Annotated in this window: 49 protein-coding genes, 1 tRNA gene and 1 pseudogene (2 of these 51 running past the window's edge); 14 read left to right on the forward strand and 37 right to left on the reverse strand. The window is 39.8% G+C overall.

Annotation, left to right across the window (positions count from 1 at the left end):
- The 3 genes and pseudogenes from HMPREF9009_RS18875 to HMPREF9009_RS18885 all read left to right on the forward strand — a co-directional run.
- Positions 1 to 1,268 carry the final stretch of a SusC/RagA family TonB-linked outer membrane protein gene (locus HMPREF9009_RS18875; RefSeq protein ID WP_232313620.1) on the forward strand. Its footprint begins 1,831 nt before the window's first position, so only the last 1,268 of its 3,099 coding nucleotides appear in the window; the start codon falls outside the window, past its left edge; the stop codon is at positions 1,266 to 1,268.
- Between the two features lie 96 nt (positions 1,269 to 1,364).
- Entirely contained in the window at positions 1,365 to 2,867 is a 1,503-nt protein-coding gene (locus HMPREF9009_RS18880; RefSeq protein ID WP_232313626.1) for a RagB/SusD family nutrient uptake outer membrane protein, read from the forward strand.
- A 191-nt stretch (positions 2,868 to 3,058) separates the two neighbouring features.
- A pseudogene (locus HMPREF9009_RS18885) lies at positions 3,059 to 3,567 on the forward strand (SGNH/GDSL hydrolase family protein); the annotation flags it as partial.
- Between the two features lie 770 nt (positions 3,568 to 4,337).
- Here HMPREF9009_RS18885 and HMPREF9009_RS18890 read toward each other — a convergent pair.
- The 11 genes from HMPREF9009_RS18890 to HMPREF9009_RS18940 form a co-directional block, all read right to left on the reverse strand.
- Positions 4,338 to 7,001, reverse strand: a complete 2,664-nt coding sequence (locus HMPREF9009_RS18890) for an alpha-L-rhamnosidase (protein ID WP_053095318.1) — start codon at positions 6,999 to 7,001, stop codon at positions 4,338 to 4,340.
- A 3-nt stretch (positions 7,002 to 7,004) separates the two neighbouring features.
- Positions 7,005 to 8,129: a DUF4434 domain-containing protein gene (locus HMPREF9009_RS18895; RefSeq protein ID WP_147393845.1), complete on the reverse strand. Its 1,125-nt coding sequence runs from the start codon at positions 8,127 to 8,129 to the stop codon at positions 7,005 to 7,007.
- Positions 8,130 to 8,231: 102 nt separating this feature from the next.
- Entirely contained in the window at positions 8,232 to 9,173 is a 942-nt protein-coding gene (locus tag HMPREF9009_RS18900) for a fimbrillin family protein (RefSeq protein ID WP_049702985.1), read from the reverse strand.
- A gap of 65 nt (positions 9,174 to 9,238) precedes the next feature.
- Complete coding sequence (locus HMPREF9009_RS18905; protein ID WP_049702986.1) at positions 9,239 to 10,792, reverse strand: fimbrillin family protein; 1,554 nt, start codon at positions 10,790 to 10,792, stop codon at positions 9,239 to 9,241.
- Positions 10,793 to 10,806: 14 nt separating this feature from the next.
- On the reverse strand, positions 10,807 to 11,928 hold the full coding sequence (locus HMPREF9009_RS18910) for a DUF4434 domain-containing protein (protein WP_049702987.1): 1,122 nt from the start codon (positions 11,926 to 11,928) through the stop codon (positions 10,807 to 10,809).
- Positions 11,929 to 11,980: 52 nt separating this feature from the next.
- Positions 11,981 to 13,870, reverse strand: coding sequence for a RagB/SusD family nutrient uptake outer membrane protein (locus HMPREF9009_RS18915; protein WP_049702988.1), 1,890 nt, complete (start codon positions 13,868 to 13,870; stop codon positions 11,981 to 11,983).
- A gap of 17 nt (positions 13,871 to 13,887) precedes the next feature.
- On the reverse strand, positions 13,888 to 16,971 hold the full coding sequence (locus tag HMPREF9009_RS18920) for a SusC/RagA family TonB-linked outer membrane protein (protein ID WP_232313628.1): 3,084 nt from the start codon (positions 16,969 to 16,971) through the stop codon (positions 13,888 to 13,890).
- Between the two features lie 8 nt (positions 16,972 to 16,979).
- Positions 16,980 to 18,218 carry a n-acyl-d-glucosamine 2-epimerase gene (locus tag HMPREF9009_RS18925; RefSeq protein ID WP_049702990.1) on the reverse strand — a complete coding sequence of 413 codons (1,239 nt, stop codon included), beginning with the start codon at positions 18,216 to 18,218 and terminating at the stop codon, positions 16,980 to 16,982.
- Between the two features lie 132 nt (positions 18,219 to 18,350).
- Positions 18,351 to 19,754, reverse strand: a complete 1,404-nt coding sequence (locus HMPREF9009_RS18930; protein ID WP_049702991.1) for a sugar porter family MFS transporter — start codon at positions 19,752 to 19,754, stop codon at positions 18,351 to 18,353.
- Between the two features lie 5 nt (positions 19,755 to 19,759).
- Positions 19,760 to 20,857 carry a DUF4434 domain-containing protein gene (locus tag HMPREF9009_RS18935; RefSeq protein WP_008644125.1) on the reverse strand — a complete coding sequence of 366 codons (1,098 nt, stop codon included), beginning with the start codon at positions 20,855 to 20,857 and terminating at the stop codon, positions 19,760 to 19,762.
- A 44-nt stretch (positions 20,858 to 20,901) separates the two neighbouring features.
- Positions 20,902 to 22,776 (reverse strand): FAD-dependent oxidoreductase, encoded by a 1,875-nt coding sequence (locus HMPREF9009_RS18940; protein ID WP_049702992.1) that lies wholly within the window; start codon positions 22,774 to 22,776, stop codon positions 20,902 to 20,904.
- 334 nt (positions 22,777 to 23,110) lie between these two features.
- On the opposite strand from HMPREF9009_RS18940, the gene HMPREF9009_RS18945 reads away from it, so the two are divergent.
- A complete protein-coding gene (locus HMPREF9009_RS18945; RefSeq protein ID WP_004307234.1) occupies positions 23,111 to 24,319 on the forward strand; it encodes an ROK family transcriptional regulator in 1,209 nt (402 codons plus the stop codon).
- Positions 24,320 to 24,540: 221 nt separating this feature from the next.
- Here the strand turns inward: HMPREF9009_RS18945 and HMPREF9009_RS18950 are convergent.
- Both HMPREF9009_RS18950 and HMPREF9009_RS18955 read right to left on the reverse strand, forming a co-directional pair.
- Positions 24,541 to 24,613 (reverse strand) — tRNA-Thr (locus HMPREF9009_RS18950).
- Positions 24,614 to 24,721: 108 nt separating this feature from the next.
- Positions 24,722 to 26,761, reverse strand: a complete 2,040-nt coding sequence (locus HMPREF9009_RS18955; RefSeq protein WP_049702993.1) for a DUF3352 domain-containing protein — start codon at positions 26,759 to 26,761, stop codon at positions 24,722 to 24,724.
- A 104-nt stretch (positions 26,762 to 26,865) separates the two neighbouring features.
- Here HMPREF9009_RS18955 and HMPREF9009_RS18960 point away from each other — a divergent pair, with 104 nt between their 5' ends.
- The 7 genes from HMPREF9009_RS18960 (at position 26,866) to xpt (ending at position 34,095) form a co-directional block, all read left to right on the forward strand.
- A complete protein-coding gene (locus HMPREF9009_RS18960) occupies positions 26,866 to 27,447 on the forward strand; it encodes an epoxyqueuosine reductase QueH (protein WP_008022000.1) in 582 nt (193 codons plus the stop codon).
- A 27-nt stretch (positions 27,448 to 27,474) separates the two neighbouring features.
- Positions 27,475 to 28,353: a DNA/RNA non-specific endonuclease gene (locus HMPREF9009_RS18965; RefSeq protein ID WP_049702994.1), complete on the forward strand. Its 879-nt coding sequence runs from the start codon at positions 27,475 to 27,477 to the stop codon at positions 28,351 to 28,353.
- Between the two features lie 458 nt (positions 28,354 to 28,811).
- Positions 28,812 to 29,849, forward strand: a complete 1,038-nt coding sequence (gene mltG / locus HMPREF9009_RS18970) for an endolytic transglycosylase MltG (RefSeq protein ID WP_049702995.1) — start codon at positions 28,812 to 28,814, stop codon at positions 29,847 to 29,849.
- Positions 29,850 to 29,932: 83 nt separating this feature from the next.
- Positions 29,933 to 31,525: a thiamine pyrophosphate-dependent enzyme gene (locus tag HMPREF9009_RS18975; protein WP_004313250.1), complete on the forward strand. Its 1,593-nt coding sequence runs from the start codon at positions 29,933 to 29,935 to the stop codon at positions 31,523 to 31,525.
- A gap of 3 nt (positions 31,526 to 31,528) precedes the next feature.
- A complete protein-coding gene (locus HMPREF9009_RS18980; protein WP_004311458.1) occupies positions 31,529 to 32,113 on the forward strand; it encodes an indolepyruvate oxidoreductase subunit beta in 585 nt (194 codons plus the stop codon).
- A gap of 11 nt (positions 32,114 to 32,124) precedes the next feature.
- The gene (locus HMPREF9009_RS18985; protein WP_004311457.1) at positions 32,125 to 33,432 is read left to right on the forward strand and encodes a phenylacetate--CoA ligase; all 1,308 of its coding nucleotides are present in this window, start codon (positions 32,125 to 32,127) and stop codon (positions 33,430 to 33,432) included.
- A gap of 90 nt (positions 33,433 to 33,522) precedes the next feature.
- A complete protein-coding gene (gene xpt, locus HMPREF9009_RS18990; RefSeq protein ID WP_004311456.1) occupies positions 33,523 to 34,095 on the forward strand; it encodes a xanthine phosphoribosyltransferase in 573 nt (190 codons plus the stop codon).
- 17 nt (positions 34,096 to 34,112) lie between these two features.
- Here the strand turns inward: xpt and HMPREF9009_RS18995 are convergent, their stop codons facing one another.
- The 18 genes from HMPREF9009_RS18995 to HMPREF9009_RS19080 form a co-directional block, all read right to left on the reverse strand.
- On the reverse strand, positions 34,113 to 34,874 hold the full coding sequence (locus HMPREF9009_RS18995; RefSeq protein ID WP_049702996.1) for an EFR1 family ferrodoxin: 762 nt from the start codon (positions 34,872 to 34,874) through the stop codon (positions 34,113 to 34,115).
- Positions 34,875 to 35,233: 359 nt separating this feature from the next.
- A complete protein-coding gene (gene rplT / locus HMPREF9009_RS19000) occupies positions 35,234 to 35,584 on the reverse strand; it encodes a 50S ribosomal protein L20 (RefSeq protein WP_004297540.1) in 351 nt (116 codons plus the stop codon).
- A 98-nt stretch (positions 35,585 to 35,682) separates the two neighbouring features.
- Positions 35,683 to 35,880, reverse strand: coding sequence for a 50S ribosomal protein L35 (rpmI, locus tag HMPREF9009_RS19005; protein WP_004326827.1), 198 nt, complete (start codon positions 35,878 to 35,880; stop codon positions 35,683 to 35,685).
- A 68-nt stretch (positions 35,881 to 35,948) separates the two neighbouring features.
- Entirely contained in the window at positions 35,949 to 36,560 is a 612-nt protein-coding gene (gene infC, locus HMPREF9009_RS19010) for a translation initiation factor IF-3 (protein ID WP_049702997.1), read from the reverse strand.
- Positions 36,561 to 36,632: 72 nt separating this feature from the next.
- On the reverse strand, positions 36,633 to 38,573 hold the full coding sequence (gene thrS, locus HMPREF9009_RS19015) for a threonine--tRNA ligase (RefSeq protein ID WP_004311453.1): 1,941 nt from the start codon (positions 38,571 to 38,573) through the stop codon (positions 36,633 to 36,635).
- An 82-nt stretch (positions 38,574 to 38,655) separates the two neighbouring features.
- Positions 38,656 to 40,686 (reverse strand): tetratricopeptide repeat protein, encoded by a 2,031-nt coding sequence (locus tag HMPREF9009_RS19020; protein ID WP_049702998.1) that lies wholly within the window; start codon positions 40,684 to 40,686, stop codon positions 38,656 to 38,658.
- 76 nt (positions 40,687 to 40,762) lie between these two features.
- Entirely contained in the window at positions 40,763 to 41,317 is a 555-nt protein-coding gene (def, locus tag HMPREF9009_RS19025) for a peptide deformylase (protein ID WP_004313245.1), read from the reverse strand.
- Between the two features lie 43 nt (positions 41,318 to 41,360).
- Entirely contained in the window at positions 41,361 to 41,777 is a 417-nt protein-coding gene (ruvX, locus tag HMPREF9009_RS19030) for a Holliday junction resolvase RuvX (protein WP_008021987.1), read from the reverse strand.
- Between the two features lie 74 nt (positions 41,778 to 41,851).
- Positions 41,852 to 42,991 carry an OmpA family protein gene (locus tag HMPREF9009_RS19035; RefSeq protein WP_004313243.1) on the reverse strand — a complete coding sequence of 380 codons (1,140 nt, stop codon included), beginning with the start codon at positions 42,989 to 42,991 and terminating at the stop codon, positions 41,852 to 41,854.
- 316 nt (positions 42,992 to 43,307) lie between these two features.
- Positions 43,308 to 44,276 (reverse strand): PCMD domain-containing protein, encoded by a 969-nt coding sequence (locus HMPREF9009_RS19040; RefSeq protein ID WP_008021985.1) that lies wholly within the window; start codon positions 44,274 to 44,276, stop codon positions 43,308 to 43,310.
- Between the two features lie 25 nt (positions 44,277 to 44,301).
- On the reverse strand, positions 44,302 to 45,408 hold the full coding sequence (locus HMPREF9009_RS19045; RefSeq protein ID WP_004313241.1) for a sulfotransferase family protein: 1,107 nt from the start codon (positions 45,406 to 45,408) through the stop codon (positions 44,302 to 44,304).
- Between the two features lie 83 nt (positions 45,409 to 45,491).
- The gene (gene cysN / locus HMPREF9009_RS19050) at positions 45,492 to 46,952 is read right to left on the reverse strand and encodes a sulfate adenylyltransferase subunit CysN (protein ID WP_049702999.1); all 1,461 of its coding nucleotides are present in this window, start codon (positions 46,950 to 46,952) and stop codon (positions 45,492 to 45,494) included.
- Between the two features lie 12 nt (positions 46,953 to 46,964).
- Positions 46,965 to 47,876, reverse strand: a complete 912-nt coding sequence (cysD, locus tag HMPREF9009_RS19055) for a sulfate adenylyltransferase subunit CysD (RefSeq protein ID WP_181981116.1) — start codon at positions 47,874 to 47,876, stop codon at positions 46,965 to 46,967.
- A gap of 76 nt (positions 47,877 to 47,952) precedes the next feature.
- Positions 47,953 to 48,561, reverse strand: coding sequence for an adenylyl-sulfate kinase (gene cysC / locus HMPREF9009_RS19060; RefSeq protein ID WP_015531641.1), 609 nt, complete (start codon positions 48,559 to 48,561; stop codon positions 47,953 to 47,955).
- Between the two features lie 15 nt (positions 48,562 to 48,576).
- Complete coding sequence (locus HMPREF9009_RS19065; RefSeq protein WP_049703000.1) at positions 48,577 to 50,130, reverse strand: SLC13 family permease; 1,554 nt, start codon at positions 50,128 to 50,130, stop codon at positions 48,577 to 48,579.
- Positions 50,131 to 50,141: 11 nt separating this feature from the next.
- Entirely contained in the window at positions 50,142 to 50,966 is an 825-nt protein-coding gene (gene cysQ, locus HMPREF9009_RS19070; protein WP_008644080.1) for a 3'(2'),5'-bisphosphate nucleotidase CysQ, read from the reverse strand.
- Between the two features lie 251 nt (positions 50,967 to 51,217).
- Positions 51,218 to 51,712, reverse strand: coding sequence for an SPOR domain-containing protein (locus HMPREF9009_RS19075; protein ID WP_004311445.1), 495 nt, complete (start codon positions 51,710 to 51,712; stop codon positions 51,218 to 51,220).
- A 115-nt stretch (positions 51,713 to 51,827) separates the two neighbouring features.
- Positions 51,828 to 52,598, reverse strand: a complete 771-nt coding sequence (locus HMPREF9009_RS19080; RefSeq protein ID WP_004307255.1) for an SDR family oxidoreductase — start codon at positions 52,596 to 52,598, stop codon at positions 51,828 to 51,830.
- Between the two features lie 200 nt (positions 52,599 to 52,798).
- On the opposite strand from HMPREF9009_RS19080, the gene HMPREF9009_RS19085 reads away from it, so the two are divergent.
- Genes HMPREF9009_RS19085 through HMPREF9009_RS19095 form a run of 3 tightly spaced genes read left to right on the forward strand, consistent with a single transcriptional unit; the run spans position 52,799 to position 53,664 of the window.
- Positions 52,799 to 53,008 carry a YtxH domain-containing protein gene (locus tag HMPREF9009_RS19085; RefSeq protein ID WP_004297513.1) on the forward strand — a complete coding sequence of 70 codons (210 nt, stop codon included), beginning with the start codon at positions 52,799 to 52,801 and terminating at the stop codon, positions 53,006 to 53,008.
- 32 nt (positions 53,009 to 53,040) lie between these two features.
- The gene (locus tag HMPREF9009_RS19090; protein WP_004297511.1) at positions 53,041 to 53,403 is read left to right on the forward strand and encodes a phage holin family protein; all 363 of its coding nucleotides are present in this window, start codon (positions 53,041 to 53,043) and stop codon (positions 53,401 to 53,403) included.
- 3 nt (positions 53,404 to 53,406) lie between these two features.
- Complete coding sequence (locus HMPREF9009_RS19095; protein ID WP_004297510.1) at positions 53,407 to 53,664, forward strand: hypothetical protein; 258 nt, start codon at positions 53,407 to 53,409, stop codon at positions 53,662 to 53,664.
- 7 nt (positions 53,665 to 53,671) lie between these two features.
- Here the strand turns inward: HMPREF9009_RS19095 and HMPREF9009_RS19100 are convergent, their stop codons facing one another.
- The 6 genes from HMPREF9009_RS19100 to HMPREF9009_RS19125 all read right to left on the reverse strand — a co-directional run.
- Positions 53,672 to 53,944 (reverse strand): HepT-like ribonuclease domain-containing protein, encoded by a 273-nt coding sequence (locus HMPREF9009_RS19100; RefSeq protein WP_224262792.1) that lies wholly within the window; start codon positions 53,942 to 53,944, stop codon positions 53,672 to 53,674.
- A gap of 111 nt (positions 53,945 to 54,055) precedes the next feature.
- Entirely contained in the window at positions 54,056 to 54,349 is a 294-nt protein-coding gene (locus HMPREF9009_RS19105) for a nucleotidyltransferase family protein (RefSeq protein WP_004311443.1), read from the reverse strand.
- A 326-nt stretch (positions 54,350 to 54,675) separates the two neighbouring features.
- Positions 54,676 to 55,248, reverse strand: coding sequence for a dTDP-4-dehydrorhamnose 3,5-epimerase (rfbC, locus tag HMPREF9009_RS19110; RefSeq protein ID WP_049703001.1), 573 nt, complete (start codon positions 55,246 to 55,248; stop codon positions 54,676 to 54,678).
- Positions 55,249 to 55,256: 8 nt separating this feature from the next.
- On the reverse strand, positions 55,257 to 56,375 hold the full coding sequence (locus HMPREF9009_RS19115; RefSeq protein WP_049703002.1) for a dTDP-glucose 4,6-dehydratase: 1,119 nt from the start codon (positions 56,373 to 56,375) through the stop codon (positions 55,257 to 55,259).
- Positions 56,372 to 57,274, reverse strand: a complete 903-nt coding sequence (gene rfbA, locus HMPREF9009_RS19120) for a glucose-1-phosphate thymidylyltransferase RfbA (protein WP_049703003.1) — start codon at positions 57,272 to 57,274, stop codon at positions 56,372 to 56,374. Before rfbA ends, HMPREF9009_RS19115 begins: the two co-directional genes overlap by 4 nt.
- Positions 57,275 to 57,287: 13 nt before the next feature.
- A protein-coding gene (locus HMPREF9009_RS19125; RefSeq protein ID WP_049703004.1) for a WecB/TagA/CpsF family glycosyltransferase crosses the window boundary here: on the reverse strand, positions 57,288 to 57,671 show its 3' portion. Its footprint extends 333 nt past the window's final position; only the last 384 of its 717 coding nucleotides appear in the window; the start codon falls outside the window, past its right edge; it ends in the stop codon at positions 57,288 to 57,290.

Here is a 57,671-nt window from a genome sequence, read left to right on the forward strand (position 1 = left end):
ATAAATGGGGAACATTCCCATCCGTATCGGCTGCATGGCGCTTCTCCAGCGAATCGTTCATGGAATCTACTCACAATTGGTTGAGTGACGCAAAGCTGCGTATCAGCTATGGTTTGATTGGTAATCAAAATATTAGCGGAGGCGGATATGCTTCTACGTATGGAAGTACAATCTATGATCGTTACTCTTTCGGCTCCCCAAATACGGCGTCCATTGGTGCTGGCATTATTACCGTTGGAAATCCTGTTCTGAAATGGGAAACCTCTAAACAATTTGACATAGGTCTTGATTTAAGTCTCTTCAATAATAGTATTGAGATTGTAGCGGACTATTTCCGCAAGAATATAGACGATATGTTGATGCAAGAGCCTCAACCTACTACATTAGGGTTCCCGAACTTTCCTTATGCAAATGTAGGATCTATGCGCAATGTAGGATGGGAATTAGGCGTTACTTATCGCAAAACATGGGGAGATCTCAACTTTACAGCTTCCGCCAATATTTCTACTTATAAAAATGAAGTGACCTCTTTGGGTAATGGCGATGCAATTTATGGTTCAGCATACAATAATAATACCATTACTAAGACAGAAGTGGGGCAACCGGTAGGATATTTCTATGGATATGTGACCAATGGTATTTTCCAGAACGCAGAGCAAGTGGAGGGTAGTGCGCAAAGAGAAACGGCAAAGCCTGGTGATATTCGTTATAAAGATTTGAATAATGACGATGTACTCGATGATAATGACCGTGCCAAGATTGGAGATCCCTGGCCTGACTTTGTTTACGGTCTGTCACTTGGAGCATCATGGAAAGGTTTTGATTTCAATATGTTTCTTCAGGGATCACAAGGAAATGATGTGATGAATATGACTCTTTACGATTTTGAATCAGGAACGGGTTACATGAATGCTCATTCAGATTTTCTCAAACGTGCATGGAATGGTGAAGGTTCAACAGACAAGTTTCATAGAATATCTGCCGATCAAGGTCAGAATCAGCTTATTTCCGATTATTTTATCGAAGACGGTTCATACTTTAGAATCAAGAATTTGCAGATCGGTTATAATTTCTGTGATCGTTTATTGAAGTTCAAGGGAATCAGTTACCTGCGCTTATATGTTAGTGTGCAAAATCTGCTGACTCTCACGAAATATTCAGGACTTGATCCGGAGATAGGTTCCTCTAACGCTACTCTCAATGGTATAGATCAGGGCTTTTATCCTCAAGCGAGAACTTGGACGATTGGTTTAAACGTTAAATTTTAAAGTAACATGAAAAATATAAAATACTTATTCGTGTCTCTATCATTAATATCACTCTTTTCGTGTGCTGATTTTTTAGACAGAGACCCTAAAGGTGTGATGGATCAAGATAGATTTTTTCTTTCGCCTGATGCTGGTTATAGTGCTGTCGTTAAGTGCTATAAAACTCTTAATGATGTAGCTGGATATGAAGCACCACGTATGGATTTATATAATATATCCACTGATGATTCGGAGAAAGGAGGGTCTGATGCAGGTGATCGCACTTTTGCGGGAGACCTTAGTTTCGGTCGAGCTTTGGCTTCCAATACTGATTTGGTTAACCTTTGGTCGAATATGTACAATGGGATAGCACGATGTAATATTTGCCTGGAGAATATACCCAATAAGCCTTTGGTGGATGCGGATGGCTATCCTCTGTCGAATGACGTAAAAGCCAGATATATAGGGGAAGTGAAGTTTCTCCGTGCTTTCTTTTACTTTGAACTCTGCAAGATCTTCGGCGGAGTACCTTTAGTTGATCGTACGCTGACAGTTGATGATAGTAAGAAGTTAGTCAGAGCTACAGAAGCAGAGACGGCTGATTTTATAATGAAAGATCTGTCAGAGGCCGCTTTAGAAAGTAATATACCTGATAAGGTTTCTTTACCGACTACAGAATTGGGACGTGTTACCAAAGAGGCTGTATGGGCTATGCAAGCACGTGTATATATGTATTTTGCAAAAGATAATCCATCCTATTATGCAGATGCACGTGATGCAGCAAAGAAAGTTATTGATTCGAAGAGCTGCGAATTAGCTCCCAATTTCCAATCACTTTACTTGAGTGACAACTACATGTTAAGTGAATCTATCTTCCCCAATATACGTGGTGATGTTCCAAACGATCACATTTATGGTTCTTTTACCCCCGTATATTCTAATCCAAGGTCTTGTGGAGCATACGGTTTTGACCAACCGACACAGAATCTTGTCGACGAATTTGAAGAAGGAGATCCTCGTTTATTGTACACGATTATAGAACCAGGTGATAAATTTCCTAAAGAGAAAGGGTCGGAAACACTGGATTTCTCAACATATCCTAATACAGGATACCACAGTCGTAAAGCTTTTCTTGTTGTTTCAAGAAGAGGTAATGGTTGGGGAGATGATGCTTGGACATTCCATATCATACGTTATGCAGATGTATTATTGTTATATGCTGAAGCTTTAATACAGACTAATGGAGATAAGGATGAAATTGTGAAATACATAAATATGGTCCGAGACCGTGCTAATGATTCCCGTTCGGGAGATATCGAAGCCACTTCACGTGTATTGATAATTCCTAATATTAAATTGAAACCTGTAACTGTTAATGATGATTTGCTGACAGCAGTCAAGCATGAACGCCGTGTTGAATTAGCAATGGAATACAATCGTTTGTATGATCTTAAACGTTGGAATTGTTATGTAGAAACAATGAATACTTTTTCCACCTATCCTTATGCCAAAGGACGTGGAGCTGCCTTTAAAAAAGGGATAAATGAATTATTCCCTATTCCGCAGATTGAGATAGACCGCTCTGGAGGTTCAATTAAACAAAATCCCGGATATAATTAAACTTTCAGTAAATGCTGACGTTGGTTTGGGACAGTTGAATCTGTCCCAAATGACGAAGGTAAAGGAGAGAGAAAAGAACGAGCAAATGAACAAACAAAATGAGAACATAAATATTTATTAATGAACAAAATTCTTCTTTTTGTAGCAGCTTTTAATTATTTATTTCTCGATGTTTCTATTGATATAAAATCATAGGAGTAGATTCGTTAGCCACCATCGATCAGCCTTTAATTGATTATTCGATCCGCAAAAAGCCAGTTGTATTTTATAGAACTGGTATCCTTCAAGGAGATTGTGCTTCACGTCCCGAAATGGCATATACCAATATCATATCGAGAAGATTGAACCGTGAATGTATCAACTTGGGGTTTAGCGGAAACGCACTTTTAGACTTGGAAGTGGCCAAAGTGATAGCCGAAGTAGATGCCAGCGTTTTTGTTTTAGACTTTGTGCCTAATGCTTCTGCAGAACAGATGAAAGAACGAATGGAAGCATTCTATCATATCATTCGTAGTAAACATTTGGATACACCAGTCTATTCAACTGGCTAAAGAAGGAAAATGAAAAGAATATCATTTTTATCTCTTCAAAAAATATACTGGGAGAAAATGGGGAAGCTACTATAGACGGTATTCATTTCACTGATTTAGGTATGATGAGATATGCTGATTTAGTTTATCCAATCATTATAATAAAATAATGACGCTATCGGCTCGGTATAGCATCATTATATGAAGCTTATAGCAACGCTATCTTGTTGACATAGCGTCACTATTTTAAATACTTTTGATAGGTGATTTTTTGTACGTTATATCAATAGAAACAAATCTTCAAGTATCAAAATGGTAAAATATCATTTTGGTATTTGAATGATGCTATAATTGAATTTATTCAGGCGAGCAGTCAGATACGGAAAAGAATCGCATAGATTAGCCATTAGTATTATTCAGAAATTCCTGAAATCCTTCCCTTAGAGAGCACAATCATTATTATTTGATATCATGCATTGCATAGTGAATGTATTTTTTAATCTATTTATGCATTTTGTTTAATAAAGTAAGTTCATAAAAGCACTTCTAATAAATCAAAAAATCCTATTTTTATGAGTCAAAATAGCTTTCTTTTAAACGTACGTGGCGTTTCTTATAAACCAACCGTGTATTTCTTTAAAACGAACCGTACGTTTCATTACAATCAACCATGTGTTTATCAAAAATAATGCGGTATTTATATGCGAATAACAGCTCTTTTTATTCATGATTATGCATATAAATACCACATTTTATCTGTTTCTCTTTCTACTACTATCAGTTTATAAAAAATAGTGGATAGCAAAATTGACTATAATCTGTCATCAAACTATTAACTTTAATATAAAATAATCATATTGATATTTATTCTTTTTATAATTCATATAAATTTATGCTTTCAAAATATTCTACTTATTGTTAATATATTATTTATTCAAACTTAACTCTTATCAAACAGCTTGTTGTTAGCAAATGTCAACATATGATTACCTGCATTTAGTTCTTTACTTATGCTTCCTATCTTAATTGTAGCTGTCGTATTTACGGGAACTATTACATTTAAAGTAATTTCATTGCCATTACGTTTCCAAGACGATTTTATTAGTCCATTTATTGAATTATATTCAGCATCCACCCAATCCAAACCGTTGACAAAGTGCGGTTGGATAAAAAAGTGTTTGAATCCAGGATGCTGTTCATCATAATTAATACCTGCCAGTATATTATACATCCAGGCACTGATGTCACCCATAAATATATGGTTGAGGGATTGATCTTTCGATGAATTAAATATCTTCCATTTTTCAGATAAAGTGGTAAGTCCTTGTTTCATCCAATATCCCCATGAAGGCATATCCTCGTTTATAGCTAACTCATAAGCCTGATTTGCATGACCATATTTAGCAAGCATACGTAGTACGGTTTTACTACCCAACATGCCAAAATCAAGTGTATTGTTATTTTGTGCCAATATTCGGCTCAATTTGTCTGCTACTTTTTGCGTATATTCTTCGGGGACAATATCTAAATATAAAGGAATACTTTGCGCAGCTTGAGTACCATTTGCATATATGCAACTATCTTTATTAAAATATTTCGCATTAATCAAACTTTTCAGCTTTTCTGCCTTCAAATTATAGATCGTCCCGTCTTTACCTATTAAGTCTGCAAATTTTGCCATATATTCATTTTCCATATAATAGTAACAGGTAGTAGTAAAGTCTGTTTGAGTTTGTGCTTCATAAAAACACCAGTCTCCAATACCAAAAGTTACCGTCCCCTCGTCATTTTCGCGACTTGATAAATAATGTAAATATTTTTGGCAGGTATTCCAAACCATTTCAATGCCTTTTTTATCACCATAATATCTGTATAAATTCATTGGTACAATGAATAATGCTGCATCCCATACAGGACCAATCCAATCTTCATATCCCCAACCTGATGATGGAATAATTCCTGATATTCTTCCGTCTTCAGTTTGGTTGTCGATTATGTCATTTATCCATTTTTCATAAAACGTAATTCCATCAAAGTTGAGCAATCCCAAATCCATGCTAACATGCGCATCAGCTGTCCACCCATTTTTTTCCCGTTGCGGACAATCTGTAGGAATACTCATCAAGTTACACAAATATGACTGGTTCGTCGCTTCCCATAAATCATTCAACAAACTATTCGAACAGCTGAATTTTCCTACAGGTTTTACTGCCGTATGAAAGAATAATCCTTTCAGGCTTTCTTTAGTAAGATGCACAGGACGGTCGGCTTTTACTTCAACATACTGAAAACCATGATAATTAAACGCCGGCACAAGTACATTGTCTTTACCATCCAGAATATAAAGATCTGTTTGAAAATCGATATCAGGACGTTTCGAGAAATAAATATCTATATTTCCCGTTTCCAAACGACCATCCGGTTTTAACAGCTCACCATGACGTACCGCCACTTTTGTACCACTTTCTCCCTTGATTGAAAGTTGGCAATAGCCCGCCATATTGATTCCCATGTCATATACGTAAACACTGTCACCATAGTTCTTCATAGATATGGGCAAAACCTCTCGGTCTATTTCTATAGCAGGCATAATCTGGGCACTCATAACAGAAGATGGTCCAGACACACATACCGCTTGTTTCCATGACGCATCATCGAAATCTTCTTTTTCCCAACCGACAATCTCCCGCTGTTTGTCATAAGTATCTCCTCCACATATATTATTCTGCAAATAGGGGCCTGTAGAGGTTTTCCAAGAAGAATCCGAATCGACTACTTGCCGGACACCATCCGCATATAATATATGCAATTCGCATATCATCCTTGCCCGATTGCGCCATCTTGCCTTTTCGAACTCCCATACACCCAAAGGAAAAATTTCATTATAAAATCCGTTGCCTAATACCGCAGATATCACATTATTTCCAGGTTTCAGCAAACCACTGACATCGCAAACACTATATAAGTTCCTTTTATCATAATGAGTAAATCCGGGGTTAAGAACAGCCGATGAGGCCGGTTCTCCATTAATATTCATTTTGCAATAAGCAGCAGCACTCACATACAAACGTGCTTTTTGAATGCTGGCATCTCTTGTCTGAAACACCTTTCTTAACATCGGCGACGGAAGATAATCCTTATCGTAGCTATCAGTAATCCATTCTCCTGTCCACTTCTCCGGATAAATTTTAGCAGTTTCAAAACTGTCTATCGGTGACTCTATCATGTTTGTTCCGTTCTTATCTGTGGCAACTACTTTCCAATAGTATTTCGTGCAAGATTCCAATTTTTTCATCCCTGTATACTTGCTTGCCGACAGGTCAGATTCTACAACACCAGAACTCCAAACAAGAGAATTACCGGCTATTTTTCGAGAAGGAAGATAGAGACAGCCTTTGTCTGTCGAAAGATACAGGCAATAGCTACCTTGCTTAAAGTCAGCATTATCGGAATGATAATTCCAATGGAACCGGGGCTGAGGAGAATCCACACAGATAGGATGGCTCGTATATTCGCATTTCATATCGGAAATTTCCACATTCCCAGCTTTACATGCACAGAGTATAAACAGCCCCAAAACACCAGAATAAATATATCCTTTCATAATTTATTTTTCTTTTTCCGCTGTGAAATAATAAGATGTACTACAAATCCACAGATACGTAAAGCCTAAGTTTCGTTGATTGGTTATTTCCTCCCGCAATTCTTTTTCCAAGGTAGCCATATCTTTATTTTCCATACCCGCCTCCAAGAACCACAAAGTACCTTGCAATTTAGGTTGAACCAATAATCCATCGGGAATATTGTCTGTCAGTGATTCAATATAGTTTTTATAGGCTTCATAGTTTGCTTTCCGATTATCAGCATTGACTTTTTGTCCATCCACTTCCGCTTCATATTCATCTTTAGGATTCATAAAAGGATAATACCCCCAATTAATAATACCTGTGCCATATTTTGCGGCAAGAAGCAACTTTTGTTTCAGCCAGTCTATCTGAGTAAATGCCCATTCCCGACTATGATTATGCTCCATTTCCAATGCTTCCGCCCAGTTGTCAGCTTCCACCTGTCCGGTTTCCACATTGACCCAAAATTCCTTTCCGGCTCTCTGGCAGGCTTTGGCTGCCGCAGCAAGGAAAGGCTCTCTTTCATCAAGAGTAAAGAAACTTAAATGTTCGGCTCCGGAATCCTGCAACATCAGAACGTCAATATCAGATTCTTTCATTGTATTAAACCACCAAGCCTCATACTCGGCAGGCGATTGATATCTGAATCCGCGGAACTCTTCTTTATCCAACAAAAAGAAAGGTGATATTGTCACTTTGCTGCCCGGGGCAATAGCATGGCATTTATTAGCTACAGACCTCCACAACTGTCTCCAGAAATTGGCCTGCTTATAATCCAGACTGTCCATGGGATTTATTTCATTATTCAAATACCAGCCCCAAAAGGAAGGATGATTGCCATACATCTCATGGTATGCAACAATGTGCTTATTACTTTTCTTTTTCAACACAGTAAGTATACTGTCATGATTTTCGTCCGGATGATATAATCCTCCACCGATTATATTTATGTCGCACATCACTTTCATACCTAATTCATCTGCGACAGAATAAATAATCTCCAAGACATTTTCTTTACATGGTATTTCGTTCCCTTTCGGTTTAGAAGAGCAACCTCCCATAATAAGACAAAAACAAGTAATGAAATATATACAGTTTTTTTTCATATCTTCTACCAATATTTACAGTTTTAATTAAAGGAAAAAGTGGCTAAAAAGACAGATAAGAAAGAGGCCCGCTCTTCAACCACCTTGATTAAAAATAATGTTTTAATTCTCCGGTCTTATAAACCCTTCATAATTTCCGTTATTTTCCCAGTCATAAATTGAAACATTGGAAACAACAAGTTTACCAGGACGAAATTCCACATCAATCACATAAATTTTTCCCATTGCGAAAGCTACATTTTCTACAATATCAATGGAATTTTCAGCCTGACCAATCTGGAAAGAAAGAGTCATGTCAACTTTCTCGTTAATATTGGGAACTGCCGTTATCATTTCAGTTGTAGTCTCCTCCGGATTTGTCGTAATCGACGTAAACGTTTCTTCAAAATTCAAAGCTGCATTCAAATTTTCAATGTTCGAGATAGTCCCCTTCAAAGCATTTAAGACAGCTTTTTTACCCAGCGCTTTTGAAGAAACACGAATATTTGAAATCGATTCATCACCTGCATAATTTTCTGTTTTGCTGAATCGCACCATGATACCAGCCATTGCATGACGCATCACTAAACAGGCTTGCGGTTTGTCTCTATTGACATGGGCAACTGAACCATACATATAATCAACGCAATCTTTATTATCAATGGGAATTGCAGTAAAATCGTTGTTTTTCTCAGAATACGGATAGCAAGCAACTGCATAACCTGATCGAGAAGATACTTTTACATCAGCTGCGCTCTTCCAGACTTGGTTTGTCCCGATACCCACAGAGGTGTATTTCTGATTCTTGTTGCCCTCTCCATAGTCTTCGCCATTCACATACATCATGGACACCCCAATAGAGGTATTATCCTTAAAGCCGCTTTCTGTAATAAGCGAACGTGTCAGCTCGGCTATTGAAACAGAAATCTGCAATGGTACCGGTTCCACCACTTCTTCATCAGGAATGACAATTTCATCCGAGATAGTATCTTCATCATTACTACACGCTGTAAAAAAGAGACCTGTAGATAAAACTAAAAATGTTGTTACATATAATATTTTCATATTTGTAATATTTTACACATTAAAATTGCAAAATCAGTTCTCAATAAAAATTAAAAGACGAATGATTATTCAACATCGCGAACCAAATTTGGATTGCGTGTCCAACTCTCATCGATTTGCATACGAGTTCCACATATACCACAATCAAAATATACAACCCATGCGCTACCACCGCCATTGGTCGTACTAGACCAATTAAGAGCATATCCTTCACTGATGACATCATTAACATCGCCACCGGCAGCTTTAATACGATGCAATTCCGCATTCAATTGGTTCCTATATTTATAAATCACAGCCAATTGCCCTAATGAAGGTATATACCACCCCTCTTTTAAAGCGGCAGCATTTGCCTTTATAATAGGATACTCATCTCCTTCATAACCACCATTTGCCTTTATCATAGCAGCTGTATTACTTTTACCATCGAAATCATTTAAAGCACCTTTGCTACCTAACCATGAACCATCAGATATATGTGGAAAATCTGTACTTGTTCCATCGAATATTACAACGTATGAATTACTTCCATCGGAAGTAGAAAAATACGGGATATCGACAAATGGGTCATTCGTGGTACGCCATTTCACCGGATCGGAGTTGAATGTAGTACGCACTATCATTTTATGATTGCCCGGCAAATATTCTTTATCAGTAATCATGATTCCTGTAATATTTTTCACGTTATATTCTTGCTTTCCTTTATCATTGACGAATGTAAGATTTTCTGTCTCGGAAATGAATGTGTCTTCGGTGATACCTGTCACCTTACACTTATACAAAGCATTTTGCTTGAATGTCACAGTTCTCTTTGTCTCAAGCTTATAAGTCGTATCATTCATTTTCACTTTGATACTTATCTTCCCGGCATCTAATCCTGACGGTTCTCCGTTCTCCAACTGATTGGGTACAAGCAGTATATATTTTTTCAACGCTTTTGTATTATCAGCCTCTACCTCATCAACCGTCGGCACATATTCATCATTATAAGTAACAACTACTTCCTGATCGGAGTTAGTAGGGGTAACTATTCCCGTCGTTACATCCAACACACTTGTTGTGCCAATACCTGATCCACTGATAGAAATGGATTTCAAATTAGAATCAGTCACATTCGTATTGCGTGCAATCTCAACTTCCAATATAGCTAAGGCGTGATGAAAAGAGAGGGACACTCGCGAGTTTACGCTACTGACAACAATAGGTGCGGCATACAGATAGTCAATCTGACTATCATCAACAACAATCGGCAGTTGTTTGATGTTACTTATTGTTTCATTATATGGATAATATGCAAAAAGATGTCCTTCGCTATTGCTTATCATCAATTCTTCGTCGGTTGAAATCCATTCGTCTCCATTTCTCTGATAAGGCATGTTATTGTAGTCCTTACCATCATAATAACCTCCGTCTTTCCCTTGCAGTGACAGACCAAAATATCCTTTTAATCCCTCTTTGTTAAAATTCATTTCTTCTCCTCCAATGATAGAGGGAGCTTGCATAGTGAATGTCAAAGGAGAATCTTCACTTGCATAAAAGTTGTCCTGAACAAGTTCCTTGTCGTTAGAACAGGCTATCAATAAAACTGTTGATAATAGAATATAAATTATATTTTTCATGTTGTTTCATTTTATTATTTTACAACAAAGTGATTACAAGCATTAACCAGCCAAATGTATTCAAATCCTAATTTTTTCTGATTGGTGATTTCTTTACGGAGGGCAGTCTCAAGTTCTTTTCCGTCCAGACTGCCCAAATCGGTCGGGAACCACCATAGGGTTCCTTTAATTTTGGGTTGAGCTTTCATTCCTGCCGGTATTGTTGAAGGAACTCTCTTCTGATATTCCAGATAAGCATTATAATTAGCTTGTCGAGTCGTATTATCCATACCCGATCCATGTACAACTAACGGGCTGTTATCAGTAGAAGGATCCATATAAGGATAATATCCCCAGCTGACAATACCTGTTGCATATTGAGCAGCTAGTTCTATTTTCTCCTGAAGCCAGTCTATCGGAGTAAAACGCCATACCTGAGTTCCGTTTCTTTCCATCTCCAAAGCATGTTCCCAGTCTCTAGCCAATATTTCAGCTGTCTCGATATTGCCCCAAAGTTCTTTGCCGGTTCTCCGGCAAGCATTATAAAAAGCTTTATAAAAGGCTTCTCTTTCGGCAAGAGTAAAGAACGACAAATGTTCTGCACCTGAATCTTGCAGCATGACAATATCAATTCCGCTTGCTTTCAATGTATTATACCACCATGTTTCGGTTTCTTCCGGCGTTATAAACTTGAATCCCCGATGAGTGCCTTGATCTAGGATGAAAAAAGGAGAAATCGTCACTTTTGTTCCTGGAGCAACACTATGACAACTCTCTGCCACTCCTTTCCAAAGTTCTCTCCAAAACAACGACTTTGATTTTTGCATTTCAGTCAAAGGATTGATCTCGGTATTAATATACCATCCCCAAAATGATGCATGATGTCCATAGCAATTATGATATAACTTAATATAATTATCACATTTGTTGACCAAGTCTCTTGCAGCATATTTACCGTAATAACTACCACCGGATAAATTAACATCACAAATGACTTTCATGTCCAATTCGTCTGCAATAGAATATATCATTTCTAATTCACCTTTTTTCTGATCCACCTCTTTCACATCTGTTACATCATTATCATCAGACGAACAGGAACTACAAGGTATCAAAGCCCAAAGAAACAATATAATTAAAAATATGTTTTTTCTCATAATCTAATTGAATTATATTAGGATGTTTGTTTTTAATAATAAATTTCATACATTAATATCTCGGATTTTCCACCAAATTAGAATTGGCTCCGATTCTTGCCTGAGTAATCGGGAAATAGTAATTAGATTCCGGAAATTGAGGCTGGTTAGCTCCGTCAACATGATCTAAAAATTCGATCCAATATTTACGTGTTTCATAATCCAAGACATAACGCACACCTGTATACCATTGTGTAAGAGCTTCTTCAGCATCACGCCATCTACGCAAATCCCAATATCTGTGGTTTTCAAAAGCCAGCTCCACTTTCCTTTCATGTTTAATTTTGTCTAAATCAATAGAAGTGAGTTTGTTAATGCCGGCTCTTTTACGGATCTGATTCACAAATTCAAGAGCTTCTCCGTCTTTTCCCAACTCATAAGCAGCCTCAGCCATATTCAATAGAATTTCGCCATAGCGGAAAATCATATAATCAGTACGTGATTCACACAGCCAAATCATATTGTTAGCAGAAGGGTCTACATATTTCATAATGCCAAATCCGGTATTTGTCACTCCGGAAAGAACATGATGCTGGCTTTGATATCCTACAGCCTTTACGCCATTATAACTGTCGTTAGCGTTATACGAAGTTGTGCCGTCTGGTTTTCTCAAGCCTATATGAAAATCTATCTTTCCATTTCCATATTCTTCGCCTGCACATTTTTCCCATTCATCTCCATTGGTATAGATAGATGCTTTAAACCGAGGATCCTTATTAGCCCAGAGTTCCTCCATTGTCCATAAACGACTTTTTACATAGTCTCTATCAAGTTTGCCGGATGTACCATCGATATATTCAAATTCTTCTACCATTTCAAGGTATGGACCATTTTCATTTCCACAGTTCCACACATTAGGATTGGGAGCTTGCATCATATCCCACGACCATGTACAAAGTCCGCCGCCGCTATTAAATCCTGTTCCATAATGCTGTTTGACCATAATAGCCTCACAGTTTTTCTTGGTCAGAAACAAATCCTTAAAATTCTGCACTTTATCACTATTCTCATCGTACAGTTTAAATCCTCCCTTCGTTATTATTTCTTGACAGGCATTATAAGATTTCTGAAAATAGTTATCAGCTTCACTGGAAGAAATGCCTAATAATCCGTCTAATTGCACCTTGCCATATTTGGCAATACTTCCGGCATAGAGTGCAGCACGGGATTCGAGAGCCAAAGCAGCCCACTTGCTTGCACGTCCCCACTCTGTCTGACCGGCTAAATCCTCCTTGATATCTTCACATTCAGATATGATAAAATCGTACACATCCTTTTCTGATGTTCTTATAGGATAGAGCACTTCATCAGGAGAATCTACATTAGGCACAACTGTCAGCATGGGAAACGCACCATATCGCTTAACCATTGAATAGAAAATATAGGCACGTAGGAAACGGCATTCCGCCAATCTAAGCTTTATCAGCTCTGCATCAAGAGGAGAATCAGGCAAATTAGCAATGGCGTTATTCAGATTACGTAAAGTATAATATGCATTTTCCCAATATTCGGAACAACCTCCATTTGAAGGAATCCCTGAAATCTTATAAGCAGCCAAGTTATCCCATGAATCAGAGTTGTATTTAGTCTCATCTGTAATATCCATTATCAACCGAGGACCAAACGCTTGCGAACTGTTTCCGAAAAAATAATTCATATCAGTCGAACGCGGATCTTGATTCATCGGACTTCCTGTCCAACTATTAAACAATGTAGTTGCATCACCCACCATTACCGGAGTGTACATATATTGCGATGCTATAAAATTATCCAAAAGAGTAGCGTTAGACCAAACATCATTATCCGTATATATATTAAGCGGTCTTTTGTCTAATACATCGTAGCATGAAATGCATGATAACACAGCCACAATGAATGAAATGTTTATACATATCTTTCTCATATAATTCTTTTTTTATATTAGAACTCTAAATTGACTCCAAAACTAAATGTCCTCTGCTGGGGATAATAGTAAACTGTAGAAACGCCATCAGCAACCTCCGGATCGACGCCATATTTGCTTAATGTGCTTAGTGTAAACAAGTTGGTACCGGCTAAATAGAATCTCAATTTTTGAATGCCAACCCTATTCATCCATCTTCTCGGAACTTCATATCCTATAGATGCATATTTCATACGTAGATAAGCTGTATTATGTAAACGATAATCAGAAAACAAGCTATTAGTTGAAGCTCCCCCATAACGTGGCACCAAGGCGTTAGAATCGAAATTGTCTATGGTCCAACGATGTTCATACGTAAAATTAGTCGGAACACTTTGCAAATCGACATTAGTAGAATACCCCCAAGCTCCTTGTAACAAGAATGTCACATCGAACCCTTTCCATTTGAACGTACCGTTAAGACCTGCTATCCAATTCGGTGTTGCCCCCTTACCTATCTCAATCTGGTCTCTCCAATCCAACACATTGTCTCCGTTTAAATCTTTATAAATCACATCGCCCGGACGCAATGAAGAATTATTACCGAGATCAGAATAGACATACGGCAAATTGTCTATTTGTTCTTGAGATTGGAACAGGCCGTCTGACACATATCCAAACTGACGATTAGTCCATCTCCCTGTTTTCCTATTCAATCTATCCTGATCTTCATCTTCATAATCGGGTTCATCGTATTTATCCCATTTTGAGCGTGCCCAAGTAAGATTAGTGGTAATATCCATCGAGAAATCTCCCAATTTCCAATAAGTACCCAATAATAGCTCAAAACCACGAGTATTGATAGCATTTAAGTTTACCGTAGGCAGCGTGGCACCAAAACTTGAAGGAACAGAATTTACTCTTGTGCCAGGAATGCCGGAGCGAAGACGATAAAATGCATCAACAGAACCATACAACTTCCTACTCAGGAAACTGAAATCCACTCCTCCATTGTAAATCTTCATCTTTTCCCAAGTTAATGCCGGATTTGCTAATCCAGTGACATACAATCCTGAATATGTTACATCTCCTAATCTATATTGACCATCAAATCCATAACCTGATAAATAAGGAAATTCATTCGCTGCATTTAAACCTACTGCATCATCACCTGATTCACCATAGCTTGCTCTCAATTTTAAGTTATCAATGAATGACAAACGATTCATAAATGATTCTTCAGACATTACCCATCCCAAGGATACACTGGGGAAATATCCCCATCGATGGTGCTTTGGAAATCTGGCAGATGCATCTGCACGAAAAATTGTCTCCAACAGGTATCTATTCTTATAGGAATAATTCAAACGGCCAATCCAACTGGCACGTCCCATTTCGCTTGCAGTTCCATCGGCTATTGAAGTGGTGTTGTCACCGGCAATTATCTGTTCGATGGCTGTATTTGTGTAATTGGAACGGCTCCCCATCAAATAATCACCTCTATAATCGGTACTTTCAAACACCCCCATAACTGAAATTTTATGTTCTTGAGCAAACGTATTTTCGTAATTCAGAGAGTATTGTTGAATGAACTGTTTATTATATATATAAGATTCGGTAGACTTAGTCGGGTCACTACCTCTATTAAGGGTGTATTGGTCAGTGTCAATGTCATAACTATAAAATAGATTTTGCCTTCTGAATTCTTTCATTTTATCAGAAGTCTCCTGCATACTGATAAATGCTTTCAGGCTAAGTCCGGGTATTTGCAGAATATCATATTTGGCAGTTGCGTTAATACGGTTTGTCCTATACCTGTTCTTTTGATAACCATTAAGTTCCGTACTTCCGGCTGCAATAATGTTACCTTCAGCAATACCTCCATAGGCAAGTTTCGATTTATCAGGTAGTTCTGCCGGATACTTAGCATCCGTACTATATAATCTTAGCCAGAAATTCGCTCCTCCGTTCAACCCCATATACGAAAAGCACTTATCTTCATAGATGGAATTTGCATCCATTGACAGTGAAAAGTTTTTAGTAATTTTCGCATCAACATTCAATTGGAAATTATAACGTGAATAGTCGCCACCATCATGACGAATGATAGTTTCTTGTTTGTTATATCCAAAGTAGGTATAAAATTTAATATTTTCATTTCCACCGGAAATACTTATATTATGATTTTGTTGGGGAGCATATTTTCTCATAGCAAGACCAAACCAATCAGTATTGGGGTAGTGCGGGTCTGTACCTTGAAAATATTTTTCTATCTGTTCCGGAGTATATGGAGCAGCTTCGTCAGGTTTTTCTTGATTTTGATAAAGTTCCAAGGCCAATTGTGCACTTTGACCGGCATTTTGCGGTTTGTTGATATGCGTTGAACCTTGCAAAGTAAATGAAGAATTAACGGTAACAGTCGGTTTTTGATTAGTACCACGTTTCGTTGTAATAAGAATTACACCATTACCGGCTCTGGCTCCATAAATGGAGGCAGCTCCATCCTTCAATACCGAAATAGAAGCGATTTGGTTAGCATCAATATTGTTCAATGAAGATTCTACTCCATCTACAATAATTAAAGGAATACCAAAGCCACGAATATTTAATGACGAAGAATCACTGCCGGGAAGTCCTCCCTCCTGTTTGGCTATTACACCAGGAAGTTGTCCTCCCAACATATTGGTTACATTGGCAATAGGAGCAGTAGTCAATTTCTCATTTTTTACATTTGAAATAGAACCGGTTAACATTCCTTTCTTTTGTGTTCCATAACCAACAACAACAACCTCATCCAGTAATTTGGTGTCTTCAGACATTGTGATATTAAAAAATCTTTTCTCTTTTATCGTTACAGATTGTTGTTGCATTCCTACGTAATCAATTTTTAAGACAGATGTAGTTGAAACTCCATTCAACGTAAAATTTCCATTGATATCAGTCGTCGTACCATTTGTACTTCCTACTACTACAATTGTAGCTCCAATAAGAGGTTCTCCCTGAATATCTTTAACAACCCCTCGTATAGATATTTCTTGGGCATATATACACGAACATATTATACACATCGATATCAATACGATGCTCTTCAATAAATTAAATTTAAAGTTTCTTTGTTTCATATCTACAACTATAAAATATTATCACTATTTACATAATTTCTTGGGGATATATGCATTACATTAAGTCGATTAATTTTCTCTAATTCTAGTTGTTTTAGTATGTTCCAGCATTGAAATAATCCTCTTGGTACATGGAAACAACCTTTCCATTTTCCTCCTTTGAGTGGCAACAACACTTCTCCTCTTCGGTTTAAGTATCCATACCATTCGGGGTGTTCTTTATCCTTAAAATGTGTCCAAGTGTAGTCATGTACCTTTTCAAACCATTTTAGGCATTTTTGATCTCCCGTTAGTTGATAACCTTTTAGTAGAGATATCAAGGTCTCAATGTGCACCCACCAGAGTTTCTGATCCCACTCCAATTGTTGAGGTGGGCAACCATTACGATCCATAAAGTAATAAATGCCACCGTACTCTTTATCCCAACCATAATTGAGCATTGTAAGGGTGGTCTCTTTGGCTTTCTCTATCAATTCAGGACGATTCAGGCGTTTACCTAGATCCATGATAAACCACATCGCTTCGATGGCATGGCCGGGGGTCAGCTGACGGCCTTCAAAACAGTCAACCAGACTACCGTCGACATCTACATTTTCAAGAATGATACCTCCGAGTTCAGGACGGTAAAAAATTTCCATTACTTCGTAGATGCAAGTTTCCATCGTTTCTTTTAGATAATTTTCATCTAAAAGATGTTCTATCTCCTGAGCCAGATTACAGAGTATCATCGGCAGGGCAAAGTTCTTCAGATTACGGGTCCCCGGATGAAGTTTGTTCCATTTGCCTTTCGGATTATCCACTTTAGACAGGATAATATCGAAGGTTTTTTTGGCAATGTCTGCATATTCCTGATTGCCTGTGGCCAGACTTAGCTGGCCGAAAGCCATGGTGGCGAATGTATACGAAAATATATTGTACGGTTCTACCAATGGTCTACCCGAACGATCGAGAGAAAAATACCAGTTATAGTTTCCGTCATGTCCATATTTTTTTAAAAAATCTCCACCTTGAATAGCACAATCCAACCATTCCTGACGTTTTTCTATTTTATTGTAGAGCATGGAGAACATCCATACTTCTCTACCTTGCAACCAAACGAATTTATCCGTATCGAAAACTTTTCCTTCACGATCAAGACATGTGAAATAACCACCATATTCATGATCCTGCGAGTTTTTGAGCCAAAAAGGAAGGACATTGTCCAAAAGTTCATCCTTGTACTGATTTGCTAATTTCTTAAAATCCATAATATTATCTATTATATGACAGCATGGATAAGTAATCGATGATAACGTTTATTGAATGGCCATACAAAAAACATCTCTAACTATTCCTACTGTCTAGTTGTAAATTTATTAATTATAAGGTCTATTTTATATTTATTCCGAACGGGTCCAGTATCTTTCAATCTCCTCCAGCGACTTCCCGGTGGTCTCCGGCACGAGTTTCCAGACAATCAGCATATACGGTACGCACATAACGGCAAACAGGAAGAATGTTCCGGCGGGGGTAAGGTTCTGGAGCATCCAGGGGGTTAACTGTCCGATCAGGTACGTTCCGATCCACAGAGCAAATCCTGCTATCGACATGGCTAGTCCGCGAACCTTGGTGGGATACATTTCCGAGAGGAGTACGAACACCACGGCACAGATGGATACGGCACAGCAGAATACATAGAACAGGAAGAAAATGAGCAGGAAGAGGCTGGATACTCCCAGGGAATCTCCGAAGAGGAAGTAAAGACCGATAAGGACCAGAGAAACAACCATACCCGAAACTCCATAATAAACCAGCTTCTTGCGGCCCACCTTATCGATGATGACAAGAGCCAGAACCGTGGTCAAAGTATTGACTAGTCCTACCAGAACTTGGTAAAAAAGAGAATCGCCACCTGAAAGTCCTGCATTTTCAAAAATAGAAGGGCCGTAATAGAGCACTGCATTCACTCCCATAAATTGCCCTAAAATGGCAATACAAACACCGATAATAACAGCTTTGAAGATTCCAGGCTTCATTAATAACGACCATTCCGATCTCGTTTCAGAGGTCAGTACAGATTTCGTTTCTTTTAATTGACTTTTCGCTTCTGTAATTGAATTATATATTTTTTCTAATATATTTACAGCCTTCAATTCCTTTCCACGCACGATTAACCAGCGAGGACTTTCCGGAATAAAGAATATGATTATGAAGAATAAGATTGCTGGCAATGTTTCCATACCCAACATACCTCTCCATACTTCAGTTATAAATACTTTATTCAACCAATCCACACTCAATTGCGTACCACTCTCCGCCCATGCCAATAATTGATAGTTAACTAAATAAGCTCCTAAGAAACCGACTGTTACAGCCAACTGATACAATGACACTAGGCGTCCTCTATACTGTGCCACGGCTACTTCAGATATATAAAGAGGAGAAACAATGGAAACAACCCCTATCCCTACTCCACCTATTATCCGATAGATCACCAATTGAGTAAAATCGGCAGATAGTGCACACCCCAAAGCTGATGTAGAGAACAATACGGCTGAAATAACCATCGTAAGTTTTCTTCCTAACTTATCGCTTAAGATTCCAGCAAAAAGAACACCTACGATAGAGCCTACTAAAGCACATCCTACATACCATCCCTGTTGCAGTGCATCTAATTGAAAAAGTTGAGTCACTTGGGCAATTGTTCCCGATATAACTGCGGTATCATATCCGAACAAAAAGCCTCCCAATGCTGCCACAACAGAAAGGAATATAAGATAACCAAAATTGATTGTAGACTTCATAACATTTATTTTATTTCAAAATATTCTTTATATCTGTCATATAAATGACCTGCTTGCAGGTAGGCTGATTGTGGACTCATAAAATGAGAAAATTCAAAAGTAATAGCCTTATCATATCCGGCACGTTTGGCTGCTTCCAACTTCATCCGAAGTTTATCAAACTTAATGGGTAGAAAACGAATTGGCATATCACGGTCAAAAGATTCGGCATTTGTCCAACATTGCATACCATACTTGTCTGCTAATTTTTTATTGACAGAAAAGAACGCATCCAATTCGTCATAATCAATATGCCCATCTTGAAATGCACATGCATCTACCACATCATGAATTCCATCAAAAATTTCATCCCATTCTTTTTCGTGTTGTTGTACAGAAACGGCATCTTCTTTAGTCATTTTTGTCGTTCCCATGATTGCTTTTTTGCCATCAATCCAAGGCGATATAAAAGTCGGTAATCCATTAGATATATCCTTACATTGTTTTCCTAATGCATGGAAAGCACCAATCGCCCCTTTCGTTGCCCGGCTTATTTCACCACTGATATACCATCCTCCAAAACTTTTATACTTGGAACCATAATTTTCCCAAACTTCATCAATTACATATTTGTTATCTTCCACTTCCCAGGTCATATCCCCTGTGTCCCAGTATTTACCCGAATCGTATAGTCCAAAATAGAATTTCATTCCATACTTTTCAGCTAAACGTAAAAACATATCCACCAAGTCAACAGAAGGCATATAACAACCTTTCTTCAATAAATAAGGAGAAGGAAAAGTGACAAACTTACGATAACCAGAACGGATCATTATTACCGTATCAATTCCTATATTTTTCATGTGCTGAAAATCCAAGTCCCATTCTTTCTCACCCCAGTTCTGATGTGGAATATCATGTGATATTTCATCCAAAAAAGTTCCGGTAATTTTTAAGCCATTGTTTTTAGGAACAATGAGTTTACTTTCCAAACCATCAGTTGCCACTACTGTACTGGCACTAGCTTTTGAAGTACAAGATTCAAACAAAGTTGGTACAGTCAAGGCTGACGCGCCAGCCAATGTGGCTTTTTTTAGAAAGTCTCTTCGATCTAATGTTTTCATATTAGTTTAATTAAAACAGCAGTTAACACTTATATTATTATTACCTATTGAATATATTGTCCTGTAATATCTACTTTTTTATTATTGAAAGGATCTAATATCTGATCAATCAAAATTGCCATTTCACTTCGTAGGATGTCTCGATTCATATCAAAGTCCTTCAATTCAAATTCATTCCATATCTCTTCTACCCTACCCTCTTTCATCTCAATACCTTCTTTTTCTGCAATCTCTCCTATTAGCTCTGTAGCTTTCTGAATTGATATGGTATTATTACCTTCGAATACTTGCTTATTGACAAAAGGATAAACATCACCCAATCCTTTCAACTCATTTGCCAATAATAATGTATCCGCTCTGAACCACATTTGATTTGACCAGTCAACACTTTTACCTATACCTTTTAATATACCTGTAGAGCCGATACGTTGTAGTGACTTAAACATTGGGTGATCTAACTCAACATCTAAATAAGGCAATAAATATCCTTTTCCATCCAAAATCGCATTTTGTACTTCCCGAACAGATACTTCTCTTATGTTTTTACCTTCTTTCACCGCAAGAGCTGCCAATGCTCCCGCTGCCTGCCCGATCTGCATAACCATCGGCTGCAAACGAGTGGTACCATTAATTATATTAGAAACAGATATTGATTTTTCAGCAACAATCAATCCTTCAACATCTTTCGGAATCAAAGTTCCTAAAGGTAAACCGTATGACGGTATCGGATGAAAATAAAGATTAGGCAACTCTTCATATCCATGATAACGCGTATGATGATGGTCCACAGGATAATTCCCCACGGCAATACAAGTACGATAAAGAGGTTGAGACTGCCTGAACGGTTCACAAGCATGATTTAAATCAAAACGTACTAGCCCATGGATTCTCCTAGACTCTCTATGGTAAGGAATAAATGGCAATTTGTCGGCTGTAGGATATTCATCGTCAGCCAAGCCCAATGTATTAAAACCTAATTCATGTTGCAGAAAATAAACGAAACACATCGTATAATGTTTTGCATATTTCAAGGCTTCTTCACGTTCCTCACGGGTCATTTCAATCAAGTTTACATAATAATCATTGCCTTCTATCGGCCAATTAATCATGTATTTATTATTAGGAAGTTTTCCATAAGTTATCATCATGTCTTTAGACCATACACGATCCGGTTCTTTAGGCGTGATACAAACATGACTGGCACAAGCACAAGCAAATTCATCCTTATTATATCCTTCAGGACAAGGAATAGTCACATCTTTACCATAATCTTTCAAGATTGCTACGTATGTAATATCCTGAACTATATTATTTTTCTCTTCCGGAGCGATATCTTCTTTTGTATCATGACGGCTTTCCATACCGACATCATATTTCACCCCGCACATTTTTGCTATATCCCCCAATTCAGTACCATCAATCAATATTTTAGCATGTATTTTTTTGATTGTATTATCTTTCATCTGAATTTGAGCAATCCAAACATCTTTCTCTCTTTCCAGCTTTACCAAGGTAGCATTATGCCATACTTTTAGATTTTTCTCCGCGTCAACCATTTCATGGAAAATTTTATTTCCGACTGAAGGTTCAAACAACACTGCACTCACCCAACCGGTTTTTAGAGAATCAAGTCCACCATAATAATCTGCCAAATGTTCGCGAAACTCACCAAACAAACCTGCCGGTAAATCATAGTTTCCGTCAACAGCACTTACACCTGCAGATGTAAGCATTCCACCCAGCCATTCTGTTTCTTCTACTATCAATGTTGCAGCCCCCATTCGAGCAGACTGAATACCAGCAGTCACTCCACTGGCACCTCCACCAATAATTAGCACATCAACAGAATCATCCGAATGAGAGCATGCTGTAAAACACAAAGCAAATAATAAACACAGACCTAAAAAATAGTTTCTCATACTAAATTCATTTAAGGATATAGAGTTTTATTAATAATATCACGGCACAAATATAGCTATATTTATTAAATAAACAATAGATAATAAAATATTTTATTAATAAAATCATTATTTCTTGCATTATTAATTAATAGAAGGGGGAATTACCTCACAAATCGTCTTCTTTCATTTATTATATCCACAATCATCCATAGCTACATTATCCTATATATAAATCCATTACATAGTATATAGGGAATAGAACATTCAAGACATTCTAATTTTCAAGGCCTCAAAACCACGTATTAATAAAAAAATTAATTATCTTTGTGTGAATTACCAAATATACATAGTTATGAACCAACAATTCTTGAAAGAAATAGAAAAGGGCTCTAAAAGCGCTCTCGTCAAAAAGAGGATTATTACACATTATATATATAATGGAAGTTCCACAATTCCCGATCTTTCAAAAGAACTGGATTTAAGTGTACCAACCGTCACCAAATTTATCGGTGAAATGTGTGATGACGGATATATTAATGATTATGGCAAATTGGAGACTAGTGGCGGACGCCATCCCAACCTCTATGGGCTTAATCCGGAATCCGGTTACTTTTTGGGTGTAGACATCAAAAGATTCGCTGTCAATATCGGACTGATAAATTTCAAAGGCGATATGGTAGAATTGAAAATGAATATACCTTATAAGTTTGAGAACTCAATCGAAGGGATGAATGAGTTATGCAAGCATATTCTCAATTTTATAAAGAAGCTCACTATTAATAAAGAGAAGATCTTAAATATCAATGTAAATGTGTCGGGACGTGTAAATCCTGAATCAGGGTATAGCTTCAGTCAATTCAATTTTGAGGAAAGGCCGTTGGCGGATGTATTATCCGAAAAATTGGGATATAAAGTAACCATTGATAATGACACACGCGCCATGACTTATGGCGAATACATGCAAGGCTGCGTGAAAGGAGAAAAGGATATCATTTTTGTAAATGTAAGCTGGGGAGTAGGTATCGGAATTATTATTGATGGTAAGATTTATACCGGAAAATCCGGATTCTCCGGTGAATTTGGACACATGAGTGCTTATGATAATGAGATAATCTGCCATTGCGGAAAAAAAGGTTGCTTGGAGACGGAAGCTTCCGGATCGGCACTTCATCGTATCTTATTAGAGCGTATTCAAAGTGGGGAAAGTTCCATTCTATCTACACGAATCGCCACAGAGGAAAATCCGATCACTCTTGATGAGATCATTGCCGCTGTGAATAAAGAAGACCTGCTTTGCATTGAAATTGTAGAAGAAATCGGGCAGAAACTAGGCAAACAGATTGCCGGGCTAATCAATATCTTCAACCCGGAACTGGTTATTATAGGTGGAACTTTATCTTTAACCGGTGATTATATCACCCAGCCCATAAAAACAGCCGTACGCAAGTACTCTCTAAATCTGGTTAATAAAGATTCAGCCATCATCACATCTAAGCTGAAAGACAAAGCCGGCATCGTTGGTGCTTGTATGCTCGCACGCAGCAGAATGTTTGAAAGCTAGTTTTATCTTCTACGCTGGGAGAAAAAGTTATCTATAAAGCGAACGATATAGACTACGGCTACTCCGGCAACCACTAAAACAATAATACGACTCAACATAGATTACATTTTTATATTTCACATCTATTACATACGCAGGATTTCCCTTTTAAAATAAGAATAGGGAATCCTGTAAAAACTAGAACGCTGATTATTAATTAATAATCAGCGTTCTAGTTTGAGAGCCGCTAGCCAGACTTGAACTGGCGACCTACGCGTTACGAATGCGTTGCTCTACCAACTGAGCTATAGCGGCGTTTGTCTCTCGTTTACGGCGTGCAAAATTACAGCTTTATTTGAGAAAACAAAAAGAATCCGATTATTTTTTGAGCATAATTTTTAAATCAACTTTTGTTGACGTAATCTAGAACTTTTCTTTGCGCTCAAATTTTCCGTCCTCGGTATAGTACTTCCATGTACCCTTCGGTTTATTATTTGCATACTTTCCACGAAGCTTCAATGTCCCATCTTCATAATATTCACGGTAACGACCGTGACGTTTTCCTTCCTTTACTTCCACTTCACTCTTCAACGCTCCCTCCGGATAAAACTCCCTCAAAACGTTTCCTTCAAACTTTTCGACATAGAAACGCTTCAATTCGCTCATCTGTTCTTTTTCAGTTTCAGCATCTTCGTTCATTTCCTCATCATCTTCATCGGCAGCAATGGCAACAACCTCCTCCGGTTGATATGGACTGTAATCCATCACATATTGCAAAGAAGCTGACCGTCCATCTCCTATAACCTGCATAGTCCAGTAAGGAAACGAATACAGAATATCTTTATTGGATTGTATTTCATTCCATGTGGCAGGATTCATCATAGGTTTCAGTTGGGAATAAAACTTGTGCACATCCGTATATAAGAAAATGGTAGAACTTGACTTTAAATAGGAAAGCGCATTTTCAAATCCCGGATTATTTTTCAATAAATTCTTCTGCTCGTAATCTTCCACAAAAGAGAGCAAAGACGCAGCCTTATTACTAAAAACTACATAATCATCGACATAAGTATAATATGGCTTTTCAAATTTATCAAATAGTTTTCCAAAGAACAGTCGGAAAAAGCCTTTCATTTCGACGTAATTAATCTCGAAATCTTTATAATTGACCGTCTTTATCTTAACCGGACTGCGCCGCTTAATCTTCTTTTCTATTAATTCCATGTTCTTACGGGCATCTTTTATACTTTTAGCTCTGATAGCCAGAATTAGTTCTGGGTCATGCCCCAACAACCCCGGTTCGGATTGCGTAATAGCAAATTCTCCCGACATCCAACTCAAAAAGTTTTCTTCCAAAGAGATCCCGAATAGCCCTTCAATCTTTTTCCGGGAACTTTGATAAGAATCATACAATTGTTTATTATGAACCGACATCGCATTCTCCAGCTCTTTTACAAAAGTTACCGGGTTGTTGAAACCTATATTGGTATAAAGAGCCGTCCGCCCGGACAGAATCTCATGCGCTTTCATTTTATGTTTTCCCGAATTCAATAAAGCAGTGACATAAGGATCGGCAGAATCTTTTCTCAACGTATACCCTTTCACTTCCATCCGCTCCTTATCCGTATTTAGGTAAAGTCCGGCAAAATTCATAGAATTGCTAAACAGATCAATGTATTCGTTTCTTGCCCCCAGATAAATAGACATGAATTGAGGTACGCGCGCATAATTAATAAAGACTCTGACAAGCCCCTTGCCGGAAACCAACTTCTCCGTTTCAATAAAAGACTGGTCGAGTCCGATTTTGGGTTTATTACGCGAATCAATAGCCGATTCGACAAGCCCGGACGTATAAGATCCTACCAAATGATTATCCACAAAAGCAATATAGAAAATATCCCTTGTTTCGGGATCACGCATTTCAAGGATATTAATGCCGTTATGCATCCGGTTGGTGACAGTAAAGCCACTCATGACCAATACAGTTTCCACCTGGTCTTTCAATAAATCCATTTTCGATGTTTTCTGCATATCCAGAATCAGCAGAAAATCCCACTTTGTGGCACGGGTCTTGTGAAGCGAAATAAGCATATCCCGTTCACCAACAAGCGACAACAACACTTTATTGCTTTTGACTACTGAATCGAGCTTCTCTACACTCTCCGTTACTTCCTCGAAAGATTTCGCTTTCTTCAGACATTGCCATGTTTCACTTCCACTAAACTTTTCCCAATCTTCAATCGGGGCCGATGATTGAATGATAAACGCAGCATCTTCGGGAACCAGATAGATTTGCTGAATATTACGATCAGGCGAAACAAATAAATAAACTACGGAATATACAACATATACCGCCAAAGCTAATGCAGCCACAACTAAAGTTCTCTTTACAATTTTCGAGGTACTTTTTTTCTTCTCCGGGCTTGCATATTGCTCTTCTTGCCCGCAATTTAATTCATCCATTATTGTTCTGTTATAAACTTGAGTGGACAAAGATACTAAAAAAACTATTCTGAATAAAACATAAACCATTGACTCGTATCGTAAATATGTACTAACTTTACAGCATGAAAAAGAAATTCCAACTCGAAGTTCCGGGAGGAGCCGATAAAGTCTTGCTTCATACTTGTTGTGCTCCTTGTTCATCAGCCATTATTGAATGTATGATGCAACATCATATCACCCCCGTTATTTATTATTGCAATCCTAATATTTATCCGCAGGAAGAGTATATTATAAGAAAAGAAGAATGTACGCGCTATGCCCAATCATTGGGATTGGAGATTATAGATGCTGATTACGATCATGAAAACTGGCGATGTCACATAATAGGAATGGAGCAGGAACCTGAAAGAGGAGGACGTTGCCTGCGTTGTTTTAAACTGCGTTTATTGGAGACAGCCCGTTACGCACACGAACATGGTTTCTCTGTAATTACCACGACACTTGCCTCCAGCCGTTGGAAAAGTCTGGAGCAGATCAATGAAGCCGGACAATATGCTACCGCCTCTTACCCGGATGTTACGTACTGGGAACAGAATTGGCGGAAAGGGGGACTTAGCGAGCGACGTATTGCCATCATTAAAGAATACAACTTTTACAACCAACAATATTGCGGTTGCGAATTCAGCATGAGAAAAGAAGAATAAAACAAACCTGTCATCACCAGCCAATCAATGAATCGAAATAAAAAAGGTAAAAACAGAAAACTATTCAAAAAGAAATCACATTCTAATAATAGATTAGGATGTATCATCGCCATTATTGTGCTCATTCCTATTCTTTTTGGTGTTTATTTGTATTGCCAGCAGATTAATATCCAGAAAAATAACGAACCGCAAACTGATACTTCCTTTCAGATTCCACCCGGCAAAGATCTGGAGACACCTATATCACTAGTTCCCCGGCAAGAACAAATCATCCGGCATAGCGGATATACGGTATCATACAACAAAGATTTAAAAATTCCCAACTGGGTTTCTTACGAATTAACCAGGGAAGAAACCAAAGGAAAAGAAAAAAGAGGTAATCGTTTTATTGCCGATCCACTAGTGACAGGTCCGATTGCCACAAATGCCGACTATACCCGTTCAGGATATGACAAAGGTCATATGGCTCCCGCAGCAGATATGAAATGGAGTCCTGAAGCCATGAAAGAATCATTTTATTTCAGCAATATGTGTCCGCAACATCCACAACTAAACAGAAGAGGATGGAAAAATCTGGAAGAAAAGATCCGGGATTGGGCCATAGCAGACAGCGCCATCATTATTATATGTGGTCCTATTATTGAAAAATATCCCAAAACAATCGGAAAGAATAAAGTCGTAGTACCTCAAAAGTTTTTTAAAGTAGTCCTTTCTCCTTTTGTCAAGCCGATGCGAGCTATCGGTTTCTTATTCAATAATGAGCAGGCAGTAGAACCTCTATCATCCTATGCGGTAACAATAGATAGCATCGAGAACCTGACTAACATGGATTTCTTCGCACCTCTGCCCGATGAGATAGAAAACAAAATAGAAGCAGATATTAATTACTCCCTGTGGCCTAATTAAGTAGCAAAACTCGTTTCTCTGAAATGAATTCATTTCCCTGTGCCAATGGCATTCTAGTTACAAACAGACTCTCACTTCAATAAAAGGGAGTTGTTGTATTACTCTCAAGGTTTCACATTGTAACGTCAAGAGATTGTCTTATTCCCACATATTGTGGGAAAGTATTCTCTTATTTTATGAGAAAATATTCCCATATATTGCAGGAAAATAGTCCCACAATATATGGGAATAATGGGACTACGCTGGAAACAAAAAGATAATTGCAATGAATGCCAAGCAGCACAATAAGCAACTGAATAAATCAAGCAAGGCAGACGTAACGTGAAAGAATGAATTTACAATCGCACCGAAAGAAAATATACTTTTAATGTAATCGCCTTATGATTCATCCTAAAAAGAGAACACTCCTATCCAAATTCTTTTTATCTTTGACGAACTTTTTAAATACACCTCAAAAGATGAAGAAAAAAAAGAGAAATATTCTACTATCAATTCTAATCGGAGCATTCCTCCTTTGTGCAGTTGCCGGAGGCACCTTTTATTATTATCTGTTTGCCCCCCAATTTCACTCATCTAAAACCGTATATATTTATGTAGACCGGGATGATACTGCCGATTCTATTTACCATAAAATAAAAGAATTCGGGCATGTCAATAAGTTCACCGGATTCCAGTGGATGGCAAAATACAAGGATTTCGATCAGAATATCCATACCGGTCGTTACGCCATTCGCCCCAATGACAATGTTTATCATGTATATAGCCGTTTTTCCAGAGGTTATCAGGAGCCTATGAACCTTACTATCGGAAGCGTCCGGACATTAGACCGATTGGCGCGAAGCATCGGCAAGCAACTCATGATAGACTCTGCCGAAATCGCGAGCCAACTGTTCGACTCTACTTTCCAAGCTCAAATGGGATATACCAACATAACACTCCCCAGCCTTTTCATACCGGAAACCTATCAGGTATATTGGGACATGAGCGTAGACGAATTCTTCAAACGAATGAAGGACGAACACGAACGATTTTGGAATAAAGATCGCCTGTCACAAGCTACCGCCATCGGCATGACACCGGAAGAAGTCAGCACACTTGCTTCCATCGTTGAAGAAGAAACCAACAACAACGAAGAAAAGCCAATGGTAGCCGGATTGTATATCAACCGGTTACACCAAGATATGCCCTTACAAGCAGATCCCACTATCAAATTTGCCCTGCAGGATTTTGGCCTGCGCCGAATTACCAACGAGCATTTAAAAGTCAATTCTCCCTATAATACCTATATAAATACCGGATTACCTCCGGGTCCCATCCGTATTCCCTCTAAAAAGGGAATAGATAGCGTGTTGAACTATACCAAACATAACTATATCTACATGTGTGCCAAAGAAGATTTTTCCGGAACTCACAACTTTGCCTCCAATTACGCCGACCACATGGCAAATGCAAGAAAATACTGGAAAGCCCTGAATGAAAGAAAGATTTTCAAGTAAATTTGTGATAAAACGAACGGAAAAGCCTATCTTTGCCCGATAGATTAACAAACTGTGATCAACACTAAATAAAAGAAATAGATATGAGCAAGCAACTCTTACTTGGCGATGAAGCCATTGCACAAGCTGCACTGGATGCCGGACTTTCAGGCGTTTATGCCTATCCGGGTACTCCTTCAACTGAAATTACGGAATATATTCAAATGGCCCCTATAACGACCGAACAGAATATACACAACCGTTGGTGTGCCAATGAAAAAACAGCGATGGAAGCTGCGTTGGGTATGTCTTTCGTAGGTAAACGGGCATTAGTTTGCATGAAGCACGTAGGTATGAATGTAGCTGCCGACTGTTTCGTCAACTCTGCCATCACAGGCGTGAAAGGCGGATTGATTGTGATAGCCGCAGACGATCCCAGTATGCACTCCTCGCAGAACGAACAGGACAGCCGTTTCTACGGAGATTTCTCACTGATACCGATGTACGAACCAAGCAATCAGCAGGAAGCGTATGATATGGTATACAGTGGCTTCGAATTCTCTGAAAAGCTAGGCGAACCGATCCTGATGCGTATGGTAACCCGCCTGGCACACTCCCGTTCAGGAGTAGAACGCAAAGAGCAAAAGCCGCAGAACAGCATCTCTTTCAGCGAAGATCCGCGTCAGTTCATCTTGTTGCCGGGAAATGCCCGCAAACGCTACAAAGTATTGCTTGCCCGCCAAGACGAATTTATCAAAGCTTCAGAAGAATCACCTTATAATAAATACACAGACGGTCCTAACAAAAAGCTGGGAATCGTAGCTTGTGGTATCGGTTACAATTATCTGATGGAAAACTATCCGGAAGGTTGCGAATATCCGGTACTCAAGATCGGCCAATATCCATTGCCTAAAAAACAATTGCATCAATTGATCGAGTCTTGTGACGAAATCCTAGTTCTGGAAGACGGACAACCCTTTGTAGAAAAACAATTGAAAGGCTATCTGGGTATCGGCGTTAAAGTAAAAGGACGCCTCGACGGTACTCTGTCACAGGACGGAGAATTAAATCCGGACTCTGTAGCCCGTGCCGTAGGCAAAGAGAATAAATCGGAATTCGGTATTCCTTCTGTTGTAGAAATGCGCCCGCCTGCACTTTGCGAAGGCTGCGGACACCGCGATATGTATATCACGCTGACCGAAGTTCTGAAAGAAGAATATCCATCCCATAAAGTATTCAGCGATATCGGCTGTTACACATTAGGCGCAAATGCTCCTTTCAATGCAATCAACTCATGTGTGGATATGGGTGCTTCCATCACGATGGCAAAAGGTGCCGCTGACGGAGGTCTTTTCCCGGCCGTAGCTGTCATCGGCGATTCAACGTTCACCCATTCCGGAATGACCGGACTGTTAGATTGTGTGAACGAGAACGCCAGTGTAACTATCGTCATCTCCGACAATGAAACTACCGCCATGACAGGTGGACAGGATTCTGCCGGAACCGGACGCATCGAAGCGATCTGTGCAGGTATCGGAGTAGATCCGGCCCATATCCGTGTAGTTACTCCATTGAAGAAGAACTATGAGGAGATGAAGCAAATCATTCGCGAAGAAATAGAATATCGTGGTGTATCTGTAATTATCCCACGCAGAGAGTGTATCCAGACATTAGCACGCAAAAAAAGAAGTAAGTAAGCCATGAAAAAAGACATTATATTATCAGGAGTCGGTGGACAGGGAATTCTGTCCATTGCCACAGTAATCGGCAAAGCTGCCTTGAAAGAAGGATTATACATGAAACAAGCGGAAGTGCACGGAATGAGTCAACGCGGAGGAGATGTCCAATCCAATCTCCGTATCAGCGACCAGCCGATTGCTTCAGACCTGATCCCGTCAGGCAAATGTGATCTCATCATCTCATTGGAACCGATGGAAGGATTGCGTTACCTCCCCTACCTTAGCCCTACCGGCTGGTTGGTGACTAACGAAACTCCGTTTGTCAACATCCCCAATTATCCGGAAACAGACAAAGTGATGGCAGAAATCAACAAACTGCCTCATAAGATAGTATTGAACGTAGACAAAGTGGCAAAAGAAGTAGGCTCCGCCCGCGTTGCCAACATTGTCTTACTGGGAGCAACAATCCCATTCCTGGGCATTGATTACGAAAAAGTGCAAGACAGCATCCGTGAAATCTTCCTACGCAAGGGAGAAGCAATTGTAGAAATGAATCTTAAAGCATTGGCAGCCGGCAAAGAAATTGCGGAAAAGCTAATGCAATAAAAGGCATTACCATGAGTACACAATACTGGGAAGAAGAATTAGAAACCATGAGCCGGGAGAAGTTGCAGGAATTGCAGCTTCAACGGCTTAAAAAAACAATTAATATAGCTGCGAACGCTCCATATTACAAAGACGTTTTCAGCAAACATGGCATCACAGCAGATAGCATACAGTCATTGGATGATATCCGCAAAGTACCTTTCACTACCAAGTCTGACATGCGCGCCCACTACCCGTTCGGACTGGTGGCAGGTGATATGAGCAATGATGGTGTACGTATTCACTCTTCCAGTGGTACCACCGGAAACCCGACTGTTATTGTTCACTCACAACACGACCTCGATTCCTGGGCCAACCTGGTAGCCCGCTGTCTGTACGCAGTAGGAATACGCAAGACTGACGTTTTCCAAAACAGCTCCGGATACGGTATGTTTACAGGAGGCTTAGGCTTCCAATACGGTGCAGAACGCTTGGGCTGCCTGACAGTCCCTGCCGCTGCAGGAAACAGTAAACGACAGATTAAATTCATCAACGACTTTAAGACTACCGCTTTACATGCTATCCCCAGCTATGCCATCCGCCTTGCAGAAGTCTTCCAGGAAGAAGGTCTCGATCCCAAAGGAACCACACTGAAAACCCTGGTTATCGGTGCCGAACCCCACACCGACGAACAACGCCGGAAAATAGAAAAGATGCTGGGTGTAAAAGCATACAACAGCTTCGGTATGACAGAGATGAACGGCCCCGGTGTTGCCTTCGAATGTCAGGAACAAAATGGAATGCACTTCTGGGAAGACTGTTACCTGGTAGAAATTATCGATCCGGAAACAGGCGAACCTGTTCCGGAAGGAGAAATCGGAGAATTAGTACTTACGACTCTCGATCGTGAAATGATGCCGTTAATTCGCTATCGTACCCGCGATTTAACCCGTATTCTTCCCGGAAAATGCCCATGTGGCCGTACCCATATCCGTATCGACCGTATCAAAGGCCGCAGTGATGACATGTTCATTATCAAGGGAGTAAACATCTTCCCGATGCAGGTAGAAAAGATTCTCGTACAATTCCCCGAATTAGGCAGCAACTACCTGATTACGCTGGAAACTGTCAACAACCAAGACGAAATGATCGTCGAAGTAGAATTAAGCGACCTTTCTACCGACAATTATATTGAACTGGAGAAGATCCGCAAGGATATTACCCGCCAATTGAAGGATGAAATATTGGTGACTCCTAAAGTTAAACTGGTAAAGAAAGGCTCTCTCCCTCAAAGCGAAGGAAAAGCCGTCCGGGTGAAAGACTTAAGAGACAACAAGTAACGATTCAAATATCCATGTGCTAATATACCAACCGCCGTTTTCACCATGCGGGATGGAATATTAGCACATTATTAATTAATATCATACAGCATGCAATTACTTAAAAAAAGAATTCTGCAAGACGGAAAATGCTACGAAGGAGGTATCCTGAAAGTAGACGGTTTTATTAATCATCAAATGGATCCTGTCCTGATGAAATCAATCGGAGTCGAGTTTGTCCGTCGTTTTGCAGCCACAAACGTAAATAAGATTATGACAATCGAAGCCAGCGGCATCGCCCCGGCTATCATGACAGGCTACCTGATGGATTTACCAGTTGTATTTGCAAAGAAAAAGTCTCCTAAAACCATTCAGAATGCACTAAGCACCACTGTGCACTCATTCACCAAAGATCGTGATTATGAAGTCGTTATCAGTGCCGATTTCCTCACTCCAAATGACAATGTTCTTTTCGTGGATGACTTCCTCGCGTATGGCAATGCCGCATTAGGCATTATCGACCTCATCAAGCAATCCGGAGCAAATTTGGTAGGAATGGGATTCATTATTGAAAAAGCCTTCCAAAATGGGCGTAAAAAACTTGAGGAGCAAGGCGTCAGAGTAGAAAGCCTAGCTATCATTGAAGATTTATCCAATTGCTGCATTAAAATCAAAGACGAGTAGATTGATTGGCGAGTAGATTAATTAGGATTGAAATACTGCCCTTTATCTTTCGTTCTTTTCCCATATTGCACCGCATGCTGCGGACAAACATGATAACATGCCAGGCATGAGGTGCAATCCATCCCCCAAACAGGCTTTCTGCCCATCATCATAATATTCCCTACCGGACAACTCTTCTCACAACGCCTACATCCAATACAAGCATCCGTAGTATAAAAATTCTCGGGAGACATCTGAAAGCGATTAAATAAAGGATTGATAATCCTCGTCTTAATAAAAGGAATACTCCCTTCATGACAAAGAAACAACTCTTCCCTCCTACTTATTGAAGCATTAATTTGATTGACAGTCGGAATAGCATCTGCCAGTTTTTTCTCCTCTAGTTCTTTCTTATCTACGTCAAAACCGGGAAGCAATACATAATTATTGGGCATAGTCACAGAAAAGCCTGCATGACACTTCCAGCCTTTATGACTCAAAGCCTTCTCCAGCACCTGCTGCGTAAGCCCGGTATCATCCCCACAGGAACAAACAAAAAACAAATATTGTCTTTTATACCCCTTTAAAGAGAGTTGCCGAATAAAATTAAGTACGATTGCAGGAGGCGCCCACGAATAGACAGGAAATACAAAACCGATCTTTTCATCTTTCCGCAAACAAAACTCAAACGTTCTGTCCTTTAACGCATCGGGAATAAAAACCAATTCTTCTTTTTGCTCTTTGGAAAGCTGATTTGCAATCCATTTAGAATTACCTGTACCGGAGAAATAGAATATCATAGAAAAGTATATAAAAAAGCCGCATCGACGATGTGATGAAACTCTGATAGAACAAGATTTGAGCGCTCGCCCTCTTTGTAATCCACCGGCTTAAAGCTGTCCCGAAGGATGTGGCCCGCCATTGAAGAACGAAGCTTTCTCGGTGCATCAGATTAATTTGAAGAGTTTCCCGATCCAGTCGATACGGCTAATATTTTTGTATCACAAATGTAATAAGAATACATGAAACTAACAAGAAAAAAAAAGGATTTTGTTTGCCAACTAACATTTTTTTTATTCCCTTTCATCTGCCTAACAAAAGAAAAGTGCCAGTTACTAGCTTAGTAACTGACACTTTGTAACTCGTAAACTATTGATGCTTAAGCAGCTTTTGCTTTTGCAACTACAGCTTTGAAAGCTTCCGGGTGATTCATAGCTAAATCAGCCAAAACCTTACGGTTTATTTCAATACCGGCTTTGTGCAGACCGCCCATCAATTTAGAATAAGACATTCCTTCAAGACGTGCAGCAGCGTTGATACGTTGTATCCAAAGAGCGCGGAAGTTTCTTTTCTTATTTCTACGGTCACGGAACGCGTAAGTCAAACCCTTTTCCCAAGTGTTTTTAGCTACGGTCCATACATTCTTTCTTGCACCAAAGTAACCTCTGGTTAATTTCAAAATTTTCTTTCTTCTTGCTTTTGAAGCAACATGATTTACTGATCTTGGCATAGTTTTACTTTTTTTGAATGTTAGCGCCGCTACTTCACGCAGCGAACTTCAGGCTAATGCATTCGGTTAATACTTTAATAATACTTTTACGCTTTTGATTACTTCATTGCTAAGAGTTCCTTAACCTGGCTTACATTTGTTGTATCAACAGTTGTAGAGTAGCACAGATTTCTTTTTCTCTTCTTAGTTTTCTTAGTCAAAATGTGACTGTGAAAAGCGTGCTTTCTTTTGATTTTACCTGTTCCGGTAAGGGTAAACCTTTTTTTAGAACCGGAGTTAGTCTTCATCTTTGGCATCTTACTTGTTTTTAAATTATTAAATATATAATGGCAACGCACTATACCTGCGCGTTACGCATCTTTTCTTATTCTTCGCCCTTTTCCGGCTTCTCTGCTTTTTGTGCAGGAGCAGCAGGTTTCGGTGCTCCAGCTGTTGCCGGCTTTTTAGGAGCTTCTTTCTTTTTCGGAGAAAGCTGAATAGTCATGCGCTTACCTTCCAGTATCGGCATTTGATCTACTTTAGCGTAGTCTTCCAGGTCATTTGCAAAACGAAGCAAAAGCACTTCACCTTGCTCCTTGAAAAGGATGGAGCGACCTTTAAAGAATACATAAGCCTTCACCTTATCGCCATCTTCCAAAAATCCTTTAGCATGCTTCAACTTAAAGTTGTAATCATGGTCGTCTGTCTGGGGTCCGAAACGGATTTCCTTCACATTAACCTTAACCTGCTTCGCTTTCTGTTCCTTCTGGCGTTTCTTTAATTGATAAAGAAATTTAGAATAATCAATAATACGACAAACAGGGGGTTGAGCATTAGGAGAAATTTCCACTAAATCCAATTCTCTCTCTTCAGCCATTTTCAGAGCCTGAAAGATTGGATATACTTTCGGTTCAATATCATCGCTTACTATGCGAACTTCCTTGGCACGAATCTGTTCATTGATTCTGTATTGCCCTTTTAGAGTGTCATTCTTCATTAAAAACGTTTACTTCCTAGTTTGATCTTTTTATTGTTATACTAAATATTTTATTCTGAAACGGCTGCAAAGTTACCATTTATTTATCATATTCTGAACTTCTTCGTTCAAAATTTTAGCAAATTCTTCAAATTTCATAGTTCCTTTGTCACCTTCGCCTTGTCTACGAACAGAAACTTCTCCATTTTCTGCTTCTTTTTCGCCGACAATCAGCATATAAGGAATACGTTTCATCTCATTATCACGAATCTTACGGCCGATCTTCTCGTTACGATCATCTACAATCGCACGGATTTCGTGTATCTTCAGATACATCTTCACCTGCTCTGCATATTCATTGAACTTCTCACTGATTGGCAGAATAACGACCTGTTCCGGTGTCAACCACAATGGGAATTTACCGGCAGTATGTTCAATCAGTACGGCAACAAAACGTTCCATTGATCCGAACGGAGCACGGTGAATCATTACTGGGCGATGCTTCTGATTGTCAGAACCCATATATTCAAGTTCAAAACGTTCCGGCAAGTTGTAGTCAACCTGGATCGTACCCAGTTGCCAACGACGGCCGATAGCGTCTTTCACCATAAAGTCAAGTTTAGGACCATAGAAAGCAGCTTCTCCATACTCAATCTTAGCTGGCAAGCCTTTTTCCGCACAAGCCTCGATAATAGCCTGTTCAGCCTTTTCCCAATTATCATCGCTACCGATGTACTTTTCACGGTTCACTTTATCACGCAAAGATATCTGTGCTTCAAAATTCTGGAAATCCATAGAACGGAACACAATAGATATGATATCCATCACACGAAGGAATTCATCTTTCACTTGTTCCGGACGGCAGAAGATATGCGCATCATCCTGTGTAAAGCTACGTACACGAGTTAAACCATGTAACTCACCACTTTGTTCATAACGACAAACCGTACCAAATTCTGCAATGCGCAATGGAAGGTCCTTATATGAACGTGGGAAGTTCTTGTAAATCTCACAGTGGTGAGGGCAGTTCATTGGTTTCAAGAAATACTCTTCACCCTCTTCCGGAGTATGAATAGGCTGGAATGCATCCTTACCATATTTTGCATAGTGACCTGAAGTCACATACAGCAATTTATTACCAATTGGCGGAGTGATTACTTCCTGATAATCGTAACGTGTCTGAATACGACGCAAGAACTCTTGCAGACGCAGGCGCAATGCAGTACCTTTCGGCAACCACATAGGAAGTCCCTTACCTACAGTTTCGGAGAACATAAACAACTGCATCTCCTTACCGATCTTACGGTGGTCACGCTTCTTCGCTTCTTCCAGCAATACCAGATATTCATCCAACATTTTCTTCTTCGGGAACGTGATACCATAAATACGGGTCAGCATCTTACGATCTTCATGACCACGCCAGTAAGCACCAGCCACTGAAGTCAACTTGATAGCCTTGATCGGAGCAGTCGTCATCAAGTGAGGACCACGACAAAGGTCAGTAAATGCACCCTGAGTATAAGTTGTAATGTGTCCGTCTTCCAGTTCGGAGATCAATTCACATTTGTATGTTTCGCCACGATCGCCAAACATTTTCAGAGCATCTGTCTTTGCGATGCTTTTTCTGACTACCTCTTCTTTCTTTGCAGCCAGTTCCAACATTTTAGCTTCAATGGCTGGAAGGTCGCTTTCTTTAATCACAGCTTCACCCGGATCCACATCATAGTAGAATCCGTTCTCGATAGCCGGTCCGATACCAAACTGGATACCCGGATAAAGTTCCTGCAAAGCTTCCGCCAGCAAGTGTGCACTTGTATGCCAAAACGCATGTTTACCCTCTTCATCATCCCATTTATAAAGAACAAAATTAGCATCTTCATTAATAGGACGTCCTAAATCATAAGTCTCGCCGTTCACTCCACATGCCAGCACTTCCTGTGCCAGACGCGAGCTGATACTTTCAGCAATCTGTAAACCGTTCACTCCTTCGTTATATTCACGAACGGAGCCATCGGGAAATGTTATCTTTATCATAATATGATGATGTTATATTTTCATAATTTGAACGCAAAAGTAACTAAATCTTTTGAGTTTTCTATTTTTTATCAAAAAAATGTTATTCCGATTGATCCGTAAAACGTTTGATAACATTATAAGCAGAAACAATCCCCAACTCACCGGCTTTACTCAAATCAGAAATACCCAGCTTATTATTTCCTAAGAAAATATGAGTCAGTCCACGATTGAAGTAAGCGTCTGCAAAATCAGGATTCAGCTCGATCGCCTTATCATAGTCGACAATTGCAGCCCGGTAATCTTTCAACATGGCAGAAACATTGGCACGATTATAATATGCATATACAAAGTCCGGAGCCAGATTAATCACCTTGTCCAAATCTTTTCTGACTACCTCATAATCTACCGCGGTAATCTCTTTACGCTTATTATCACCAGGAACAACATCTGTTTCGACAGCTTGTTCCGCTTTCTGATATTCCAACTGTTTACAACGAATCAATGCACGCATAAAATATGCCGGGAAGAAATCACCATCCAACAAGATTGTCTGAGTCAAATCAGAAACTGCACTCGAGAAGTCCTGCACCAAATAAAAATCAATTGCACGAGCAAAACGTTTTGAGGCATTCTTTTCATCTTCCACAATAGCCGATGTATGTGTATCGATCAAGGCAAAATGCACTTTCACCTGTTCTTCCGTCAACGGAGCTTCCATATTCGTGATGCGAAGACGTTTCGGAAGTATACCCGTACGGTTTAAATCCTCAATATATTTGTGGAAGTTCACCGAACGTTTCACGTCACTCATCTTCTCATAATAAGTCAAAGCGAACATCGGTTCCAGTTTTATATTTACGTTCTTATCCTGCACACGTCCACGATAATCACTTGTATAGCGTTGTTCAGCTTCAGAATCATCGGCAATCACTATCTTACGATAGTTATTCATATTCTTATCCGATTTCTTACGGGTCTTCTCTCCGCCTTCCTCTTCGTTTTCCTTATCCTTATTCTGTGCTACATCTTTATTCGTCACACCGTTCTGCTTATCTATCTGAGCTTTCATGACTTTAAACTCGTCCTGCTCTGCTCCTTTCTTGTCGCCAATCTTTCTGCGAGCTTCCGAACGCTGGTAATATCCGGCAAGGAAGTTCGGATACTGGTTGATAACGGTTGTGTAATCTTGTATAGCCCCGCGATAATCACCCGTTTGGGCACGTAGCAATCCACGGTTAAAGACAGCCATCATATTATCCGGCTCCATCTTGATGACAAAATCAAAGTCTTCGATAGCCCGGTTGTCGTCTCCTACCTGGGCACGCAACAAACCACGATTATAATGGCCGATAAAGTTATTCGGATCAATATCCAACGCCAGATCATAATCGCTCATAGCGCCTCTCAAATTATTCTGGTGAAAGCGTGCCAATGCACGGTTTATATAATTTCCCGCATTCTTAGCGCTCAAAGGAATAGCACGGTTGAAATCCGCTTCAGCTTCCGCATACTTAGCCTGCTGTAATTTAACAATCGCTCTTGCAGACCATGCGTCCGGATCATATTTATCCAGTTCAAGAGCCTTATTGAAGTCGTTCAAGGCAGCAATCGTATCTTTCTGTTGCAAGGACACTTCCCCCCTCATCAAATAAGCGCGGGTATAACGCGGAGATACTTTCAGCAAACTTTCCAAATCCTCTTTCGCAGCATCATAATCTTTCTTCTGGATATGAGATAATGTCAGATTATGCCATAAGGTAATATTCTCCGGATCATAATGCAATGCTTTCTTGTAATCTTCAATCGCTCCATCAAATTTACTCTGACGAATCCTTGCCAAACCACGAATCTGATAAGCACCCACCACAAACGGATTGCGTTGGATAGCTGCATCACAGTCTGTTTCAGCACCCTGAAAATCCTCCAGATTTAGTTTTGCCAATGCCCTGAAGAAATAGGGCTCATACAGATAAGGTTTAGCGTTAATAACCTGGTTAAAGTACTGAATAGAAAGTACATAGTCCTCAAAATAAAGAGCGTTTCGGGCAATAGTCATCACCCGATCCGTATTTATCTGAGCACACACCAGCGTTGGGAACAGTAATAAAACTGTTAAGATTCTTTTTACCATTGATATTTTATGCTTGTAAACGAAGCAAAAATAATGCTTTTCGCTTACTTAACAGGGATATAAACGTTTTTTATCTTTATTTCACCTGTTTCATCTTATATGAACTGCGCGCTTTCCCCTTCAACATCGTATTCAGCTTTCCTTTAATCATCTGCTTACGAAGCGGTGAGATATGGTCGATAAACATCTTACCATCCAAATGATCGAATTCATGCTGCATCACCCGAGCCAGATAACCCTCCACCTCTTCTTCATGCTCCACAAAATTCTCGTCCATATATTTCACGCGAATTTTATCACCTCTTTTCACTGTTTCATGAATACCGGGAAGACTGAGACAGCCCTCTTCCATGTTCACTTCTTCGCCCCCGACTTCCAGAATGTGGGGATTAATATAAGCCTTATTGAAGTCTTTAAATTCAGGATACTCCTCCGAAAGCGGATCCAACGTAATAGTAACCACGCGAATAGGCAAACCAATCTGCGGAGCAGCCAGTCCTACGCCATCGGCGTGTACCATTGTTTCAAACATGTTTTCAATCAACTCTTTCAGGTTCGGATAATCCGGTGTTATATCCTCTGCAACCTTTCTCAATACAGGCTGACCATATACATAAATAGGTAAAATCATATTTTTATACTCTACTAAAAATTAAGTTATTCAATATCTTCTATTAAAAACGTTTACTCTCCAAATATGTTTGCAAAATAATAGTAGCACTTATCTCATCCACCAATGCTTTATTTTGGCGGTCCTTTTTCTTCAGACCGGCCTCCAACATGGTACGATGCGCAAGAACAGAAGTGAACCGTTCGTCCACATATTCGACCGGAAGGTCCGGATAGCGCTTCTTAAGCGAACGAACAAAAGGTTCTATATTCTTCATATTCTCCGAAACCTCATTATTCATTTGCTTTGGCAATCCAATAATAATCCGCTCCACCGGTTCTTTAGCCATATATTCACCGATAAAGTTCAGAAGTTCATGCGTAGGCACTGTTGTCAATCCGTTTGCGATCAGCTGCATAGTATCGCTCACAGCTATCCCAGTACGCTTTCTTCCATAATCTATTGCTACTATTCTGCTCATGGGGTACAAAAATACAAAAAAGACGCTTCCTGTGAAAGGAAACGTCTCTTTTATTCTATTATTTAAAATGTATATTATTCTTCAACAATAGCTACACGGCTTAACTTAGCATCATCATAGAACATGTTGCCTACGCCACCCTTGTAATCAACTTTCAACTGAGAAGCAGGAACACCGAATTCATTAACCATCAGGTCACGAACTGCTTCAGCTCTCTTCTTACTCAATTTCATGTTATATTCAGCAGAACCAGTACCTTTATCAGCATAACCTGTTACAGTAAATACTTTATCAGTTGCTTTGATACCTTTAGCCATAGCTTCGATATTCATATACTCTCTCTTGCTGATGTTGCTCTTTCCGATATTAAATACAACAACATAACGTGGAATGAAACCAGCTTCTTTCTTAACGATCACTTCCGGTTTTTTGTTACGTGCTTCAACCAAGTCACGTTTCAAAGATTCGTTTTCACCCTTCAGAGCGTTTACTCTGTCTCTCATGTCGTTCAACTGACTTTCCGGAACCATCGGTACAGTAGGAACAGCATCCCAACCACGTTTCTTGAACTTGTAAGTAACACCTACAGTCAGACCAGCCAATCCTTCAGGACCTGAGTTACCAAATGCGCCTTTCATCAAAAGTCCACGCAATTCAACGTTAAGATCCAAAGCTGAAGAGAGACGGAAGCGGTTGATCAAACCGGCATTGATACCCAGTTCATCATAACCCGGACCTTTACCTGTGTGTACGAATCCAGCACCTACATAAGGAATGAATGAGTACAGACGATCTTCTTTATAACCACAGAACATATTGGTAAGGTTCAACAATACGTCTCCGTGAAGGTTAACAACATTCCATTTTTCTTTGTAGTAACCATTAGAGTACTGTCCTCCGTCTACAAGCGGACCGTTAGCATAAGGAGTAGCACCTTTAGCCTGAAGACCGTTGTAAGCCACGCGTAATCCGATACCTGGAGTAAACCACTTACCTACAGCAATGTCAAGTGCCGGAGCAAGACGTTTTCCGAAGTCGGCTTTACCATCATTGTCGCCAAAATACATTTGTGCGCCAACGCCACCACTAATAAACCAGTTAGCACCAAAGCGGTTAGTTTCCACTCTATAACTCTTTGCTGCATTTTCTTTTTCTTGTGCAGGCAAACATACAGATGCTGCTGCCAATAAAATAAACAATAAACCCTTTTTCATCTCAATTTATTTTAGTAAATAATATATTTCAATTGTCTTACAGGATAGATACACAACCCAAATGTTCTACACCTGACTAAGAGACAATAAACGTCATTCTTCTTTCTAAATTTAGTGCAAATATAGATATTTAATATAACACAAACAAAAAAACACGTAAATTTTCATTCATTCATAGATTTTTATAGAGCGATAAAAGTCTTAGATAACTCCAGAAGGCATCTGAAAGGGTTTGTGACAAAAGAATTAAAACAAAAAAAATAGTCAATGATAAATAATATCACTGACTATTTTTCTTCTTTGTCTATATACTTTGTTAATATACCAGTTTTACATTGTCAACCCATAATGTATTTCCCGGAGAACCGATATAAGCTCCTCCATGACTGGATGTGAATTGAATATACATATGAGTCGGAACATCATTTTCATCTCCCCAGGCCACTTCGTGGATAGGCACGCTTTCACCCTTGCTGTTCACCGTATAACTTTCGGTTGCTTGCAGACGCATCATGTGCGCCTTGTATTCCGGACGATTCGTTATATCACCATACATAATCTCATAAGTTACATTATTTTTCCAGTCCGTAGAGTGATAATAATAAGTCACCATTGTCCCTATCCGTTTCGCATACACATTTCCATTGGCATCTTCCCAACGTTTTTGCAGCAACAGGATAGCTGCCGGATAATCTTTTCCGGGCACATCCGTAATCTTACTGAAACCGGTAGCACGAATACGATTCTCCCGGTCAGACATCTTCACCTTGTAATCAAACTGAAGAGCAACCGGTTTTTTTGTAAACGGAATACCCGTCTGCAACATTTTCTGCGGATTTTTAGTGCCCTTAATCGGCTCATGCACCGAACCGGTAAAGATAGAACCTGCCGCCAACACTGTAATATTAACCAATCCTAGCACTTTCACACTTTCCATGCGTGTATCCAAACGGGCACAGTATCCATCTCCCCGCTTCTCCGGAAAGACCGAAGTATTAGTTTTCGTAATACCGGCCACTTTCGCCATCACATTCGAAGTAGCCCAAGGCGATCCGCCCATATTCTTATAAACCTGATCTCCCTTGATCACCGACGTCGGCCCTATCGCATATACATTCTTAGTATTCCCGCCAATAATGCTCGACTCCTTTATCTGACGGTCCACCCATTGATCCATGTCCCCGAAAGGAACTACCTCAACTTTATGTTGCGCCATCAAAGACAAGGAAGAAATAAATGCAACGAAACCTGTCATCAACAGGCGATGAATGCTTTTCTGAATCATCAATACTTTTCCTTTCTTTTTCTTCTTATAATTTATAATCCCATTGTTTCAAAGCAAAATCCCAGTTCTTTTCTACCAATTGAATCGTACGGTCGTCATATTTATATTTATTCTTCTTATATCCCTTCTTTCCGCCCACGTATTTTTCTATATCGCTACGTGCTTCAGCAAATCCGGGGATAGAAAGAGACTTATAAATAGTTTCCGTCATACCCATCGCATCCGCTTCGAAATCTTCAAATTTCACTTCCATCAGGTTACCTTCCGGAATAAACTTCTTATCCGATTCATACTTATGATAAAGCTTTGCATAGATAGAAAGGATATTTTCCTCCAATTGTTCATTGCTAACATCCTGCAACTTCAACGGTTGAATCGTATTTGTAAAGAAACTGCGTGTAGATTCGAATACAGTATACGGGTTACGCACCAGGTAGATAAACTTAGCATTCGGGAACATTTTCACCAATTCCTTCACCCTTCCGGTATGCGGAGGGTTCTTACTAAGAAATTGAGTACCGTGAGTATTCCACAAAGAAATCTTAATCAATTTAGTGAACACCTCTTCAAACACCTTCAATTCGGCATCCGTTATGTCATCAAACAAAAGATATTTATCAGCGTACTCCTGCTGATACTTCGGCAGAAACCAGAAATTATAATAGGTATAAGGCATCATGTTCGACAAAGCAAACTCCTCTTCCTGGGGAAGATCCACTGCCAGTTCCATATTATCTGTCGGACGCTTATCCGGCATCAGCCAACTCATATTCTTTTTGAAGAAAGGTTGTCCCCACATCATCAGATGAGGAAATACAGTCTGATAAGTAGTATTATACCCAAAATGCTTATCACAAGAGAATACATTATGTACAAACGTAGTTCCGCTTCGCCAGTGTCCCAGGATAAATACCGGGTCATGCTCCAACGGCTGATTAGCGAGCAGTTTCTCGTAACGCTTGTCCTGCAATGACGCCAATGGAGAAAGCAAGCGACACACAGCCTTGGTCAATCGATATTTCCCCTTGTAGGCTGCATCAATTTCACGACCGGCAGTAATAGCCTTGAATGTCTTCCAGTCGGCACCTACCAATGTATTAATCGGAAGTTTATTAAATTCGAGTAATCCCACTTTATTAATTAAAAATTAAAAATCGAAAATTAGAAATGACAGTAAAGCCATCATTTCCAACTTCCAAATTATTGTTTAACAATCTATTTTATTAGTCGTACGGCCAAGCCCTGGCGTTCCAACTCCTTCACTGCTTTTTCTACCGCTTCATAATGCTCCGGAGCAATTCCCAGCTTCGTCATATCCAATACCGGCACATCTTCCGTGTCACTCATATCTTTCATTTCCACCCGGTCAATAATCATACCTACCGCAGAAGTATTATTGGTGATCGGATCGATCAAGATAAAGGAACCGCACGATTTATTTTTCTTATAAGGATCAAAGAACAGCTCTTTAGCCGTAGTCAATACCACGCGGGCAATCTGATTCAATTGCAAAGGCAAAGTCTCTTTGGTCAACTGGCCATTCTCCAGAGACAGATGTTCCATTGTATTCACATCCACCTTGTACTTTATTGTATCGATGCGCGTACGGCTCAAATTGGTAGTCTGTTTAATAAAGAACGATTTATTAATATCCATCGGTTCTTCATCCATCCAAACCATCATCGCTTCAAAATTACGATCCACAGTCGGCAGATTGTCAGGATGCACCAACATTTCACCACGTGACACGTCAATTTCATCTTCCAGCGTCAAAGTCACAGACTGCGGTGGGAAGGCATAATCCAACTCTCCGTCATAAGTCACGATGCTCTTCACCTTAGAAGTTTTTCCGGAAGGAAGTGCCATCACTGTATCGCCTTTGCGAACAATCCCCGATGCCACTTTACCGCAGAATCCTCTGAAGTCCAAATTCGGACGAAGCACATATTGAACCGGGAAACGGAAATCCGTAAAGTTGTGGTCATTGTCGATATGAACCGTTTCAAGGAAATCGAGCAAAGAAATCCCCTTGTACCACGGAGTACGTTCAGACTTATCCACCACATTATCCCCATCCAATGCAGAAAGAGGAATACAGTTTACGTCCGGAATACCCAACGGAGTAACAAACTTCTTATAGTCAGCCACAATCTCATTAAAACGCTCTTCCGAGAAGTCCACCAAGTCCATCTTGTTGACAGCCAATACCACATGCTTGATCCCCAGCAAAGACACCAGAAAAGTGTGACGACGAGTCTGGGTAATCACTCCCGTGCGGGCATCCACCAAAATGATAGCCAGGTTAGCCGTAGATCCGCCGGTAATCATGTTACGGGTGTACTGTTCGTGTCCCGGAGTATCCGCGATGATAAACTTACGGCCATTAGTAGAAAAATAGCGATAAGCCACATCAATTGTAATTCCCTGTTCACGTTCAGCCTTCAAACCATCCAGCAATAACGCATAGTCAATATGCTCACCTGCATTTCCTACACGTTTACTATCACGTTCCAGTGCATCCAGTTGATCCTCATACAATTTCTTACTGTCAAACAACAAGCGTCCGATCAATGTTGATTTTCCGTCATCCACCGAACCCGCAGTCAACAGTCTCAATAAGTCTTTCTGTTCATCCTTATCCAGAAAAGCTTTTATATCTAATTTATTATCTGCCATTACTAGTTACAATTAAAAGTATCCTTCACGTTTCTTTTGTTCCATACTACCCTCCTGGTCAAAGTCAATCACACGGGTAGTACGTTCACTCTTGGTGGTAGTCATCATTTCTTCCACAATCTCTTCGATTGTAGCAGCTCCGCTTTCCACTGCCCCAGTCAGAGGCCAGCAGCCCAACGTACGGAAACGCACCATCTTCATTTCAATCTGATCCCGGTACTTTTCAGGCAAACGCTCATCATCTGCCATAATAATATTACCATCCAAATTAATCACCGGACGTTCCTTAGCATAATAAAGCGGAACAATCGGAATATTCTCCAGACGAATATACTGCCAGATATCCAACTCTGTCCAGTTACTAATCGGGAATACACGGATACTCTCCCCCTTGTGCACACGGGCATTATAAATATCCCACAATTCAGGACGCTGATTTTTCGGGTCCCATTGATGAAATTTATCCCGGAAAGAGAAAATACGTTCCTTCGCGCGTGACTTTTCCTCATCGCGGCGGGCCCCACCAAATGCAGCATCAAACTTATATTTATCCAGCGCATGAAGCAATGCCTGCGTCTTCATCAAGTCTGTATGCACTTTACTTCCATGCGTAAAAGGTCCTACCCCTGCATGAAAAGCCTCCATATTACTTTCCACGATCAGATTCCATCCGTACTTCTTCGCATATTCATCACGGAACTGAATCATCTCCTTGAATTTCCATTTCGAGTCGATGTGCATCAATGGGAATGGCACTTTACCCGGATAAAACGCTTTTTCAGCCAAGCGTACCATCACCGAAGAATCCTTTCCGATACTGTAAAGCATCACCGGATTCTCAAATTCCGCCGCCACCTCGCGGATGATATGAATAGACTCGGCTTCGAGTTCCTTCAAGTGGCTTAATTTATATTCTTCCATTATTTTTAAAATTATGAATTACGAATTATGAATTTGCTGATAACCGCATACTAATTCTTCATCCCTAATTCCTCATTCTTCATTTTATACTCTTCACTTTTGGCAAAACAAGCTCCAACAAACGGTTCACCGATTCCTCCAAAGTCAATTTGGAAGTATCCAGTGACAAAGCCGGATGTTCCGGAACCTCGAATGGTGCGGAAATTCCTGTAAAATTCTGAATCTCCCCTTTCCGTGCCTTCGCATATAAGCCTTTCACATCACGTTTCTCACACTCCTCCAACGGAGTGCTAACGAAAACCTCCAGAAAATCATCCTTACCGATAATATTCGCAGCCATTTCGCGAATATCATTATTAGGGCTGATAAATGCAGCAATCGTAATGATGCCACTATCCAGAAACAGCTTAGACACTTCAGCTATACGACGAATATTTTCCACCCGGTCCGTTTCGGAGAATCCCAGGTTATTATTAATTCCACTACGGATATTATCCCCATCCAAGATACGGCAAAGCAATCCGCGCTTATGGAGTTCACGTTCCAATGCAATAGCAATCGTGCTCTTTCCGGAGCCGCTCAATCCGGTAAACCAGATCATCACACTGTGTTGCCCTAAAAGTTCTTCTTTATCCTGCCGCGTCATCATGCGGTCAAATATCGGATATATATGGTTCTTTTCTTCCATTTACAGATTTATTTATTAAAAGTTCCAGATCAATGGGATCAGGATAATAGATATTAAGAAAGTTATAATATTAAGCGGCAAACCGATACGTACAAAATCCGTAAACTTATAGTTACCGATACCTTGCACAATCAGATTCGTTTGATAACCGATAGGCGTTGAGAAGCTGGCAGATGCAGCCATACAAATCACCACAAAGAAGGGCGTCGGACTTACTCCCAATTGTGAAGCAATCGACAATGCCAGCGGGAAAGCCAAAGCCGCTGCCGCATTATTAGTAATCAATTCCGTAAACAAGTTCGTGATAATAAATACCATTGCAAGCAACACATGCGGGCCGTAATCATCACTCAATCCGATAATAAACTTCGCAACGCTATCCGCCACGCCGGAGTTCACCATCGCCTTACTGATAGCAAAGGCACAGGCAATCGTAATCAGAATATCCCACGAAATATATTTAGTATATTTACGGGCAGGGAACAGATTCGTCCATGCCATAATAATAGTAGTAATAGACACAAAGAAAAACATATCCAACTTGATATCCGGAAACATCTCCTTCGTTACCGGAAGCTCCCCTACCGTTGCACCCACAATCATCAGCACCAGCAACAACAAAGCAAACCAACGCTTCTTCTTCCCGGTAGTATCCGGCTCATTCCCATTCGTCAACAAGACAAACACAGAAGATTCCCCCCATGTCGGAATAAACGTATCATCCGCCATCACCACCAATGTATCCCCTTCGTGAAGTACCACTTCCTCCAGATTCGACACAAAACGTTGTCCGTTACGTGTTTTAATCTCTTTTACCTCCGCACCGTAATGACGCTGGAAATTAAAATCCTTCAGTTTTTTATTGATACCGGGAAAACGGGCACCCAAAACAGCCTCTACCCGATGCAACTTCTCCCCTTCTTCTACTTCTTCATCCGGCACAGCCGTATCCGGACGTGCATCCGGCAAAAGACGTTTGGAGAAAAGAAATATATAAATGATTCCGGCAATAGCTATAAAAATACCCACCTTTCCGAGCTCGAACATAGAAAAGCCTTCAAATCCGGCCTCCAATATCATACCGTGCACCACCAGATTGGTAGAAGTACCGATCAAGGTACAGATACCTCCTAAAATAGTCACATAAGAAAGAGGAATCAGAAACTTCGTAGCCGGAAGATTCACCGACTTAGCCCAATGCTTGATAATCGGGGCAAAAATAACCACAACAGGCGTATTATTCAGAAAGGCAGAAATAAATGCCACCGAAGGTAATATACGCAACTGTGCCTTAAATACTGTCGTCTTTCCTTGCGGAAGCAACTTCTTAATCACTTGTCCCAATGTGCCCGACTGACGAATACCCTCACTCACCAGAAACAGCAGAGCAACGGTAATCATCCCTTTATTACTAAACCCTTCCAACATCTCCTTAGGAGTCAGAATGCCGGCACACAGAAACAAAACCACTACCGAAAAAAGTATCATGCCCGGACGCATCTTATCTGCTATCAAAGCCGCTACCATTCCTAATAGGGATAATAGTACAAATACAATTTCAAATGTCATATAAACATTATTTAGTGTTCTCTTTTTGGCTCAACGATAAACCACGGATTCAATAAATCCTCCTTATTATATCGTAGAGGTTCTTCCTTTCCAGCCTGATATACTTCCATCCCTGCAGCACGGGCTATCGCATGCCCGGCAGCCGTATCCCACTCCATCGTCGGAGCGAAACGCGGATATACATCAGCCTTACCTTCAGCAACCAGACAGATTTTAATTGAACTTCCGCTCGAAATCAACTCCACACTGCCGTGTTTCTTCTTCAAATCTGCAATATATGATTCCGTTTCAGGCGACAGGTGCGAACGGGAAGCAACCACGATCAGATGATCGTGCACCTCTTTCAAAGGTATCTGTTCCGACTTCCCAATCAGTTGTTCCAATGCCACGCCGTCATCTTCCAAACTGACAATACCGGAACATTTATAAGCCCCTACACCTTCGATCCCGAAATAAAGTTCTTTTTTAACAGGCACATAAATAACACCGAATACAGGTACAGAGTTCTGCACCAAAGCGATATTTACCGTAAATTCTCCATTGCGCTTAATAAACTCCTTCGTTCCATCCAGCGGATCTACAATCCATAAAGTATCCCATCCTCGACGGATCTCATACCCTAAATGCTTCCCTTCTTCACTAAGAACAGGAAAAGGAGTATCGTTCAGAATAGCCACAATCGCTTCATGCGCTTTTCTGTCTGCTATAGTTAGCGGAGAGTTGTCAGCTTTCCTCTCTATTTCAAAGTCCGATGCCGGATCATTATAAATAGAAAGAATCTTTCCACCTGCTTTTAGAGCCGCGTCGATAGCAGCCATTACATATTTTTGTTCCATTCAATCTCTAAATTAATGCCCTATTCACATTCAGGCAAAACATCCTCCAAATTAAGAGTTGACAAAAGTAAAAACTTTCTTTGCTATAAAAGTTTCCCCACTATGATTTATAACTTCTTTTAGTAGAAAGATAAAAATATCTAAACGAAAAAGCCACTCATTTTCAATAAAAAAGCAGTAACTTCCCAGTTACCGCCTTCTTATTCGGAAAAAAACGTTCGTTCTTTCCAATATATATTACCAAAAAGAAATCAATATACACGATACAGCAACCAAGCACCCTGGAAATCCGAACGGTTCGGGTATTTAGCCTTGAATGCATCGCGAGCTTCAGCAGCAGCAGTCTTGTCAGCAAAAGAGTTCACAATCACACGATACATTGCCTTATCAGCATTAAATGCAATCGTAGAGTGATATCCCTGTCCGTCCAACCAATCTTTCAGGCCTTCAGCATTCGCTTTCACACCAAAGCTACCTGCTACAACGCTATAATCTTTCAATCCTTCGTTACCGGAAACCACTGTAACCTTTTCCTGACGAACGCCGGATGTATCTGCCACTTTAGTAGTTGTCACAGGAGCTGCAACCACCGGAGTAACCTCTACCGGAGCTTCCACCTGCGGTTCTGCCAATTCTTGCTGTTTTGCTTTTTCGTAAGCTTTCTTATAGGCACTTTCGCTGGATTTACAAGATGCAAATGCTAGCACCAAGCATACTCCCATTCCTAATACGACTAATTTTTTCATAATCCTATACTCTGTTTTAATTAATAATTCAATATTCTCGTCTATTATATTTAGTTTCGGGCAACAAAATAATAGAAATTTTATCATCCGGCAAAGAAATCCGTCAAAAAAACGTCTATTCCGGCTTCTTCTTATACGAAATAGTGCCTGTTGCCTGATAAGTAGGCATCAAAAGTACCTCCGCAATCTGAATATGTGCAGGAGCCGACGCGGCAAAATAAACCGTTTCTGCAATGTCATCTCCCGTCAACGGACGAATCCCTTTATAAAAATTATCGGCAGCTTCCTTATCTCCCCGATAACGCACCACTGTAAAGTTTGTCTCCACCATTCCCGGTTTGACATTCGTCACTCTCAATGGAGTATCCACCAGATCAATCCGGAGTCCGTCCGAAAGAGCCTTCACGGCAGCTTTCGTTGCGCAATACACACTTCCGCCCGGATAAGCGGCATCCCCCGCAATAGATCCTATATTAATAATATGTCCGCGTCCGCGTTCCACCATACCGGGCACCACCAAACGCGTCATAGCCAACAGTCCCCTTATATTCGTATCGATCATGATATCCCATTCATCCAGGCTACCCTCGAATTCCTTATCCACACCGATCACCAGTCCGGCGTTGTTCACCAACACATCAATCGCCTTCCATTCTTCGGGTAATGATTCCAAAGAGGCGGCAGCCAATTTCCGGTCGCGCACATCAAAAGGCAATATATAAACCCGGACACCATACGCCCCTTCCAGTTCAGCTTTCAGTTCTTCCAGTTTCGATACGGTACGGGCATTCAGAATCAGATTCCATCCCTCCCTCGCAAATTTACGGGCACAACCCTCACCAATTCCGCTACTGGCGCCGGTTATAAAAACAATCTTAGCTTCCATTATGTTTTGATTTACAATATTCGAAAACAAAAGTACGCCTTAACCTTCAAAGGTTAGCTACGAAAGTCAGTTAAATAAGATTAAACCATAAAAGAAAAAAAGAATTATAAAACGTAGCAAAAAAATTCAGTTTTCACGAACAACCTTTTCATAAAAATGTTATATTTGTTGTATCATAATCATTTTAAACATTATACATTATGAAAGGATTGAATGTTTTAGCAGCTTTTCTGGGTGGTGCAGCCGTAGGCGCAGCCCTTGGTATTTTATTTGCTCCTGAAAAAGGAGAAGACACCCGTCACAAAATCGCAGAGATTCTTCGTAAAAAGGGAATCAAGCTGAATCGCAGCGAAATGGAAACTCTCGTTGATGAGATCGCTGCCGAGATGAAGGGAGAAATAGCAGAATAAGTGAGTAACCAAAGACTAAAAACAGAGCGACCATGTTTGCAGACGATAAAAGTATTGAGAATTTTCAGCAGTTGTTTTTCGAGTTCAAGAAATATCTGGAGCTTCAAAAAGAATATACCAAATTAGAATTGACGGAGAAGTTAACCATACTTTTTTCCACGTTAATTATGATATTAGTACTTATTATCCTTGGCATGGTTGCCCTGTTTTATCTGCTTTTTGCTCTTGCTTATATATTGGAGCCTTTAGTGGGCGGTCTGATGTCGAGTTTCGCCATCATAGCAGGCATCAATGTTGTTCTCATCGCCCTGGTTATTATTTTCCGCAAGCAGCTCATCATTTCTCCGATGGTGAACTTCCTCGCTAATTTATTTTTAACTGATTCAAATAAATAAATTATGAATGCGCAGACCCCGCAGAAATTTACATTAGAAGAGATTGCCGAACGTAAAAAGAAGCTTTTAAATGAGATCCATGCTCAAAAAAAAGCCATGACAGCTACTACACGCGAAATATTTGCCCCACTTGCTCCGGCAACCAACAAGGCGGATGCACTCATGCGTTCGTTCAATACCGGTATGGCTGTATTTGATGGCGTAGTGATGGGAATCAAGATTATGCGGAAGATACGGGCGTATTTTAGAAATTTGAGATAAAAACCATTTAGTCAATCGCTTGATTGGATATTTTCAAATCGTCTATGATTTGTTGTAACACATCTTTTAACTTCGGCAAATCATGTTTTATCACGTCATAAACAATTTCAGCATCTAAATCAAAATAATGATGTGCGATTATATCCCTCATTCCCATTACACCTTTCCAATCCATCTCTGGATAGAAAGATAATAACTTTTTATCTGTTAATTTATCAACACCTTTCACTCCTTCACCGATGGCTATTAATAACATACAAGTACTCTCTAGTCTTTCCATTCCGGATGGAGTCAAAAATAAAAAGAAGGGGAAGTAATAGTTTCCGAGTTCGCTAATATCCTTTCCACCGTTTGGAAAATTTTCTTTAGCAATGATTCTATTATCTGACTTTTACACATAAATTCCATCTTTATTGATACACCCTCTCAATAATTCATCCATATTATTTCGCAACCGAACCAGATCAACAGGGCATTTCAATAGTTTTTCCAATTCTTCTTTAATATGAACTAAAGTAAAAATAGAAGGTCTATCAATTTCAACACAAATATCGACATCACTACCCTCATGTTGTTCACCACGAGCAACGGAGCCAAATATCCCCATGCGAGAAATACCATATTTAGCAGCATTCTTGCGCATATACTCACGAAGCAAAGATAAATATTCTACAGTAGTCAACATAATAAATTGCTTTTATCTATATTACAAAGAAATGCATTTTCTTTCAAAAACACAATAGATAATCAATAAAAAATATTCTAATTCTTTCTATTATACAAAACTAGAAATCTGAATATTATCTTTAATCAATAAGCATGCTATTAAAAAAACAATATATCAACGATCTTCACAGACAGTTGATATATTTAGAATACATATCAGCATTTTGCCAATATGAGGGGACAGATCAGGAATATACCGCTGTATTTTTCCCAACCTGCAGAATGTAGGGGATTCATGTGTGTAGCATGAAGTTAGGGACCTACATATTTCGTTATTATTATATGCTATTTATATAAATCCTCTCCATACAGAAATGGAGATTCAAAATCTTTCAATAGTGGATGCTTAGTGTCCTTCTCACTTAAGATAGCCTTGCCTGTAGGAATTCTCCAACAAATTCCAAGTGATTCATCTAATATGCTGATGCCTCCATCATGCTGTGGAGCATAAAAGTTATCACATTTATATTGAAACACTGCTATTTCACTCAATACTGTAAAACCATGAGCAAAGCCACGAGGAATAAAGAATTGACGATGATTTTCCCCTGTCAACTCTACCGCTACATGCTGACCATAGGTAGGTGAACCCTTGCGGATATCAACAGCCACATCCAGCACTGTACCCTTTACGCAACGTACCAACTTACTTTGGCTGTAAGGCATAGTTTGAAAATGCAGCCCCCTCATCACTCCATACGAGGACATACTTTCATTATCCTGTACAAACTTAATAGGACGTACCTTTTCATCAAACTCCCTTTGCGAAAACGATTCGAAGAAATACCCCCTATCATCCTTAAAAAGACGCGGTTCAATGATCACCACCCCTTCAATATTTGTCTTAATAACTTCCATACAGATACTTATCTATTCTTATACATATCCTCGTAGTAGCTCTCATAGGCACCACTGGTGATATTATCCATCCACTGCTGATTATCCAGATACCACTGCACTGTTCTCTTAATCCCCTCTTCAAACTGCAGACTAGGCTCCCAACCCAATTCATTCTTCAGTTTCGTAGAGTCAATAGCATAGCGTAAGTCATGTCCCATACGGTCCATTACATAAGTAATCAATCCCTCGCTATACCCTTCAGGATTACCCAGTAATCGGTCCACAGTCTTAATAATCACATGAATAATGTCTATGTTCTTCCACTCGTTAAAGCCGCCGATGTTATATGTATCCGCAATCTTACCATTATGGAAAATCACGTCTATAGCCCTTGCATGATCTACCACATAGAGCCAGTCACGCACATTCTCTCCCTTACCATATACCGGTAACGGTTTGCGATGACGAATATTGTTAATAAACAATGGAATCAGCTTTTCGGGAAACTGATAAGGTCCATAGTTGTTCGAACAGTTAGTCACAATAGTCGGCATACCATAAGTATCATGAAAAGCGCGTACAAAATGATCACTACCTGCTTTCGAAGCCGAATAGGGTGAGTGTGGATTATACTTTGTTGTCTCTTTGAAGAACTCATCGCCATATACTTCGTGTGCAGATATATCCGAAGACTTGCCTTCCGGGTGCGTCAATTCCAATGCTCCATACACCTCATCAGTTGAAATATGATAGAAGCGCTTACCCTCATAGCCTTCCGGAAGATACTCCCAAGTTAACCTGGCAGCTTGTAATAAAGAGAGAGTTCCAAGAACATTAGTACGAGCAAAAGTAAACGGATCTCTGATGCTACGATCCACGTGACTTTCGGCAGCTAAATGAATGACTCCATCTATATGATACTGTTTGAAAATTTTCAGCATCATCTCAAAGTCACAAATATCCGCTTTCACAAAAGTGTAGTTTGGTTTATTCTCTACATCTTTTAAATTAGCCAAATTTCCCGCATAAGTCAACTTGTCCAGATTGATAATATGATAATCGGGATACTTGTTCACAAACAAACGCACCACATGGCTGCCTATAAATCCGGCACCACCGGTAATGATAATATTTCTTTTACTCATAAGTTACTTTTTCCTGTACGTTCCACTTCCTCTACCACCTGCAACAAATACTGCCCATATTGATTCTTCAGCATCGGTGGGGCCAACTCACGTATCTTGTCGGCATCAATCCATCCTTGTCTAAAAGCTATACCTTCCAGACAAGCCACTTTCAGTCCCTGTCGTTTCTCAATCACCTCAATAAAGGTCGATGCTTCACTCAATGAGTCGTGTGTACCCGTATCCAACCAAGCAAAGCCACGTCCCAGTGTCTGTACTTTCAACTCACTATCCTCCAAAAATCGCTGATTCACAGTGGTTATCTCCAATTCCCCACGGACTGATGGTTTGATGTGCTTCGCTACATCTACCACCCTATTAGGATAGAAATAAAGCCCTACTACCGCATAGTTTGATTTTGGCTGTGCAGGTTTTTCCTCAATGCTTAGGCAATTACCTTTATCATCAAACTCCGCAACCCCATAGCGTTCCGGATCACTTACCCAATAGCCAAACACGGTAGCTTTCCGCTCCTTTTCTGCCATGTACACCGCCTCCTTCAACATGCTACTAAAACCATTGCCATGAAAGATGTTATCACCTAGTACCAAACAGACCGAATCACTGCCAATAAAATCCTCACCAATAATAAAAGCCTGCGCCAATCCATCAGGTGACGGTTGTTCTGCATACTCAAACCTCACACCATAGTCACTACCATTACCTAACAAACGTTTAAATCCCAGCAAGTCATGTGGAGTAGATATAATCAATATTTCACGAATACCCGCTAACATCAAAACCGAAATGGGATAATAAATCATCGGTTTATCAAAAATCGGAATTAGTTGTTTGCTAATCCCTTTGGTAATAGGATACAAACGTGTACCGCTGCCACCAGCTAAAACAATACCTTTCATGTCATTATATAATCTATATCTCTTTACAAATATTCCATAAGAACAGTACATTACCAATCAAGTATCTACGCCACATTCGTTTAGGCTCTTTTAGCAGTCGATAAAACCATTCCAACGAATGTTGTTGCCACCATAATGGAGCCCGTTCGGTAGTACCTGCGTAAAAGTCAAACACCGCCCCTACAGTACCCACATGACAATGAATGTTCAATTTTTGCCAATTGCTGTAAATCCATTTCTCTTGTTTGGGAGCCGTCATGCCAATCCATAAAAGATCTGGATTTGCCTCATTAATAGCCGCCACAATAGCCGCATTATCTTCTTGTGAAAATTCCGGTTTATAAGGAGGTGAATAAGTCACCACTTCCAAGTTCGGATAGTCCACTGCTGCCCGTTG

It is taken from the genome of Bacteroides sp. 3_1_13 (genome assembly GCF_001185845.1).
GTDB lineage: Bacteria > Bacteroidota > Bacteroidia > Bacteroidales > Bacteroidaceae > Bacteroides > Bacteroides xylanisolvens.

What these genes read in the sequence shown, in the direction of transcription:
- rfbC (WP_049703001.1), bottom strand. Translation starts at nt 55,248, where the DNA reads ATGGAAGTTATTAAGACAAATATTGAAGGGGTGGTGATCATTGAACCG.
- HMPREF9009_RS18975 (WP_004313250.1), top strand. Translation starts at nt 29,933, where the DNA reads ATGAGCAAGCAACTCTTACTTGGCGATGAAGCCATTGCACAAGCTGCA.
- ruvX (WP_008021987.1), bottom strand. Translation starts at nt 41,777, where the DNA reads ATGAGCAGAATAGTAGCAATAGATTATGGAAGAAAGCGTACTGGGATA.
- rpmI (WP_004326827.1), bottom strand. Translation starts at nt 35,880, where the DNA reads ATGCCAAAGATGAAGACTAACTCCGGTTCTAAAAAAAGGTTTACCCTT.
- HMPREF9009_RS18895 (WP_147393845.1), bottom strand. Translation starts at nt 8,129, where the DNA reads ATGAAAAAAAACTGTATATATTTCATTACTTGTTTTTGTCTTATTATG.
- HMPREF9009_RS18945 (WP_004307234.1), top strand. Translation starts at nt 23,111, where the DNA reads ATGAACCAACAATTCTTGAAAGAAATAGAAAAGGGCTCTAAAAGCGCT.
- HMPREF9009_RS18995 (WP_049702996.1), bottom strand. Translation starts at nt 34,874, where the DNA reads ATGATATTCTATTTCTCCGGTACAGGTAATTCTAAATGGATTGCAAAT.
- HMPREF9009_RS18955 (WP_049702993.1), bottom strand. Translation starts at nt 26,761, where the DNA reads ATGGATGAATTAAATTGCGGGCAAGAAGAGCAATATGCAAGCCCGGAG.
- HMPREF9009_RS19115 (WP_049703002.1), bottom strand. Translation starts at nt 56,375, where the DNA reads ATGAGTAAAAGAAATATTATCATTACCGGTGGTGCCGGATTTATAGGC.
- rplT (WP_004297540.1), bottom strand. Translation starts at nt 35,584, where the DNA reads ATGCCAAGATCAGTAAATCATGTTGCTTCAAAAGCAAGAAGAAAGAAA.
- HMPREF9009_RS18965 (WP_049702994.1), top strand. Translation starts at nt 27,475, where the DNA reads ATGAATCGAAATAAAAAAGGTAAAAACAGAAAACTATTCAAAAAGAAA.
- HMPREF9009_RS19075 (WP_004311445.1), bottom strand. Translation starts at nt 51,712, where the DNA reads ATGAAAAAATTAGTCGTATTAGGAATGGGAGTATGCTTGGTGCTAGCA.
- HMPREF9009_RS19105 (WP_004311443.1), bottom strand. Translation starts at nt 54,349, where the DNA reads ATGTTGACTACTGTAGAATATTTATCTTTGCTTCGTGAGTATATGCGC.
- HMPREF9009_RS19085 (WP_004297513.1), top strand. Translation starts at nt 52,799, where the DNA reads ATGAAAGGATTGAATGTTTTAGCAGCTTTTCTGGGTGGTGCAGCCGTA.
- rfbA (WP_049703003.1), bottom strand. Translation starts at nt 57,274, where the DNA reads ATGAAAGGTATTGTTTTAGCTGGTGGCAGCGGTACACGTTTGTATCCT.
- mltG (WP_049702995.1), top strand. Translation starts at nt 28,812, where the DNA reads ATGAAGAAAAAAAAGAGAAATATTCTACTATCAATTCTAATCGGAGCA.
- HMPREF9009_RS19020 (WP_049702998.1), bottom strand. Translation starts at nt 40,686, where the DNA reads ATGGTAAAAAGAATCTTAACAGTTTTATTACTGTTCCCAACGCTGGTG.
- HMPREF9009_RS18985 (WP_004311457.1), top strand. Translation starts at nt 32,125, where the DNA reads ATGAGTACACAATACTGGGAAGAAGAATTAGAAACCATGAGCCGGGAG.
- HMPREF9009_RS18915 (WP_049702988.1), bottom strand. Translation starts at nt 13,870, where the DNA reads ATGAGAAAGATATGTATAAACATTTCATTCATTGTGGCTGTGTTATCA.
- HMPREF9009_RS18940 (WP_049702992.1), bottom strand. Translation starts at nt 22,776, where the DNA reads ATGAGAAACTATTTTTTAGGTCTGTGTTTATTATTTGCTTTGTGTTTT.
- xpt (WP_004311456.1), top strand. Translation starts at nt 33,523, where the DNA reads ATGCAATTACTTAAAAAAAGAATTCTGCAAGACGGAAAATGCTACGAA.
- cysC (WP_015531641.1), bottom strand. Translation starts at nt 48,561, where the DNA reads ATGGAAGAAAAGAACCATATATATCCGATATTTGACCGCATGATGACG.
- HMPREF9009_RS18910 (WP_049702987.1), bottom strand. Translation starts at nt 11,928, where the DNA reads ATGAGAAAAAACATATTTTTAATTATATTGTTTCTTTGGGCTTTGATA.
- def (WP_004313245.1), bottom strand. Translation starts at nt 41,317, where the DNA reads ATGATTTTACCTATTTATGTATATGGTCAGCCTGTATTGAGAAAGGTT.
- thrS (WP_004311453.1), bottom strand. Translation starts at nt 38,573, where the DNA reads ATGATAAAGATAACATTTCCCGATGGCTCCGTTCGTGAATATAACGAA.
- HMPREF9009_RS18935 (WP_008644125.1), bottom strand. Translation starts at nt 20,857, where the DNA reads ATGAAAACATTAGATCGAAGAGACTTTCTAAAAAAAGCCACATTGGCT.
- HMPREF9009_RS18890 (WP_053095318.1), bottom strand. Translation starts at nt 7,001, where the DNA reads ATGAAAGGATATATTTATTCTGGTGTTTTGGGGCTGTTTATACTCTGT.
- HMPREF9009_RS18980 (WP_004311458.1), top strand. Translation starts at nt 31,529, where the DNA reads ATGAAAAAAGACATTATATTATCAGGAGTCGGTGGACAGGGAATTCTG.
- HMPREF9009_RS19080 (WP_004307255.1), bottom strand. Translation starts at nt 52,598, where the DNA reads ATGGAAGCTAAGATTGTTTTTATAACCGGCGCCAGTAGCGGAATTGGT.
- HMPREF9009_RS18905 (WP_049702986.1), bottom strand. Translation starts at nt 10,792, where the DNA reads ATGAAAAATATAATTTATATTCTATTATCAACAGTTTTATTGATAGCC.
- HMPREF9009_RS18925 (WP_049702990.1), bottom strand. Translation starts at nt 18,218, where the DNA reads ATGGATTTTAAGAAATTAGCAAATCAGTACAAGGATGAACTTTTGGAC.
- HMPREF9009_RS19095 (WP_004297510.1), top strand. Translation starts at nt 53,407, where the DNA reads ATGAATGCGCAGACCCCGCAGAAATTTACATTAGAAGAGATTGCCGAA.
- HMPREF9009_RS19040 (WP_008021985.1), bottom strand. Translation starts at nt 44,276, where the DNA reads ATGATTCAGAAAAGCATTCATCGCCTGTTGATGACAGGTTTCGTTGCA.
- infC (WP_049702997.1), bottom strand. Translation starts at nt 36,560, where the DNA reads ATGAAGAATGACACTCTAAAAGGGCAATACAGAATCAATGAACAGATT.
- HMPREF9009_RS18960 (WP_008022000.1), top strand. Translation starts at nt 26,866, where the DNA reads ATGAAAAAGAAATTCCAACTCGAAGTTCCGGGAGGAGCCGATAAAGTC.
- HMPREF9009_RS19100 (WP_224262792.1), bottom strand. Translation starts at nt 53,944, where the DNA reads ATGGAAAGACTAGAGAGTACTTGTATGTTATTAATAGCCATCGGTGAA.
- cysN (WP_049702999.1), bottom strand. Translation starts at nt 46,952, where the DNA reads ATGGCAGATAATAAATTAGATATAAAAGCTTTTCTGGATAAGGATGAA.
- HMPREF9009_RS19090 (WP_004297511.1), top strand. Translation starts at nt 53,041, where the DNA reads ATGTTTGCAGACGATAAAAGTATTGAGAATTTTCAGCAGTTGTTTTTC.
- cysQ (WP_008644080.1), bottom strand. Translation starts at nt 50,966, where the DNA reads ATGGAACAAAAATATGTAATGGCTGCTATCGACGCGGCTCTAAAAGCA.
- HMPREF9009_RS18900 (WP_049702985.1), bottom strand. Translation starts at nt 9,173, where the DNA reads ATGAAAATATTATATGTAACAACATTTTTAGTTTTATCTACAGGTCTC.
- HMPREF9009_RS19035 (WP_004313243.1), bottom strand. Translation starts at nt 42,991, where the DNA reads ATGAAAAAGGGTTTATTGTTTATTTTATTGGCAGCAGCATCTGTATGT.
- HMPREF9009_RS19065 (WP_049703000.1), bottom strand. Translation starts at nt 50,130, where the DNA reads ATGACATTTGAAATTGTATTTGTACTATTATCCCTATTAGGAATGGTA.
- HMPREF9009_RS18880 (WP_232313626.1), top strand. Translation starts at nt 1,365, where the DNA reads ATGGATCAAGATAGATTTTTTCTTTCGCCTGATGCTGGTTATAGTGCT.
- HMPREF9009_RS18930 (WP_049702991.1), bottom strand. Translation starts at nt 19,754, where the DNA reads ATGAAGTCTACAATCAATTTTGGTTATCTTATATTCCTTTCTGTTGTG.
- HMPREF9009_RS18920 (WP_232313628.1), bottom strand. Translation starts at nt 16,971, where the DNA reads ATGAAACAAAGAAACTTTAAATTTAATTTATTGAAGAGCATCGTATTG.